This window comes from Actinophytocola sp., assembly GCF_036002505.1.
Classification (GTDB): domain Bacteria; phylum Actinomycetota; class Actinomycetes; order Mycobacteriales; family Pseudonocardiaceae; genus DASYTH01.
Window position 1 is genome coordinate 1 of record NZ_DASYTH010000322.1, and the last position, 57671, is coordinate 57671.

Annotated in this window: 34 protein-coding genes (1 of these 34 running past the window's edge); 15 read left to right on the forward strand and 19 right to left on the reverse strand. The window is 71.5% G+C overall.

What is annotated here, in order from left to right; translation table 11 throughout:
* The 6 genes from VGR06_RS28065 to VGR06_RS28090 all read left to right on the forward strand — a co-directional run.
* Window positions 1-9365 (forward strand): type I polyketide synthase (locus VGR06_RS28065; protein WP_414637347.1); only part of this gene is annotated, 9365 nt, incomplete at its 5' end.
* Window positions 9308-23125 (forward strand): SDR family NAD(P)-dependent oxidoreductase, encoded by a 13818-nt coding sequence (locus tag VGR06_RS28070; protein ID WP_414637348.1) that lies wholly within the window; start codon window positions 9308-9310, stop codon window positions 23123-23125. The genes VGR06_RS28065 and VGR06_RS28070, both read left to right, overlap by 58 nt.
* A 79-nt stretch (window positions 23126-23204) precedes the next feature.
* Window positions 23205-24437 carry a toll/interleukin-1 receptor domain-containing protein gene (locus VGR06_RS28075; protein WP_327562149.1) on the forward strand — a complete coding sequence of 411 codons (1233 nt, stop codon included), beginning with the start codon at window positions 23205-23207 and terminating at the stop codon, window positions 24435-24437.
* Between the two features lie 43 nt (window positions 24438-24480).
* Window positions 24481-25959: an FAD-dependent monooxygenase gene (locus tag VGR06_RS28080; protein WP_327562150.1), complete on the forward strand. Its 1479-nt coding sequence runs from the start codon at window positions 24481-24483 to the stop codon at window positions 25957-25959.
* Window positions 25960-26054: 95 nt separating this feature from the next.
* On the forward strand, window positions 26055-27539 hold the full coding sequence (locus VGR06_RS28085; protein ID WP_327562151.1) for an MFS transporter: 1485 nt from the start codon (window positions 26055-26057) through the stop codon (window positions 27537-27539).
* Window positions 27536-28987 (forward strand): FAD-dependent monooxygenase, encoded by a 1452-nt coding sequence (locus tag VGR06_RS28090; protein ID WP_327562152.1) that lies wholly within the window; start codon window positions 27536-27538, stop codon window positions 28985-28987. Before VGR06_RS28085 ends, VGR06_RS28090 begins: the two co-directional genes overlap by 4 nt.
* A 227-nt stretch (window positions 28988-29214) precedes the next feature.
* Here the strand turns inward: VGR06_RS28090 and VGR06_RS28095 are convergent, their stop codons facing one another.
* The 12 genes from VGR06_RS28095 to VGR06_RS28150 form a co-directional block, all read right to left on the reverse strand.
* Window positions 29215-31314, reverse strand: a complete 2100-nt coding sequence (locus VGR06_RS28095) for a putative bifunctional diguanylate cyclase/phosphodiesterase (protein WP_327562153.1) — start codon at window positions 31312-31314, stop codon at window positions 29215-29217.
* Window positions 31315-31494: 180 nt separating this feature from the next.
* The gene (locus VGR06_RS28100; RefSeq protein WP_327562154.1) at window positions 31495-32310 is read right to left on the reverse strand and encodes an SAM-dependent methyltransferase; all 816 of its coding nucleotides are present in this window, start codon (window positions 32308-32310) and stop codon (window positions 31495-31497) included.
* Between the two features lie 112 nt (window positions 32311-32422).
* The gene (pucD, locus tag VGR06_RS28105) at window positions 32423-34675 is read right to left on the reverse strand and encodes a xanthine dehydrogenase subunit D (RefSeq protein ID WP_327562155.1); all 2253 of its coding nucleotides are present in this window, start codon (window positions 34673-34675) and stop codon (window positions 32423-32425) included.
* A complete protein-coding gene (locus VGR06_RS28110) occupies window positions 34672-36027 on the reverse strand; it encodes an 8-oxoguanine deaminase (RefSeq protein WP_327562156.1) in 1356 nt (451 codons plus the stop codon). The genes pucD and VGR06_RS28110 overlap by 4 nt, the downstream gene beginning before the upstream one ends.
* Window positions 36024-36494, reverse strand: a complete 471-nt coding sequence (locus VGR06_RS28115) for a (2Fe-2S)-binding protein (protein ID WP_327562157.1) — start codon at window positions 36492-36494, stop codon at window positions 36024-36026. Before VGR06_RS28115 ends, VGR06_RS28110 begins: the two co-directional genes overlap by 4 nt.
* Complete coding sequence (locus tag VGR06_RS28120; RefSeq protein ID WP_327562158.1) at window positions 36494-37360, reverse strand: FAD binding domain-containing protein; 867 nt, start codon at window positions 37358-37360, stop codon at window positions 36494-36496. The genes VGR06_RS28115 and VGR06_RS28120 overlap by 1 nt, the downstream gene beginning before the upstream one ends.
* A gap of 94 nt (window positions 37361-37454) precedes the next feature.
* On the reverse strand, window positions 37455-38306 hold the full coding sequence (gene pucL / locus VGR06_RS28125) for a factor-independent urate hydroxylase (RefSeq protein ID WP_327562159.1): 852 nt from the start codon (window positions 38304-38306) through the stop codon (window positions 37455-37457).
* A 2-nt stretch (window positions 38307-38308) separates the two neighbouring features.
* Entirely contained in the window at window positions 38309-38620 is a 312-nt protein-coding gene (gene uraH / locus VGR06_RS28130) for a hydroxyisourate hydrolase (protein ID WP_414637349.1), read from the reverse strand.
* A 2-nt stretch (window positions 38621-38622) separates the two neighbouring features.
* On the reverse strand, window positions 38623-39123 hold the full coding sequence (uraD, locus tag VGR06_RS28135; protein WP_327562160.1) for a 2-oxo-4-hydroxy-4-carboxy-5-ureidoimidazoline decarboxylase: 501 nt from the start codon (window positions 39121-39123) through the stop codon (window positions 38623-38625).
* A 14-nt stretch (window positions 39124-39137) separates the two neighbouring features.
* The gene (locus VGR06_RS28140; protein WP_327562161.1) at window positions 39138-39284 is read right to left on the reverse strand and encodes a hypothetical protein; all 147 of its coding nucleotides are present in this window, start codon (window positions 39282-39284) and stop codon (window positions 39138-39140) included.
* A gap of 367 nt (window positions 39285-39651) precedes the next feature.
* A complete protein-coding gene (locus VGR06_RS28145) occupies window positions 39652-39927 on the reverse strand; it encodes a hypothetical protein (protein WP_327562162.1) in 276 nt (91 codons plus the stop codon).
* 69 nt (window positions 39928-39996) lie between these two features.
* Window positions 39997-40371: a DoxX family protein gene (locus VGR06_RS28150; protein WP_327562163.1), complete on the reverse strand. Its 375-nt coding sequence runs from the start codon at window positions 40369-40371 to the stop codon at window positions 39997-39999.
* A 92-nt stretch (window positions 40372-40463) separates the two neighbouring features.
* On the opposite strand from VGR06_RS28150, the gene sigJ reads away from it, so the two are divergent.
* On the forward strand, window positions 40464-41375 hold the full coding sequence (sigJ, locus tag VGR06_RS28155) for an RNA polymerase sigma factor SigJ (RefSeq protein WP_327562164.1): 912 nt from the start codon (window positions 40464-40466) through the stop codon (window positions 41373-41375).
* Between the two features lie 23 nt (window positions 41376-41398).
* Here the strand turns inward: sigJ and VGR06_RS28160 are convergent, their stop codons facing one another.
* From VGR06_RS28160 to VGR06_RS28170, 3 genes are read right to left on the reverse strand one after another with little or no spacing between them, the layout of a single operon-like run.
* Window positions 41399-41779, reverse strand: a complete 381-nt coding sequence (locus tag VGR06_RS28160) for a Rid family detoxifying hydrolase (protein WP_327562165.1) — start codon at window positions 41777-41779, stop codon at window positions 41399-41401.
* Between the two features lie 3 nt (window positions 41780-41782).
* Complete coding sequence (locus VGR06_RS28165) at window positions 41783-42541, reverse strand: IclR family transcriptional regulator (protein ID WP_327562166.1); 759 nt, start codon at window positions 42539-42541, stop codon at window positions 41783-41785.
* Window positions 42538-43443, reverse strand: a complete 906-nt coding sequence (locus VGR06_RS28170; protein WP_414637350.1) for a sugar kinase — start codon at window positions 43441-43443, stop codon at window positions 42538-42540. The genes VGR06_RS28165 and VGR06_RS28170 overlap by 4 nt, the downstream gene beginning before the upstream one ends.
* A gap of 125 nt (window positions 43444-43568) precedes the next feature.
* Between VGR06_RS28170 and VGR06_RS28175 the strand changes: the two genes are divergently transcribed.
* The 6 genes from VGR06_RS28175 to VGR06_RS28200 all read left to right on the forward strand — a co-directional run bounded on the left by VGR06_RS28175 (window position 43569) and on the right by VGR06_RS28200 (window position 49746).
* Window positions 43569-44879, forward strand: a complete 1311-nt coding sequence (locus VGR06_RS28175) for an amino acid deaminase (protein ID WP_327562167.1) — start codon at window positions 43569-43571, stop codon at window positions 44877-44879.
* 9 nt (window positions 44880-44888) lie between these two features.
* The gene (locus tag VGR06_RS28180; protein WP_327562168.1) at window positions 44889-46469 is read left to right on the forward strand and encodes a D-aminoacylase; all 1581 of its coding nucleotides are present in this window, start codon (window positions 44889-44891) and stop codon (window positions 46467-46469) included.
* The gene (locus VGR06_RS28185) at window positions 46469-47092 is read left to right on the forward strand and encodes an aldolase (protein ID WP_327562169.1); all 624 of its coding nucleotides are present in this window, start codon (window positions 46469-46471) and stop codon (window positions 47090-47092) included. The genes VGR06_RS28180 and VGR06_RS28185 overlap by 1 nt, the downstream gene beginning before the upstream one ends.
* The gene (locus VGR06_RS28190; protein WP_327562170.1) at window positions 47089-48123 is read left to right on the forward strand and encodes a lactonase family protein; all 1035 of its coding nucleotides are present in this window, start codon (window positions 47089-47091) and stop codon (window positions 48121-48123) included. Before VGR06_RS28185 ends, VGR06_RS28190 begins: the two co-directional genes overlap by 4 nt.
* Window positions 48124-48334: 211 nt before the next feature.
* Window positions 48335-49204, forward strand: a complete 870-nt coding sequence (locus VGR06_RS28195; RefSeq protein WP_327562171.1) for a lamin tail domain-containing protein — start codon at window positions 48335-48337, stop codon at window positions 49202-49204.
* Between the two features lie 74 nt (window positions 49205-49278).
* Window positions 49279-49746 carry a nitroreductase family deazaflavin-dependent oxidoreductase gene (locus VGR06_RS28200; RefSeq protein ID WP_327562172.1) on the forward strand — a complete coding sequence of 156 codons (468 nt, stop codon included), beginning with the start codon at window positions 49279-49281 and terminating at the stop codon, window positions 49744-49746.
* Between the two features lie 68 nt (window positions 49747-49814).
* On the opposite strand, the gene VGR06_RS28205 is transcribed toward VGR06_RS28200, so the two are convergent.
* Window positions 49815-52034, reverse strand: coding sequence for a molybdopterin-dependent oxidoreductase (locus tag VGR06_RS28205; protein ID WP_327562173.1), 2220 nt, complete (start codon window positions 52032-52034; stop codon window positions 49815-49817).
* Window positions 52035-52100: 66 nt separating this feature from the next.
* On the opposite strand from VGR06_RS28205, the gene VGR06_RS28210 reads away from it, so the two are divergent.
* Window positions 52101-52670 carry a TetR/AcrR family transcriptional regulator gene (locus VGR06_RS28210; RefSeq protein ID WP_327562174.1) on the forward strand — a complete coding sequence of 190 codons (570 nt, stop codon included), beginning with the start codon at window positions 52101-52103 and terminating at the stop codon, window positions 52668-52670.
* A 12-nt stretch (window positions 52671-52682) separates the two neighbouring features.
* Here the strand turns inward: VGR06_RS28210 and VGR06_RS28215 are convergent, their stop codons facing one another.
* Both VGR06_RS28215 and VGR06_RS28220 read right to left on the reverse strand, forming a co-directional pair.
* Window positions 52683-54848, reverse strand: coding sequence for a 3-hydroxyacyl-CoA dehydrogenase NAD-binding domain-containing protein (locus tag VGR06_RS28215; RefSeq protein WP_327562175.1), 2166 nt, complete (start codon window positions 54846-54848; stop codon window positions 52683-52685).
* Between the two features lie 146 nt (window positions 54849-54994).
* Complete coding sequence (locus tag VGR06_RS28220; RefSeq protein ID WP_327562176.1) at window positions 54995-56218, reverse strand: acetyl-CoA C-acetyltransferase; 1224 nt, start codon at window positions 56216-56218, stop codon at window positions 54995-54997.
* Window positions 56219-56309: 91 nt separating this feature from the next.
* On the opposite strand from VGR06_RS28220, the gene VGR06_RS28225 reads away from it, so the two are divergent.
* Window positions 56310-57500 (forward strand): TetR/AcrR family transcriptional regulator, encoded by a 1191-nt coding sequence (locus VGR06_RS28225; RefSeq protein WP_327562177.1) that lies wholly within the window; start codon window positions 56310-56312, stop codon window positions 57498-57500.
* Between the two features lie 49 nt (window positions 57501-57549).
* On the opposite strand, the gene coaE is transcribed toward VGR06_RS28225, so the two are convergent.
* Window positions 57550-57671 carry the end of a dephospho-CoA kinase gene (gene coaE / locus VGR06_RS28230; RefSeq protein WP_327562178.1) on the reverse strand. The gene runs 1072 nt beyond the window's last position, so only the last 122 of its 1194 coding nucleotides appear in the window; its start codon lies off the right edge, out of view — the gene reads right to left on this strand; it ends in the stop codon at window positions 57550-57552.

Consider the following 57671-nt stretch of genomic DNA (forward strand, 5'->3'; position numbering starts at 1 on the left):
CCGGGCAGGCGTTGCGGTCGGGTGAGTGCGACCTGGCGGTGGCCGGCGGGGTCACGGTGATGGCGACGCCGACCACGTTCGTGGAGTTCAGCCGGCAGCGCGGGTTGTCCCCGGACGGGCGGTGCAGGTCGTTCTCGGCCACCGCGGACGGCACCGGCTGGTCCGAGGGCGCCGGGCTGCTGCTGCTGGAGCGGTTGTCCGACGCGCGCCGGCACGGCCACCGGATCCTCGGGGTGATCCGGGGCTCGGCGGTGAACCAGGACGGCACCAGCGGCCGGTTGACCGCGCCGAACGGTCCGGCGCAGGAGCGGGTGATCCGCGCGGCCCTGGCCAGTGCCGGACTGTCCACTTCGGACATCGAGGTGGTGGAGGCGCACGGCACCGGCACCACGCTGGGCGACCCCATCGAGGCCAATGCCCTGCTGAGCGTGTTCGGGCCGGACCGGGAACGCCCGCTGTGGCTGGGGTCGGTCAAGTCGAACCTGGGGCACACCCAGGCCGCGGCCGGGGTCGCCGGGATCATCAAGGTGATCCTGGCGTTGCGCCACAACCGGTTGCCGGCAACCCTGCACGTGACCGAACCGACCCCGCACGTGGACTGGACGTCCGGGGCGGTCGACCTGCTCACCGAGCCGCAGCCCTGGCCGGACACCGGAACTCCGCGCCGGGCCGGGGTTTCCTCGTTCGGCCTTGCCGGCACCAACGCGCACGTGATCGTCGAACAGAGCCCGGCCACGGGCGAGGTCGCGCCGGTGGTTTCCGGTCCGCAGCCCTGGATCATCACGGCCCGCTCCCCCACGGCCCTGTGCGCGCAGGCAAAGCGACTCGCCGAACACCTCGAGTCCACACCGGACACGCCGACGGCGGCGATTGCGAACACGCTGGCCCACCGGGCCAGGTTCGACCACCGGGCGGTGGTCATCGGGGGCTCGACACGGGACATGCTGCCCGCGTTGCGGGCGCTCGCCGGCGGCACCCCTCACCCATCCGCCTTCGTGGGTGCCGCCGGCGATGCGCCGAAGCTCGCGGTCGTGTTCACCGGCCAAGGCCAGCGGGTGGGCACGGGCCGGGAGCTGGCCGGGCGTTTCCCGGTGTTCGCCGGCGCCCTGGACGACGTGTGCGCCGGGCTGGATCCGCACCTGCCCGAGCCGGCGCTGTTCGCCCTGCACGTGGCCTTGTTCCGGCTGTTCGAGCACTGGGGACTACGTCCGAACGTCCTGATCGGACACTCGGTGGGCAAGGTGTCAGCGGCATATCTCGCCGGCGAGCTAAGCCTGCCGGACGCCTGCGCCCTGGTCGCTGCTCACACCGAGGCGGACACGGAGACCGACGCGGTCGACCTCGACGCGCTGGCGCGCGACGGGATCACCGCCTGCCTGGAGCTGGGCCCGGACCGTACGCTCGGCACGCTGCCCGAGCCGGCCGTCACCGTGGCGGCGCTGCACCGGGACCGGCCCGAGGTGGAAAGCGTGCTCGGCGCCGCAGCCAGCCTGCTCACCCACGGCTGCTCCGCCGCGCCGCCAACGGTTCCGGGCCCGCTCACCGACCTGCCCGGTTACCCGTTCGAGCGCCGGCGGTACTGGCTGGACGTGCCGGCCGTTCCCCGGGACGGGCCCGCCCCACCGGCTGATCTGTACACAGTGGACTGGCCGGCGCTGGATCGGGTGCCGGCCAGCCCGCGGCGCTCGGTGCTGCTCGGTGCGGACAGCCGGCTCGCCGAGCTGGCCGGGGCGACCTCCCATACAGATCTCGCCACGGTGGCGGAAAAGGTTCCGGACGTCGTGTTCGTGCCGGCGCAGCGGGGCGGCCCGGACGCCGGGCCGGTGCGGGCCGCCGTGCACGCGACGCTCGATCTGGTGCGGGAATGGCTGGCGGACAAGCGGTTCGCCGGTTCCCGCCTGGTGCTGCTCACCGCGGGTGCGGTGGGCCCGGGTGCGGCGCCGGACGACCTGGCCGGCGCCGCGCTCTGGGGTCTGTGCCGGGCCATCGAGGCCGAGCACCCGGGCCGGGTCGCCATGGTGGATCTCGATGACGACGCCACCCCCGGGGCGCTGGCCACGGCCGTCGCCTCCGGCCGGCCGCAGGTGGCCGTCCGCGGGGACACCTGCCACGCACCACGGCTCGTGCCCGCCGCCGTGACCCGCACGAACCGGGTGCTCGACCCGGCGGGCACGGTGCTGGTCACCGGCGCCGCGGGTGCGCTCGGGCGGCTCGTCACCCGGCATCTCGTTGCCGCACACGGGGTCCGGCGGCTGCTGCTGGTGAGCCGGAGCGGCGCGGGCGCACCCGGCATGGCCGAGCTGGTCGCCGATCTGTCCACTTCGGACGTCTCGGTCGCGGTGGCCGCGTGCGACGTCGCGGACCGGGCGTCGGTGGCCACCCTGGTCGCCTCCGTGCCGTCGCTCACCGCGGTCGTCCACCTGGCCGGCGTGGTGGATGACCGGCTGGCCGAAACGCTTCGCCCGGAGCGGGTGGACGCCGTGCTGCGGCCCAAAGTGGACGGTGCGTGGCACCTGCACGAGCTGACCCGCGACCGCGAGCTGGCCGCGTTCGTGCTGTTCTCCTCGGTGGCCGGGGTGTTGGGCAACGCAGGCCAGGCGCCCTACGCCGCCGCCAACGCCTACCTCGACGCGCTCGCCCGGCACCGCCACGCCCTCGGGCTGCCCGCGCTGTCGCTGGCCTGGGGGCCCTGGGACGGCGCCGGCATGGCCGCGGGTTTATCCGCCGCCGACCGGGCCCGGCTCACCCGTACCGGCCTCACACCCCTCACCGCCGCCGAAGGTCTTGCCCTGCTCGACACCGCGCTCGACGCTGGCGAACCGTTCCTGATCCCGGCGCGGCTGGATCTCACCCGGCGCCCGGACGCGCCCACCCGGCTCGCCAACCTGCCGGCCGCGGAACGGAACCGGGCGCTGCTGGACGCGGTGCGGACCGAGGCGGCCACGGTGCTCGGCCACCCGGACGCGGACGCGATCGGGGCCGGCCGGCCGTTCACCGAGTTGGGCTTCGACTCCCTGACCGGTATCGAACTGCGGGACCGGCTGGCCGAGGCCACCGGATTGGACCTGCCGGCCACGCTGACCTTCGACCACCCCACGCCCATCGCGGTCGCCGAGCATCTGGCCGGCCTCCACACCGGCACCACGCCGGCTCCGGCCACGATCACCCCGACCCGCAGCGATGAGCCGATCGCGATCGTCGGCATGGCCTGCCGGTTTCCCGGCGGGGTCAAGAGCCCCGAGGACCTGTGGCGGCTGGTGCGGGACGGCGTCGACGGCGTCGGGCCGTTTCCCACCGACCGCGGCTGGAACCTCGACGCGCTCTACCATCCCGATCCGGACCACGCCGGCACCAGCTACACCCGGCACGGCGGTTTCCTGTACGACGCGGGCGAGTTCGACGCCGCCTTCTTCGGGATCAGCCCGCGGGCGGCCACCGCCACCGACCCGCAGCAGCGGCTGCTGCTGGAAACCGCCTGGGAGGCGGTGGAACGCGCCGGGATCGATCCGACCTCGTTGCGCGGCAGCAACACCGGCGTGTTCACCGGCATCATGTACCACGACTACGGCGGCCGGGTGCCGCACGCGCCGGACGGGCTCGAAGGGTTCTTTCTCACCGGGAACACCGGCAGCGTGGCGTCCGGGCGGATCGCCTACACCCTCGGCCTGGAAGGCCCGGCGGTCAGCCTGGACACCGCCTGCTCCTCCTCCCTGGTGGCCCTGCACTGGGCGAGCCAAGCGCTCCGGACCGGCGAATGCGACCTCACCCTGGCCGGCGGCGTCACGGTCATGGCGACGCCCCGGACGTTCGTGGAGTTCAGCCGGCAGCGAGCGCTCTCCGCCGACGGAAGGTGCAAAGCGTTCTCCGCCAACGCCGACGGCACCGGCTGGAGCGAAGGCGCCGGCCTGGTACTACTGGAGCGCCTCTCCGACGCGCAGCGCCACGGCCACCCGATCCTGGCCGTGATCCGCGGCTCCGCGATCAACCAGGACGGCGCCAGCAACGGACTCACCGCCCCCAACGGACCCGCCCAGCAACGCGTCATCCGCCAGGCCCTCACCAACGCCGGACTGTCCACTAGCGACATCGACGCCGTCGAGGCACACGGCACCGGAACCGCACTCGGTGACCCCATCGAAGCCCAGGCACTCCTGGCCACCTACGGCGAGAACCGGCAGCGCCCGCTGTGGCTCGGCTCGGTCAAGTCCAACATCGGCCACACCCAGGCCGCGGCCGGCGTCGCCGGGCTGATCAAGATGATCGTGGCGCTGCGCCACGGAGAGCTGCCGCCGACCCTGCACGCCGCCGAGCCCTCACCCCACGTGTACTGGTCCACCGGCACCGTGTCGCTGCTCACCGAGCGCCGCCCCTGGCCACGCGGCGAAACCCCGCGCCGGGCCGGAATCTCCTCGTTCGGCGTGAGCGGCACCAACGCCCACGTGATCATCGAAGAGCCCCCGGACGACCACCTCCGGTCGATGACCGACTTGTCGCGGGAAGTTCCCACGACAGGTCCGTCTTGTCGCGGGAAGTTCCCACGACAAGTCGGCCCGGTACAGCCGTTCGTGATCTCCGGTAGGACGCCGGAGGCGGTGAGGGCCCAGGCCGGGCGGTTGCGCGAGGCTGCCCTCGACGTGGACCCGGCGGACCTCGCCGCCGCACTGATGTGCCGTACCGGGTTCGAGCACCGCGCCGTGGTGGTCGCCACCGACCGCGGCGAACTGCTGGTCGGACTGGATGCACTGTCGACCGGCAGGCCCGCAGCCAATCTGATCACCGGACAGACCCCCGAAGCTGTCGCACCGGTGTTCGTGTTTCCCGGTCAAGGATCCCAATGGGCCGGCATGGGATTGCGGCTGCGCCAGGAATTCCCGGTCTTCGCCGAGCACCTCGACGCCTGCGCCGAGACCCTGCGCCAGCACTGCGACTGGTCGCTACCTGACGTCCTCGGTGATGCGGAAGCGCTGGAGCGGGTGGACATCGTGCAGCCCGCACTGTTCGCGATCATGGTCTCGCTTGCCCGGCTCTGGGAATCGTTCGGTGTACGACCCGCCGCGGTGGTGGGCCACTCGCAGGGTGAGATCGCCGCCGCCCACATCGCCGGTGGACTCACGCTCGATGACGCCGCCCGGATCGTCTGCCTGCGCTCCCAATCCATCGCCGCGCATCTCACCGGCCGGGGCGGCATGCTGTCCGTGCCACAGCCCGCCGACGAGCTCGACTTACCCGACGGCGTCTGGATCGCCGCCGTCAACGGCCCCACCAGCACGGTCGTCGCCGGCAGTCCTGATGTCCTCGACCGGATGCTCGCCCGGGACGTCGATGCCCGCCGCATCCCGGTGAACTACGCCTCCCACACTCCACACGTCGAACGCGTTCACGAGCACCTGCTCGACGTACTGGCCGACATCCGGCCCCAGTCGGGCGAGATCCCGTTCCACTCCACCGTCACCGGCACCCGACTTGACACCGCCACCCTCGATGCCGGGTACTGGTACCGCAACCTCCGCCAACCGGTTCAGCTCGAACGCACCATCCGGGCGTTGAACGCCGCCCACCACATCGAGATCAGCCCCCATCCCGTCCTCACCCACACCCTCGACGCCGCCACCGGCACCCTCCGCCGCGACGAGGACACGGTCCGGCGGATCCTGCTGTCACTTGCCGAGGCCCACGTCAACGGCGTCACGGTCGACTGGTCACCCCTGCTCCCGCGCCAGCCTGGCCACCTCGAGCTGCCGACCTATCCCTTCCAGCGCCAGCGCTTCTGGCTCGACGCCACGCCCGAGATCACCGACGCTCGTGATCTCGGGCTGACCCCCGCACAGCACCCGTTGCTCAGCGCCGCGATCCGACCCGCTGGCACCGGCACCACCGTCTACACCGGACAGATCTCCCGCACGACCCACCCCTGGCTCGCCGACCACGCCATCCTCGGCACCGTTCTCCTGCCCGGCACCGCCTTCCTCGACCTCGCTCTGCACGCGGCCGGCGGCACCCTCGACGAGCTCACCCTGCACAGCCCGCTCACCCTCACCGGCGACCAGGCCACCCAGCTCCAGGTCGTCCGCGCGGGAGACACACTCACCATCCACTCCCGGCCCGACGACGCCGAGTGGACCACCCACGCCACCGCCACCGTCGGCACGGGCACCCAGAAGTCCAAAGTAGACGGTTCCCGCCCGCCGTCCGCCACACCGCTGGACCTCGACCGGCTGTACGAGGGTCTCGCCGACCGCGGTTACCAGTACGGTCCCGCGTTCCGCGCCCTCCGCGCCGCCTGGACCGGCGGCCGGTACCACTACGCCGACGTCGCCCTGCCCGAAGGCGTTGGCAGCACAGGGTTCGCCGTCCACCCGGCTCTTCTCGACGCCGCGCTGCACGTTCTGGCGCTCGGGGACGACCTGCGCATCCCGTTCTCGTTCAGCGACATCCGGCTGCACAAGCCGGCCGCCACCGCCGCCTCCGTCAGCCTCACCACGCTCGACGGCGGCGGCGTGGCGCTGACCATGACCGGCACCGGCGGCGAGCCCGTTCTCACGATCGGCGCCATGACCACCCGCCCGGTCACCCAGCAGCAGCTCACCGCGCGGCCACCGCTGTACACAGTGGACTGGCCGGTCCTCGAACCGATGGCCCGACCCCGGCCGGCGCGCCCGTGGGCGGTCCTGGCTCCGGACCTCCTCTCGATTGGTGGCGCCCTGCACGAAGCCGGCGTCGGCGTCGAGATCCGCCCCGATCTTGCCGCGATCGCCGCCACCGCACCGGAGATCGTGCTGGCCACGATCATGCCCGATCCCGGGGACGACGAGCCGGCACGGACCCGGGCCGCGCTCGGGCAGGCGCTCGACCTGGTCCGGGCCTGGCTCGCCGAGGACCGGCTCACCGCCGCGCGGCTGGTCGTCCTCACCCGCGGCGCGGTCACGACCCATCCCGGCGACAAGGTCGATCCGGCTGCCGCCGCGGTCTGGGGCCTGCTCCGCTCGGCGCAGACCGAGCACCCCGGCCGGTTCGTGCTGCTCGACCTCGACGGCCACCCGAACACCCCGGCCGCCGTCGCCGCCGCGCTGGCCACCGGTGAACCGCAGCTCGCGGTGCGGGAAGGCGGGATCCACGTGCCACGGCTCGACCGCGCCCACCCAGGTAAGTCTCCTGTGGACGGTGCGCCGAGCTGGCGGCTGACCCTGCGCGGCTCGGGCTCGCTGGACGACCTGGCCTTCGAACCGAACCCGGAAGCGCTGGAACCGTTGGCGCCCGGGCAGGTCCGGGTAGGGGTCCGGGCCGCGGGCCTGAACTTCCGCGACGTGATGCGGGCGCTGAACCTGGTGCCCGACGACGGCCGGCCGGCGGCCGGGGAGGCCGCCGGGGTCGTGCTCGAGGTGGCACCGGACGTCACCGGCCTCGCACCGGGCGACCGGGTGCTGGGCCTGCTGGAGACCGGGGTCGGGCCGGTCGCGGTCACCAACCGGCGGATGCTGGTCCGGATGCCCACGGGCTGGTCGTTCGCGCAGGCCGCCGCCGCGCCGGTCGCCTACCTGACCGCCTACTACGGACTGGTCGACCTGGCCGGCCTCGAACCGGGTCAGCGACTGCTGCTGCACGCGGCCACCGGCGGCGTCGGGCTCGCCACGCTGCACCTGGCGCGGCATTGGGGCGTCGAGGTTTTCGCCACCGCGAGCCCGGGCAAGTGGGCGACGCTGCGCGCGCTCGGACTGGACGACGACCACCTCGCCTCGTCCCGCACGCTCGAGTTCGAGGAGCACTTCCGGGCCACCATGGGCCGGCCGGTGGACGTCGTGCTGAACTCCCTGGCCCGGGAGTTCGTCGACGCATCGCTGCGGCTGCTGGGCCCGGGCGGCCGGTTCCTCGAACTGGGCAAGACCGACCGGCGTGATCCGGACCGGGTCGCCGAGGACCACCCGGGAATCCGGTACCGGGCCTACGACCTGATGGACGCCGGCCCGGACCGCATCCTCGAGATGCTCGGCACACTGCGCGAGCTGTTCGAATCCGGCATGCTGCCACCGCTTCCGGTCACCGCATGGGACATCCGGCGCGCCCCGGAGGCGCTGCGCCACCTGAGCCAGGCCCGGCACACCGGCAAGATCGTCCTCACCATTCCGTCCACAATGGACCCCGCGGGAACCGTGCTGATCACCGGTGGCGCCGGCGGGCTGGGCAGCCGCGTCGCCCGCCACCTCATGGTCGAGCACGGCATCCGGCACCTCGTGCTGACCAGCCGGAGCGGAGTGGGCACCGAGCTCGCAACGGAGCTCGAGGCCTTGGGCGCCAACGTGATCCTCGCGGCCTGCGATGTTGCCGACCGGGCCGCGCTGGCCGGGCTGCTGGCGGCGATCCCGGCTGCGCACCCGCTCACCGCGGTGGTGCACGCCGCGGGGGTGCTCGACGACGGCGTGGTCGGGTCGCTGACCCCGGAGAGGCTCGACGCGGTGCTGCGCCCCAAGGTCGACGGTGCCTGGCACCTGCACGAGCTGACCCGCGACCTCGATCTCGCCGAGTTCGTGCTGTTCTCCTCGGCGGCCGGCACGCTCGGCACCGCCGGGCAGGCCAACTACGCGGCCGCCAATGCATTCCTGGACGCGCTCGCCGCGCACCGGGCCCGCGCCGGGCTGCCGGCCGTCTCGCTCGGCTGGGGACTGTGGGCGGACGCGAGCGCGATGACCCGCGGGATGCCGGCCGCCGACGTGGCCCGGCTGCGGCGGTCCGGGCTCGCGGCCGTCCCCACTCCGCTCGGCCTCACCCTGTTCGACCGCGCCCGCGCCGGCGACCGGCCCACGCTCCTCCCGGTTCTGCTGGACCTGCCGGCGTTGCGATCCGGCGAGATCCCTCCGCTGCTACGCAACCTCGTCCAGTCGCCACGGGTCGCCACCGATTCCACCGTGGACATAGCGGACCTGGACGAGCTGGTGCGCGCCCACGCGGCCACGGTGCTGGGCCACACCGCGGCCACCGCGGTGGATCCGGCGAAAGCGTTCAAGGACCTGGGTTTCGACTCGCTGACCGCGGTGGAGCTGCGCAACCGGCTGGCCGCGGCGACCGGACTGCGGCTGCCGGCCACGCTGGTGTTCGACCACCCCACGCCGGCCGCGGTCGCCGGTCACCTGCGGGAGCGGTTGGCACCCGACCCCGCCGGCGCGCTGCTTGCCGAGCTGGACCGGATCGAGGCGGCGCTGCCCACGGTCCGGCCGGACGATCGGGTCACCGCGCGGCTGCGGTCGCTGCTCTCCCGCTGGCAGGGCCTCACCGGCGAGAACACCGGCGACCTCGCCGCGGCGAGCGACGAGGAATTGTTCGACGCACTGGACAACGAGCTCGGCAGGGCCCGGGGAGGCGCCCCAGGTTGAACACCGAGGACAAGCTCCGCGACTATCTCCGGCGGGCCACCGCGGACCTGCGCCAAGCCAACCAGCGGGTCCGCGAGCTGGAGGAGCGCGACCGTGAGCCGGTCGCGATCATCGGCATGGCCTGCCGCTTCCCCGGCGGAGTGGCCTCACCGGAGCAGTTGTGGGAGCTGGTGTCCACCGGCCGCGACGCGATCGGCGATTTCCCCGCCGACCGCGGCTGGGGCGACATCCTCGATAAGTCCACTGTGGACAAGGGGGGCTTCCTGGCCGGCGCGGACCGGTTCGACGCGGACTTCTTCGGCATCAGCCCGCGCGAAGCCGAGACGATGGACCCGCAGCAGCGCGTGCTGCTGGAGATCACCTGGGAGGCCGTCGAGTCCGCCGGAATCCTGCCGGAGTCCCTGCGCGGCAGCGACACCGGCGTCTACGTCGGGGTGATCGCGCAGGACTACGCGCCGCGCCCGGCGGAGACGCCGCCCGAGGTGGAAGGCTTCCTGCTGACCGGCAACACGACCAGCCTCGCCTCCGGCCGCGTCGCCTACACGTTCGGGCTGGAGGGACCGGCGGTCACCGTGGACACCGCCTGCTCGTCGTCGCTGGTCGCCCTGCACCTCGCGGTGCAGGCGTTGCGGCGCCGGGAGTGCGGGCTCGCCCTGGCCGGCGGGGTGACCGTCCTGGCCACGCCGGCGCTGTTCACCGAGTTCAGCCGGCAGGGCGGGCTCTCCCCCGACGGGCGCTGCCGCTCGTTCGCCGAGAGCGCCGGCGGCACCGGGTTCGCCGAGGGCGCCGGTCTGCTGCTGGTGGAACGGCTCTCCGACGCGGTCCGCCACCGGCACCCGGTGCTCGCGGTGATCCGAGGCACGGCGGTGAACCAGGACGGGGCCAGCAACGGCCTCACCGCGCCGAGCGGCCCGGCGCAGGAGCGGGTCATCCGCGCCGCGCTGACCAACGCCGATCTGTCCACTTCGGACATCGGGGTGGTGGAGGCGCACGGCACCGGTACCACCCTCGGCGACCCCATCGAAGCGCACGCGCTCATCGCCACCTACGGCCGGCGCCGCGACCGCCCGCTCCAGCTGGGCTCGGTCAAGTCCAACCTCGGCCACACCCAGGCCGCCGCGGGCGTCGCCGGCCTGCTCAAGATGATCATGGCGCTGCAGCGCGAGGAGATCCCGCCCACGCTGCACGTGGACGCGCCGAGCCGGCACGTGGACTGGACGGCCGGCTCGGTGGCGCTCGCGACCGAGCCGAAACCGTGGCCACGCAACGACATTCCGCGCCGGGCCGGCGTGTCCTCGTTCGGCGTCAGCGGCACCAACGCACACGTGATCATCGAAGAGGCGCCCGCACCCGACAAAACCACGAACGCGCCGGTCACCGGTCCGGTCCCGTGGATGCTGTCGGCCCGCACCGAACCGGCGCTGCGGGCACAGGCCGGCCGGCTGCGAGACCTCCCCGGCGCACCCGCCGACGTCGCTTTCTCCTTGGCCACCACGAGAACCCGGTTCGAACACCGGGCAGCGATCGTGACGGAAGACCGCGCCGGATTCGAGCGAACCCTCGCCGCGCTGGCGGCGGGCGAGCCGGCGCCGGAGGTGCTCCGTACCACCACGGACCCGGACGGCAAGGTCGCGTACCTGTTCTCCGGACAGGGCGGTCAGCGCGCCGGCATGGGCCGCCGGCTGCACGAGCGGTTCGGCGTGTTCGCCGAGTCGTTCGACGAAACCTGTGCCCTGCTGGGACTTTCGCCTCGGGGCGTGTTCGGCGGCACGGTCGACCTGAACCAGACCGGCCACGCCCAGCCGGCGCTGTTCGCCCTCGAGGTGGCGCTGTTCCGGCTGCTGGAGTCGTGGGGGGTGCGACCGGATCTCCTGCTGGGCCACTCGATCGGTGAGGTGGCCGCCGCGCACGTGGCCGGGGTGCTGAGCCTGCCCGGCGCGTGCACGCTGGTCTCGGCCCGCGCCCAGCTGATGCAGGCGCTTCCGCCGGGTGGCGCCATGATCTCGGTCGCCGCCGGCCCCGGCACGGTGCTGCCGCTGCTGGCGGGCCACGAGGACGCCGCCCTCGCCGCGGTGAACGGCCCGGCCTCGGTGGTGATCTCCGGCGCCGAGCCGACCGTGCTGCGTCTCGCCGGTGAGCTTGCCGCGGCCGGTCACCGGACCCGCCGGCTGCCCGTCAGCCACGCGTTCCACTCGCCGCTGATGGCGCCGATGCTGGCCAGGTTCCGCGCCGCCCTGCGGCGTGTTTCGCTGGGCACACCGGCGATTCCGATCGTGTCGACGCTGACCGGGCGGCTGGTGACCGGGGAGCTGGCCGACCCGGACCACTGGGTGCGGCAGGTCCGCGAGCCGGTGCTGTTCCACGACGGCGTGCGAACGCTGGCGGCACAGGGGGTCCGCACGTTCGTGGAGCTGGGCCCGGACGGCGCGCTCACCGTGCTGGCACAGGATGGCGCCCCCGGGGACACGCTGTTCCTGCCGGCCCTGCGCCGTGACCACGAGGAGGACCGCGCGCTGCTGTCCACGGTCGCCCAGCTGCACAACCGCGGTGCCGGGGTCGACTGGCGCGCCGTGCTGCCCGGCGCCACCCGGGTCGACCTGCCCACGTATCCCTTCCAGGGCCAGCGGTTCTGGCTCACCCGGCGCCCGGCCGTCACCGCCGAGCGGCTCGGCCAGCGCACCGCCGGGCACCCGCTGCTCGGCGCCACCCTGGAGCTGGCCGGCGAGGGCCGCACGGTGTTCACCGGCTGGCTGTCCACGGCCACCCAGCCGTGGCTCGCCCAGCACGCCGTCGCCGGCACCGTGCTGCTGCCCGCCACCGCGCTGATCGACCTCGCGGTCCACGTCGCCGAGCACGCCGGCGGGCTGCGCGTCGCCGAGCTGACCCTCGAGGCGCCGCTCCCGGTCGACAGCACCGGCCGGCAACTCGAGATCGTGCTGGACCAGCACGGCGACCTGAATATCCACAGTAGACAGGACGGCGGCGACTGGGTCCGGCATGCCAGAGCGCGGCTGAGCCAGGACGCCGCGACCACCCCGCCCGACCAGCTGGGCGAGTGGCCGCCGGCCGGGGCGATCCCGCTCGATCTCGCCGGGGCCTACGACCGGCTCGACGCACGCGGTTACCGGTACGGCCCGTCGTTCCGAGGACTGCGCGCGGCCTGGACGGCCGGCGACGACCTTTACGCGGAGGTCGAGCTACCGGACGAGTTGCGGGCCGAGGCCGGCCGGTTCGGCGTCCATCCCGCGCTCCTCGACGGGGCGCTGCACCCGTTGCTGCTGACCAACGAGGGAGCACCGACGGTGCCGTTCTCCTGCACCGGCATCGCGTTGCACGCCACCGGCGCGACCCGCCTGCGGGTTCGCATCAGGCGATCCGGCGACACGGTGTCGTTGCTCGTCGCGGACCCCGGCGGAGCACCGGTCGCCTCGATCGAATCCCTTGCCCTGCGCGAGCTGCCGGCCGCCGAGGCAGCACCACTGTACACAGTGGACTGGATCCCGGTGCCGGCCGCGAACCCCGAACCGCCCGGGGCGCAACGGGCGGTGCTGTCCGTGCCCTTCCTCGACCCCGGGCCGGACGCGGCCGCCGCGCACGAGGTCGCCGGGCGCGCGCTCGGCCTGCTGCGCGACTGGGTCGCCGAGGACCGCGGCCGGCTGGTTCTGCTCACCCGCGGCGCGGTCGCCGCCCGGCCGGGCGATCCGGTGCCCAACCCTGCGGCGGCCACGCTGTGGGGACTGGTCCGCACCGCGGCCGCCGAGCACCCGGGTCGGGTGTCCGTTGTGGACATCGAGGCCGCCACCACCCCGGACGCGCTGGACGCCGCCGTCGGCACCGGCGAGCCCCAGGTCACCATCCGCGACGGCGTCCCGCACGTTCCCCGGCTCGCCCCGGTCGCCGGCGCGTTGCCGGTGCCGGCCGGCGGGCTGTGGCACCTCGACACCACCGCGCCCGGCACGCTGACGAACCTGGCGCTGGTCGAGCATCCCGACGCGGCCCGGCCGCTGCGCCCGGGCGAGGTGCGGATGGCGGTCCGCGCGGCCGGGCTGAACTTCCGCGACGCGCTGATCGCCCTGGACCGGTACCCGGATGCGGCGCTGATCGGTAGCGAGGGTGCCGGCATCGTGCTCGAGACCGGGCCGGGGGTGGCCGATCTCGCCACCGGGGACCGGGTCTTCGGCCTGCTCTCCGGCGGCGTCGGCCCGGTCGCGATCACCGAACGGGCGCTCGTGACGAGGATGCCGGCCGGCTGGTCGTTCGCCCAGGCGGCCGGGGTGCCGGTCGTGTTCCTGACCGCCTACCACGGCCTGGTGGATCTCGCCGGCGTGCGGCCCGGTGAGTCGGTGCTGGTGCACTCGGCGGCCGGCGGCGTCGGGCTGGCCGCGGTGCAGCTGGCGCGACACCTGGGTGCGGAGGTGTTCGGCACCGCGAGCCCGGCGAAATGGCCGGCGCTGCACGGGTTCGGCCTGGACGAGCGGCACCTCGCCGGATCCCGCACGCTGGACTTCGAGGCGAGGTTCCGGACGGCGACCGGGGGTGCCGGGGTCGACGTGGTGCTGAACTCACTGGCGGGGGGGTTCGTGGACGCGTCGCTGCGGCTGCTCCCCCGCGGCGGGCGGTTCCTGGAGCTGGGCAAGACCGACATCCGGGCAGCCGGCGAGGTGGCCGCCGCGCACCCCGGCGTCGCCTACCGGGCGTTCGACCTGCTCGAAGCCGGGCCACAACGAATCCAGGACATGCTGATCACGGTGGTGAAGCTGTTCGACGCCGGCGTGCTGCGGCCGCTGCCGGTCACCGCCTGGGATGTCCGGCGGGCGTCCGAGGCGTTCCGGTTCCTCAGCCAGGCCAGGCACACCGGCAAGCTCGTGCTCACCATCCCGTCCACTGTGGAGGGACAGGTCCTGGTCACCGGCGGCACCGGCGCACTCGGCCGGCACCTCGCCCGGCATCTGGTCACCCGGCACGGAGTGCGCGAGCTGGTGCTCGCCAGCCGGCAGGGCGAGCGAGCCGAGGGCGCCACCGAACTGGCCGGCGAGCTCGCCGAGTTGGGCGCCCGGGTCCGGGTGGTGGCCTGCGACCTGGCCAACCGGGACGCCGTGGCCACGCTGCTGTGGTCGATCCCCGAGCTGGCCGCGGTGATCCATCTGGCCGGCACGGCCGGGGACGGCCCGCTGCACACGCTGACGGACGACGCCCTGCACACCACCCTTCGCTCCAAAGTAGACAGTGCCTGGCTCCTGCACGAACTGACCCGCAACCGCGACCCGGCCGCGTTCGTGCTGTTCTCCTCGGTGGCCGGGGTGTTGGGAAACGCCGGGCAGGGCGCGTACGCCGCGGCCAACGCCTATCTCGACGCCCTGGCGCAGCACCGGCACGCCCAGGGGTTACCCGCGCTGTCGCTGGCCTGGGGTCCGTGGGACGGCACCGGCCTGGCCACGCGCCTGACCGAGGCGGACCGCACCCGGCTGGCCCGCGCCGGCATCACCCCGCTCACCACCGCGGAGGCGCTCCGCCTCCTCGACACCGCGCTGACATCCGCCGACCCGCTACTGGTTCCCGCACGGCTGCCGGGATCCCTGGTGCGGAGCCAGGTCCGGGCACCGGCCCGGCGGATCGCCGGACCGGAGCGGAAGCGGCCCCCGCTGGATCTGGTCCGGGCCGAGGCCGCCGTGGTACTGGGGCATACCGACGCGACGAAAATCGGGGCGACCCGGCTGTTCACCGAGCTGGGGTTCGACTCCCTGACCGCGATCGAGCTGCGCAACCGCCTCGCGACCGCGACCGGGCTGCCCCTGCCCGCCACGCTGATCTTCGACCATCCCACGCCCACCGCCGTCGCCGAATACCTGGCCGGCCCGGCCGGAGCCCCAGCCATGGTCACCGCGAGCCACACCGATGAACCGATCGCGATCATCGGTATGGCCTGCCGCTTTCCCGGCGGGGTCAGGAGTCCCGAGGACCTGTGGCGGCTCGTCCGGGACGGGGTCGATGCCATCGGCCCATTCCCGACCAACCGCGGCTGGAACCTGGACGCGCTCTACGATCCCGACCCGGACCATCCCGGCACGAGCTACGCCCGCCAGGGTGGTTTTCTTTATGACGCAGGCGACTTCGACGCCGCCTTTTTCGGGATCAGCCCGCGCGAGGCGACGGCGACCGACCCGCAGCAGCGGCTGCTGCTGGAAACCGCCTGGGAGGCGGTGGAACGCGCCGGGATCGACCCGACCTCGTTGCGCGGCAGCAACACCGGCGTGTTCACCGGCATCATCACCGGCGACTACGCCGCCGTCACAGACGGATTCGAGGGCCACCTGTCCATCGGCAACACCGCCAGCGTGGCGTCCGGGCGGATCGCCTACACCCTCGGCCTGGAGGGCCCGGCGGTCAGCCTGGACACCGCCTGCTCCTCCTCCCTGGTGGCCCTGCACTGGGCGAGCCAAGCGCTCCGGACCGGCGAATGCGACCTCACCCTGGCCGGCGGTGTGTCGGTCATGGCCGGGCCGACCAACTTCATCGAGTTCAGCCGGCAGCGGGCGCTCTCCGCCGATGGCCGGTGCAAAGCGTTCTCCGCGGAGGCAGACGGCACCGGCTGGGGTGAAGGTGCCGGGTTGGTGTTGCTGGAGCGTCTCTCCGACGCGCAACGTCACGGCCACCCGATCCTGGCCGTGGTCCGCGGTTCGGCGGTCAACCAGGACGGCGCCAGCAACGGACTCATCGCCCCCAACGGACCCGCCCAGCAACGCGTCATCCGCCAGGCCCTCACCAACGCCGGACTGTCCACAACAGACATCGACGCCGTCGAAGCCCACGGCACCGGCACATCTCTCGGCGATCCCATCGAAGCCCACGCACTCCAAGCCACCTACGGCCAGAACCGCGACCGGCCGCTCTGGCTCGGCACGATCAAGTCCAACATCGGCCACACACTGGCGGCCGCCGGTGTGGCCGGTGTGATCAAGATGGTGCAGGCGTTGCGGCACCGCACGTTGCCCAGGACGCTGCACATCTCCGAGCCGTCCCCGCACGTCGACTGGTCGGCGACACCCGTCCAGTTGCTCACCGAGACCCGTCCCTGGCCGGGCACCGCACGCCGCGCGGCCGTCTCCTCGTTCGGCATCTCCGGCACCAACGCCCACGTCATCATCGAGCAGGCGCCGGAGCACGCACCCGCGGAAATCCGAAGTGGACAGACGGCGCCGGTACTGATCTCTGCCCGTACCCCCAGGGCGCTCCGGGCCCGCGCCGACCAGTTGCGCGGCTATACCGTCGCCCGCACCGACCTGGAACCCGCCGAGCTGGCCGCCGGTCTGGCGGCGAACGCGACGTTCGACCACCGGGCCGTGGTGGTGGCCGCCGACCGCGGCGGGTTGCTGGCCGGGCTCGACTCCCTCGCCGGCGGCGACCAGGCCGCCAACCACGTCACCGGGCAGGCCACCGAGAGCATCGCGCCAGTGTTCGTGTTCCCCGGTCAGGGCCCGCAATGGGCCGGCATGGGATTGCAGCTGCGCCAAGAGTTCCCGGTCTTCGCCGAGCATCTTGACGCCTGCGCCGAGGCGTTGGGTCCGTACCGTGACTGGTCGCTGCTCGACGTCCTCGGCGACACCGAAGCACTGGAGCGGGTGGACGTCGTGCAACCCGCGCTGTTCGCGATCATGGTCTCCCTCGCGCGGCTCTGGGAATCGTTCGGGGTGCGGCCCGCTGCGGTGGTCGGCCACTCCCAAGGCGAGATCGCCGCCGCCCACATCGCCGGCGGACTGTCTCTCCATGACGCCGCCCGGATCGTCTGCCTGCGCTCCCAAGCCATCGCCACCCACCTCACCGGCCACGGCGGCATGCTCTCGGTTCCCCTACCGGCGGACGCCATCGACCTACCCGACGGTGTCTGGATCGCCGCCGTCAACGGACCCACCCACACCGTCCTCGCCGGCAACCCCGACGCCCTCAACCGGCTGCTCACCCACTGTCTCACCCACGACGTCCGCGCCCGCCGCATCCCCGTCGACTACGCCTCTCACACACCGCACGTCGAACGCGTGCGCGAGCACCTCCTGCCGGCGCTCGCCGCCATCGAACCCCGGTCGGCCGAAATCCCATTCCACTCCACCGTCACCGGCACCGCACTCGACACCGCCACCCTCGACGCCGACTACTGGTACCGCAACCTCCGCCAGCCTGTCCTCTTCGACCACACCATTCGCCAACTCAACGCCGACCACCACATCGAGATCAGCCCCCATCCCGTCCTCACCCACACCCTCGGCACCGCCACCGGCACCCTCCGCCGCGACGACGACACTCCGCACCGCTTCCTGCTCTCCCTCGCCGACGCCCACGTCAACGGCGTCCCAGTGAACTGGAACCGGATCATGGTGAGTCGGGCGCTGCCCGACCTGCCCACCTACCCGTTCCAGCGCCGGACCTACTGGCTTCCGGCACGGCACACCGCCGGTCTCGGGCTCACGCCCGCACAGCACCCCTTGCTCAACGCCACAATCCAACCCGCCGGCACCGACCTCACCGTCTATACCGGACAGATCTCCCGCAGCACCCACCCCTGGCTCGCCGACCACGCCATCCTCGGCACCGTCCTGGTGCCCGCCACCGCCTTCCTCGACCTCGCCCTGCACGTCACGACCGAGTCGATCGAAGAGCTCACCCTGCACACCCCGCTCACCCTCACCGCAGGCGAAACGCGGCAACTCCAGGTCGTCCACTCGGGACACGACGTCACCATCCACGCCCGGCCGGCCGACGAGACCGGCTGGACCACCCACGCCACCGCGATCCTCGCGGCGCCCACGGCACCCGGCGCCGGCTTCCCGTGGCCGCCCCGCGATGCCACCCCGATCGACCTCGACCAGCACTACGCCCGGCTGGCTGGACACGGCTACCAGTACGGGCCGACGTTCCAAGGGCTCCGCGCCGCGTGGACCGGCGGCCGGCACCACTACGCCGAGGTCGCTCTCCCCGACGGCATTGACAGCCAGGGGTTCGCCATCCACCCCGCGCTGCTCGACGCCGCTCTGCACACCGTGGGCGGCGCGGACCTGCGCATCCCCTTCGCCTGGACCGGAGTGACCCTGCACCGCACCGGGGTCACGGCCCTCCGGGTGCGGTTGACCACCGTCGAAGACAACACCGTGTCGCTCACCGCGGTCGACGAGTCCGGGCGGCCGGTCGTCACCGTCGACCGGTTGACCACCCGCCCGGCCCCCGACCTGCAACTCACCGGGACACGACTGCCGCTGTACACGGTGGACTGGCCGGTGATCCCCGCTGGCCCGCACACCGAGCCAACCGGCTGGGTCACGCTCGGTACACCCCAGCCAGGACTCGACGGTTACCCGGATCTGGCCGGGCTTCGGGCCGCGCTCGACAACGGCGCCCCGGCACCGGAAGTCCTGCTGCACGCCGGGGACACCGGCGGCGGCGTCCCGGAGCGCACCCGCCGCATGTTGGCCCTGCTCCAGGCATGGCTGGCCGACGAGCGGCTCGGCGGTTCCCGCCTGGTCGTGCTCACCCGGAACGCGGTGGCCACCGAACCGGGCGCGGACGTGACCGACCTCGCCGGCGCCGCGACCTGGGGCCTGGTGCGCTCCGCGCAGTCCGAGAACCCCGACCGGTTCGTGTTGCTGGACCTCGACGACCACGCCACCCCCGCCGCCCTGGCCGCGGCGGTCGCCACCGGCGAGCCACAACTCGCGCTACGCTCCGGCCGGCCGCACACACCCCGGCTGGCTCCATCGTCCACATCGGACAACAAGGTCCGGCTCGATCCGGACGGCACGGTGCTGATCACCGGCGGAACCGGCGCGCTGGGCCGGATCGTGGCCCGGCATCTCGTCGCCGCCCACGGGGTCAAGCACCTGCTGCTGGTGAGCCGGCGCGGGGGCGGCGCGGACCTGGTGGCGGAGCTGCACAAGGCCGGCGCCACCGCGCGGATCGTCACCTGCGACGCCGCCGACCGGGAGGCGCTGGCCGCACTGCTGGCCGACGTGCCGGCCGAGCATCCGCTGACCGCCGTGGTGCACATGGCCGGCGTGCTCGACGACGGCATCCTCCAGTCGCTCACCCCGGAGCGGCTGGACACCGTGCTGCGCCCCAAGGTCCTCTCTGCCCTGAACCTGCACGAGCTGACCGCCGGGTCGAACCTGGCGGCGTTCGTGCTGTTCTCCTCCGCGGCCGGCGTGCTCGGCAGCGCGGGCCAGGCCAACTACGCCGCGGCCAACGCCTTCCTCGACGCGCTCGCCCAGCACCGGGCCCACCACGGCCTGCCCGCGGTCTCGCTCGCCTGGGGCCTCTGGGGCGTGACGAGTCGAATGACCAACCACCAGCGAACCGGGCTCACGCCATTGTCTGTCGACAGTGGACTGTCACTTCTGGACTCGGCGCTGACGGCCGGACCGGCCGTGGTTCCGGTCAAGCTCGAGCTGCCCGCCCTGCGTGCCCACGCCGCGGCGGGCACGCTGCCGCACCTGTTCCGTGGCCTGGTCGACGCACCGGTCCGCCCGGAGGCGACCGCCGACCTGGCCGGCCGGCTCGCCGCCACACCACCGGCCGAGCGGGCCATCCTCGTGCTCGACGTGGTGCGCCGCACCGCGGGCGCCGTGCTCGGTCACTCCGCGCCGGCCAGCGTGGCCCCCGAAAAGCCGTTCAAGGACCTGGGTTTCGACTCACTGACCGCGGTCGAGCTGCGGAACCGGCTGCGCGCGGCCACCGGGCTGCACCTGGCCGCCACCGCGGTCTTCGACCACCCGACGCCGGCCGCGCTGGCCGAGCACATCCGAACCCGCCTCGAACCGGCCCCGGTGAGCCGGGTCGTCCCACCATCCACCGCGGAGAACGTCGTCGACCGGGAGCCCATCGCGATCATCGGCATGGCCTGCCGCTTCCCCGGCGGCGTCCAGCACCCCGACGACCTGTGGCGGCTGGTCCGGGACGGCGTCGACGCCATCGGCCCGTTCCCCACCAACCGCGGCTGGAACCTCGACGCGCTCTACCATCCCGACCCGGACCACCCAGGAACCATCTACACCCGCCAGGGCGGGTTCCTGTACGACGCCGACGAGTTCGACGCCGCGTTCTTCGGAATCAGCCCGCGCGAGGCCACCGCCACCGACCCGCAGCAGCGGCTGCTGCTGGAAACCGCCTGGCATGCCGCCGAGCACGCCGGAATCGACCCGACCTCGCTGCGCGGCACCGAGACCGGCGTGTTCACCGGGATCATGTACGGCGACTACGCGACCCGATTGGGCACCGCGCCGCCGGAGTACGAGCCGTTCCTCGGCAGCGGCAGCGCGGCCAGCGTCGCCTCCGGCCGGATCGCCTATACCCTGGGCCTGGAGGGCCCGGCGGTCAGCGTGGACACGGCCTGCTCGTCCTCACTGGTCGCCTGCCATCTCGCGATCACCGCGCTGCGGCAGCACGAATGCTCGCTGGCGCTGGCCGGCGGGGTCACCGTGCTGTCGACGCCGGGCGTGTTCGTGGAGTTCAGCCGGCAGCGCGGGCTGTCCCCCACCGGCCGGTGCCGCTCGTTCGCCGGGGACGCCGACGGCACCGGGTTCGGCGAGGGCGCCGGGCTGCTCCTGCTGGAGCGGCTCTCCGACGCACGCCGCCGAAACCACCCGATCCTCGCGGTGATCCGCGGTTCCGCGGTGAACCAGGACGGCGCCAGCAACGGCCTCACCGCACCGAACGGGCCCGCCCAGCAGCGCGTCATCCGCCGGGCCCTGGCCAACTCCGGCTTGTCCACTTCGGACATCGACGCGGTGGAGGCGCACGGCACCGGCACCGTACTCGGCGACCCCATCGAGGCCCAGGCGCTCCTGGCCACCTACGGGCAGCACCGGGGCCGCCCCCTGTGGCTCGGCTCGGTCAAGTCCAACCTCGGCCACACCCAGGCCGCGGCCGGGGTGGCCGGGATCATCAAGATGGTGCAGGCACTGCGGCACAACATGTTGCCGCCCACGCTGTACGCCGGCGACCCGTCGTCCCATGTGGACTGGTCGAGCGGGCCGGTGGCGCTGCTCACCGAGGCACGGCCGTGGCCGGACGGCGAGACGCCCCGCCGCGCCGCGGTGTCCTCGTTCGGCATCTCCGGCACCAACGCCCATCTCATCCTCGAACAGGCCCGAACGCTCGCCGAAACCCCGGCCGAGCCCCGGGAGCTCCCCGTGCCGCTGGTGCTCTCGGCGAAGTCCGAAGCCGCCCTGCGCGCCCTGGCCGAAACCGTGCACAAGGCCGTGACCGCCGGTTCGGATCTCGCCGCGGTGGCCCGGACCCTGGCCACCCGCACCGTGTTCGACCGGCGCGCCGTGGTGGTGGCCCGGGACCGGGCGGAGGCGGCGGCCGGCCTGCGCGACCCGTACCTGGCCGGCGGCGAGGCCGGCGGCCGCACCGCGTTCCTGTTCACCGGCCAGGGAAGCCAGCGGCCCGGCATGGGACGCACCCTGCACCAACGGTTTCCGGTGTTCGCCGAGGCGCTCGACGAGGTGTGCCGGCACCTCGACCCGCACCTGACCCGACCGCTCCGCGACGTGATCTTCGCGCCGCCGAGGTCCGGGGACGCCGAGCTGCTCGACCGGACCGACTACACCCAGGCGGCGCTGTTCGCTTTCGAGGTCGCGCTCTACCGGCTGCTCACGCACTACGGCCCATGTCCCGGGTATCTGCTCGGCCACTCCATCGGCGAGCTGGCCGCCGCGCACGTGGCCGGCGTGCTCACCCTGCCCGGCGCCGCCACTCTGGTCGCCGCCCGCGGCCGGCTCATGCGGTCCGCGCCCGCGGGCGCGATGGTGTCGATCCAGGCCACCGAGGCGGAGGTCCGCACCTCTCTCCCGGAAACCGTCGCCGTCGCCGCCGTCAACGGTCCACAAGCGACGGTGATCTCCGGGGACGCCGGCGCGGTCGCCGAGGTCACCCGGCACTGGCGAACCCTGGGGCGCAAGACAAAACGCCTGCGCGTCGGCCACGCCTTCCACTCCCCCGCGATGGACGGTGCGCTCGGCGAGCTGGACCGCGTGTCCGCCGGAATCCCGCTGGCACCGCCGGAGATCCCGGTGATCTCCAACCGCACCGGGGAGATCGCCGAGTACACCCCGGGCTACTGGGCTCGCCACGCCCGCGACCCGGTCCGCTTCCTCGACGGCGTGCGCACCCTGGACCGCCTCGGCGTCAGCACGTTCGTCGAGGTGGGCCCGGACGCCGTGCTCACCGCCCTGACCGCCGGCTGTCTCGACCGGACGGCCACCCTGCTCCCCGCCCTGCGCGCCGACCGCCCCGAGGACCAGACCCTGCTCACCGCCCTCGGCGGCCTGCACGTCAACGGCGGCACGGTCGACTGGCCCGCCCTGCTCGGCCCCGGCCCCGGCGCCGACCTCCCCGGCTATCCCTTCCAGCGCAGACGCTACTGGCTCGGCGCGCCCGAGGTTCGCCACGACGACCCCGACCCGGACCCGGACGACGGCATCGATCCCGCCGACCGGCTGAGGTCCGCGCTGTGCGAGCGGGACGCCGGGGAGCGGCACACGATCCTGCTCGACCTGATCCGCACGCACGCCGCCGCGGTGCTCGACCACCCCTCCGCCACCGACGTCAACGCCGAGCGCACCTTCACCGACGCCGGTTTCTCCTCGTTCACCGCCCTGGAGCTGCGCAACGTCCTCGCCGCCGCCACCGGCCTCGACCTGGACCCGGTCGTGATCTTCCAGCATCCCACGCCGGCCGCGCTCGCCGACTACCTGCGGGCGCGTTTGGACTGATCGGGAAGTCCCGCGGGACCCCGTCACCCTTGCCGCCGTTCGAGCGATATAAACCTGGTTGGCAGTTACGGTCGGGTCGGTGAGGGCGGGACAGATGGCGTTACACGTGTTCATCAGCTACGCCAGGAAGGACCAGGCACGCGCGACCCAGCTGCGGGCGGACGTCCATCAGCTCGGTCACGCGGTGTGGTTCGACCAGGACGTCTCCGGCGGCCACCAGTGGTGGAGCACGATTCTGCAGCAGATCCGGGACTGCCACGTGTTCGTGTTCGTACTCAGCCCCTACTCCGTGACCTCCCGGGCCTGCCTCGCCGAGCTGAACTACGCGGAGGTGCTGCGCCGGCCGATCCTGCCGATCATGGTGCGCTCGGTGAACCCGTCCACGGCACCCGCGGTCGTGGCCAACACGCAGATCATCGACTACACCAACCGCACCACGGACACGGTGTTCTCGCTGCTGAACGGGTTCAACAGGATGCCGAGGCCCGGCCCGCTCCCGCAACCGCTGCCGCCGGAGCCGGCGATCCCCACCTCGTACCTCAACGCCTACGCGGAGCGCCTCGGGTCGCCGGAGCTCACCTACAGCGCGCAGATGGAGCTGCTCGCGCAGCTGCGGGCGCAGCTGAACAACGAGGAGGACCAGGCCACGATCCTGCAGCTGCTGGTCGCTCTGCGCGACCGGGCGGACCTCGCCCGGGCATTGCTCCCCGACCTTGACGAGGCGCTGGCACCAGGCTGGCGGTTCGATCCGGAGGGGGACTTCGAGCGGCGCTGGTGGGGCGGGCGGGGCTTCACCAGCCAGGTCTGGAAGGACGGGCGGGCGATCGACGAGCGGGGCCCCGAATTCGCCGCGGTCCCGGCGCCAGCCGCGGGAGGCGCCATGCCCTTGATCCAGCCGCACCAGCTGGCCACCATGCCGGCCTCGCAGCGACCCATCGCGCACCCGGGGAGGTCGAAGCTGCCCCTGGTCATCGGCGTGGGCGTCGCCGTGGCGGCCGTGGTGACCGTGCTCCTCGTGGTGCTGCTGGGCGGCAGCTCCAGTGGCAGCCCGGACAGCGTGGCGCAGCAGTTCGTCAACGCGATGAACGCCCGCGACGGCAACACCCTGGCGAGCCTGGCGTGTGCCCGGGTCAAGGACGAAGTCCGGGACGTCTCCGGTCTGCAGGGCGTGAGCAACATCCAGCTCGTCGGGGTGAACGCCGGCGACAGTTCCGGCACCTTCACCATTTCCGCCACATTCGACGGCGTCAACGAACGGCACGACCTGTCGCTGATCAAGGAGGACGGCGAGTGGCGGGTGTGCTCACTCTGAGGCTTTAGCCCCGGCAAAGACCTACCCGGCAGGATGTTTTTCCATGTCGGGAAAGGTCATCATCGCCGGTGGCGGACCGACCGGGCTCATGCTCGCCTGCGAGCTCGGGCTGCTCGGCGTCGAAACCGTCGTGCTGGAGAAGCGCGCCGAGCCGAGCGGCGAGTCGCGGGGCATGGGTTTCCACGCGCGCTCGGTGGAGCTGCTGAACCAGCGCGGGCTGCGGGACCGGCTCTACCGGGACAACCCGCTGGTGTGGCCGAAGGTGCACTTCGCCCTGTTCTGGCTCGATATGTCCACTGTGGACGAAGACGAGTACACACTGGTCATGCCGCAGTGGCGGGTGGAGCAGATCCTCGAGGAGCGCGCCGGCGAGTTGGGTGTCGACGTCCGCCGTGGGCACGAGGTGGCCGCGCTCTCGCAGGACGACAACCAGGTCACGGTCGGCGTGCGGGCGCCGACCGGAAACTACGAGCTGGCCGCGGACTACGTGGTGGGCGCCGACGGTGGCGGGAGCGCGGTGCGCCGGCTCGCCGGCATCGGGTTCGAGGACTTCGGCGGGCTGAAGTACTACGGGGTGCTGGCCGACGTCAGGATCGACGGCCCGCGGGAGCGGTTCGCGCCGAGCCTGCACCCGACCGGGATGTACGTCGAGGTGCTGGGCCAGGACGACATGCTGCGGATCATGTCGGTGGAGTTCGACGTGGAGGCGCCGGACCGCAGCACACCGGTCACCCTGGCGGAGCTGAAGGGCAGCGCGCGCCGGGTCGCCGGCAAGGACCTCGACCTCCCCGAACCACAGTGGATGTCCCGGTTCAGCAGCGGGTTCCGGATGGCGGAGCGGTTCCGCGCCGGCCGGGTGCTGCTGGCCGGCGACGCCGCGCACATCCATTTCCCCGCGGGCGGGCAGGGCCTGAACACCGGGATCCAGGACGCGGTGAACCTGGGCTGGAAGCTGGCCGCGGAGCTCGGCGGCTGGGCGCCGCCGGGGCTGCTGGACAGCTACCACACCGAGCGCTACCCGGTCGGCGCCAAGGTGCTGGCGAACTCGCAGGCGCAGCTGGCGCTGATGTACCCGGTGCCGAAGGTGAATCCGCTGCGCGAGGTGTTCGCGGAGCTGACGAGGCTCCCCGAGGTGAACCGGTATCTGGTGGAGATGGTCGCGGGCCTGGCGGTGACCTATCCGATGCCGGACGTCCCGGACCACCCGCTGCTCGGCCGGCGCGCACCGAACGTCACGCTGTCCACTGTGGACGGTGAGGTCACGGTCGCCGAACTGCTCCGGGACGGCAACGGGGTGCTGCTGGACCTGTCCGGTGACGCCGCGGAGTTGCCCGACTGCGACGGCTGGGCGGGCCGGCTCCGGGTGGTCCAGGCCGAGCCGCACGACCGGCTCGCCGCGCCGGTGCTGCTGATCAGGCCGGACGGGCATGTCGCGCTGGCGGACCGGGATCCGTCGGCCCTCCGGCGGGCGCTGGACACCTGGTTCGGCGCACCGGCCGCTGCTACGGTAGGTGTCCGCTGAGTCACTTTTCGTGAATGATCCGTTCCTTCGAGAGGTGCGAGGGTGTTACATTCAGTCGCATAGTGAACGGAATCGTTCCGAATCTTGGAGGCGGCATGTCGACCCCGTCGGCATCTCCGGTGCCCAGGCCCGGCATCGCGCTGGCGATCATCGTGACCTGCCAGCTGATGGTCGTACTGGACACCACCATCGTCAACGTGGCGCTCCCCCAGATCAAAGACGCACTCCACTTCACGCCCACCGGCCTGTCCTGGGTGCTCAACGCCTATACCCTCACCTTCGGCGGCTTACTCCTCCTCGGTGGCCGCGCCGGTGACATCCTCGGCCGGCGCCGGGTTTTCCTCTTCGGCGTGCTGCTGTTCAGCGCCGCCTCACTGCTCGGCGGCCTGGCCCAGAACGCGCCGTGGCTGATCGCCGCCCGCGCCGCCCAGGGTGTCGGCGGCGCCATCGCCTCCCCCACCGCCCTCGCGCTGATCGCCACCAACTTCCGCGAAGGCCCGGAACGCACCCGGGCGATGAGCACCTGGGGCGCGGTCGCCGGCGCCGGCGGCGGTCTCGGCCTCATCCTCGGCGGCGTCCTCACCGACTGGGTCTCCTGGCAATGGGTCCTCTACGTCAACGTGCCCATCGGCCTCGCGATCGCCGCCCTGACCCCCCGCTACCTGGCCGAGTCCGACCGCCAACCCGGCCGGTTCGACCTGTTCGGCGCGCTCAGCTCCACCATCGGAATGTCCGCCCTGGTCTACGGATTCATCCGCGCCGCCACCAACGGCTGGGGCGACCGCTACGGTCTGATCGCGTTCGGCCTGGCCCTGGTATTCCTGGTCGCCTTCGTCGTCAACGAAACCGCCGCCAAACAACCGATCGTGCCGCTCCGCCTGTTCGCCGACCGCAACCGCGCCATCGCCTTCGTCACCCGCCTCTTCGTCGTGGCGGGCATGTTCGGCATGTTCTTCTTCCTCACCCAGTTCACCCAGAACGTGCTCGACTGGAGCCCCCTGGAGGCCGGCCTCGCCGTCCTGCCGTCGACCGTGCTGATCCTGGTCTCGGCAAAACTGGTGATGAGGTTGATACCCAGGTACGGCGTGAAATCGCTGACCGTCACCGGAGTCACCGTCACCACCCTCGGCATGGTTTGGCTGAGCTTCATCTCCGAGACCACCAACTACTGGACCGGAATCCTCGGCCCGATGATCCTCTTTGGCATCGGCATGGGCATGCCCTTCGTGACGCTCACCCTGCTGTCCCTGGCCGCCGTGCCACCCAAGGACTCCGGCGCCGCGTCCGGCCTGGTCAACGTCATGCAGCAACTCGGCGGCGCGCTCGGCCTGTCGATCCTCGTCACGGTCTTCGGAACCGCCTCCCGCCATTCCGCCGAGCACAACCCCAACGCGCCCAAGACCATCCTCACCGACGGCATCGCCACGACCTTCACCGTCGCGACGGTCCTCATCGGCGCCATGATCGTGCTGACCCTGCTCGGAATCAAGGCAGGCAAGCCAACCGCGCCCACCGGGAGGCCGAGCGAGAACGGCGTGGCGCCAGGGATTCCGGCTACTCATCGAGAAGGGGCCACATGAGCGATCCCGTCGTGATCGTCGGAGGCGGCGTCACCGGACTGCTGCTCGCCGGTGAGCTGAGACTCGCCGGCGTGCCGGCCGTGGTACTCGAAACACGGACCGGGATCGCCGAGCATTCCAACGGCATGGCCCTGCACGGCCGGTCCCTGGAGTTCCTGCGCCAGCGAGGGTTGGCCGACGAGATCGCCGCCGCCGGGGTCTTCCCCTGGCCCCGCACCCCGTTCGCGTTCCTGTGGCTCGACCTGGCCGGAGCGGACGAACGGGACCACACGTACGCCTTCCCCCAGTGGCGCCTGGAAAAGATCCTCGAACGGCGGGCGGTTGACCTCGGCGCTGAGCTACGCCGCGGCCACACCGTGGTAGCGCTCGACAACGGCCCGGACCGGGTTACCCTGACCGTGCTGGCCGACGGCGCCGAGTATCGCGTCGAAGCAGGCTACGTCGTCGGCTGCGACGGCGAGGACAGCGTGGTCCGCCGGTTGTCAGGAATCCCCTTCGACGACGGCGGAATCGACTCGGGCTACTACGGGGTACTCGGCGACGTGGCATTTCCGGACGGCGTGTATCCCGAGTTCGCCGCCGGCCTGCACCCCAACGGAATGTTCGGCGCCCTCCCGTTGCAAGCCGGAATGCTGCGGCTCATGACCATACAATTCGACACAAAGCGCCCCGGCGACGACGTCCCTGTCACCGCCGACGAACTGCGGGCGGCGATCCGCCGGGTGACCGGTACCGATCCGGATATCGGAGAGGTCCGCTGGCTGTCCCGCTTCGGCGGAGCGACCCGCGTAGCCGAAACTTACCGCCGAGACCGAGTGTTCCTGGCCGGCGACGCCGCGCACGTGCTCTACATTTCCGGAACCCAGAGCTTGAACTTGGGAATTCAGGACGCCGCGAACCTCGGCTGGAAGCTCGCCGCGGCTGTCAAGGGATGGGCGCCGGCGGATTTGCTGGATACATACCACATGGAGCGCCACGTCGCCGGAGAACAGGCCCGGACGCACGCTCTCGCGCAGTTCGCGCTGATGCACCCGCTTGATCGAGTGGGGCCGTTGCGCGATATCATGTCGGATATCCTGGGTTTCGGAGACGTTAACCAGCACCTGCTCAAACTGGCTACGGCGGCTCGATATCCGACAATGGGACAGGAAGGTCATCGACCGGTCGGCGAGCAGATCGGGGAACTGCCGTTGTCGACGCCGGGGGGTGAGACGTCGGTGGCGGCACTGTTGGCGGGTGGGCGCGGGGTGCTCGTGGACTTCTCCGGCGGGACCGTGGGGGACGAGGCGCGGGCGTGGTCGGAGTGGGTGGAAATCGTCGAGGCGCGGCCGGTTGCTGAGTTCGGGGGTGATGGGGTGCTGGTTAGGCCGGATGGATATGTTGCATGGTTGGGTGGCGAGGGGTTGTTGGACGCGTTGAGAATGTGGTTCGGGGACGTATGGGTGTGACTGGGTGCGGGGCTTGAAGGTTGGTCAGGGTGCAGCGCTTGGGGGTTGGTCAGGGTGTGGCGCTTCGGGGTGGGTTCGGGGGCGGCGCGCATTGTGCGGGGTCGCCTCTCCGGCCTCAAGGGCGCTTCGCGTCGGCTTCGCCGATCGCCGCGCCGCGGCCACCCGCCAACACCCCGAACTGCAACACCCCGAGCCGAACCCCAAGCCGCAGCACCCCAAATGGAGCACTACACGAAGAGCGCCTCAATATCCTCCGCCGGCCCCGCACACCCGAACAGCGGACCCGAAGCAACCGTCGCACCCACCTCGCGCCACCACGCCAGCTGGTCCTCCGACTCGATCTGCCCCACGATCACCACGGCACCGGTGTCCCGCACCAGCGGAATCAGACCACGCGTAGCACGAAGGAACAGCGACTCGTTCTCCATACCACTCGTAACCCGGTTGATGACCCGATCCGCCATTTTCACCGCGTGCACCGGCAGATCCTCCAGGCAAGCCAAATCCCCACGCGTCGTCCCGAACTCGTAGAGCACGGTGGAGATACCCAGATCTACCAGGACATCCAGATTGTCCTCAGCCAGACCGTCCATCATGCACAGCGCCTGCACCGGCATGCCCAGGCGGAGCTGGTCGTTGGGCAGGCCGGTGTCGAGGAGGGCGGCTTGGACGGTGCGGACGAGGTCGGGGTCGGCGGCTTGCTGGCGGGTGAGCTCGACATAGAGCTGGGGGAGGTCGGCGGAAAGGCGGTGCTTCCAGGCCATGATCTGCTCGCAGGCGCGGCTGAGCATCCAGCGGCCGATGGGGAGGGAGAGGCCGGTCTCTTCGAGGGCGTCGATGCAGCTGTTGTGGTCGAGGGTGCCGTGCAGGGCGTGGTCCCAGCGGAGGAGTGGCTGGACCGCGGTGATTCTTCGGTCGTCGACCGAGACCAGGGGTTGGTATTCGAGGTCGATCTCGCCGCTCTCCCAGGCGCCGGGGATGGAGGCGGAGAGGTTGAAGCGTTCCCGGTCGCGGGCGCCGAGGTCGGTGTCGACCATGGCCCACTGGCGGCGGCCGGCGGCTTTGAGACGGCGGAGGGTGATGTCGGTGGCCTGGAGCAGGTCCATGGGGTCGGCGTCGGGGCGGGGGTATTCGAGCACCGCGATGCAGGCCGTGGTGGCGACGCCGTTGTCACCGACGTAGAAGGGTTCGCCGAGCTCGTCGTTGATGCGCTGGGCGATGGTTTCGGCGCTGGGGGTGGTCGGCGAGACCTCGATCATGATGCCGAACTCGTCGCCGTCGAGGCGGGCGACGGTGGCGGTCTCACCGGCGACGACTGTGAGCAGCCGGCGGGCGACGACCTGGAGGAGCTTGTCTCCGACGTGCCGGCCGGGGCCGTCGTTGATCGCGGCGAAGCCGTCGAGGTTGATGTGGAAGAGGGTGACGGCGTCGACGGCGTACTTGCCGGCGAGGGCTTCCTCGAGCCGGCCGAGGAAGCGCTGGCGGTTGACCAGGCCGGTGAGCGCGTCGTGGGTGGCCTGGAAGCGCAGCCGGTCTTCGAGCAGGTGCTTGTCGGAGATGTCCTCGACGGTGGTGACGAAGTGCCGGGGCGTGCCGTCGGGGTGGCGCATGACGGAGCCGGACAGGTACACCAACGCCTCGTCGCCGTTCTTGCGGCGGAGCCGGCGGCGTTCGCGGAACGGGAGCGCGTCGGTTTCGAGCAGTTCCTCGTAGCGCGAGGCGATGAGGGCGGCCTCGTCCGGGTGATAGAGGTCGCGCAGGTTCATGCCGCCGAGTTCGCGCGCCGGGTATTCGAGGATGTCGGCGAGGGCGCGGTTGGTGCGGACGAGGGCGCCGTCGAGGTCGGAGAGCGCCATGCCGACCGACGAGGAAGTGAAGATTTCTCGGAATAGCGCTTCGCTGGCTTGGAGATCGCGCTCCACGTTCTCTTTGGCGTGGGTGAGCGCCCGCTTGATGTCCTCCTGCTCGGCGAACAGCCGGCTGCGCATTCCCGTGGAGAACCCGGCGGCGAGCGCCCCGAGCACCGCCATGACCCGGTGCCGGACGCAGTCCACGGTGAGGGCGTCGAACTCGGGCATCTCAGCCAGCCACCGGCCCAGCAGGTCGATCGTGCTCCGCAAGCAGATCGGCTTGGTGAAGCCAATGACGACCATCCGGGCGCCCACCTCGCCACCCGGGTCGGCGTCGAAGTCCTCGGCACGCACCGTGTCGACCAGGGCGTCGAGCAGCTCGAGCAGGGTCTGCTCGATCTCGTCACGCGAGCGCGCGACGTAGATCACCTGGGTCAGTTGTCCCGCCCATTGTCTGGCCAGCTCGGCTCTATCCACTGGCGCCATCCACGGGCCACGTCATCGTGCTGTCCTTCTCAGCTGAGCTGCGGCAACTTACCAGTTGCCAGTCAAGTGTTGCTAGTGGTCAGAGTGGACCAACTCTGCACCCATGTGGGTACCGAGCGCCACCCCGAATGCACACATTTGGTGGCTGCGGCCCTACCCCATAAGAGTGAATTACGCCTTGTAACCAACTCCCGCATACAGGTTCGACTGCCCAACATCGTCCTCGATGTCCTCCGGGCGCTCCGGACGCCACTGCGGTGTGTACACGACGCCCGGCTCGACCAGGTGGTACCCGTCGAACATCCGGGTGATCTCCGCCCGGGTCCGCGGGTAGATCGGGTCCTGGCTCTGCCTGAACATCTCGACCGCACCGGCCATCCCCGCCGGCGCGTTGTCCCAGGTGAACGCGGACAGCGCGAAGTAGCTGCCGGTCGCGACCTCGTCCCGGTACCGGGCGGCCAGCGCCCACGGGTCGTCGCCGTCCGGGACGAACTGCACCACTCCCACCATCAGCAGGCCGACCGGCTCGGTGAAGTCGACGAGGCTCCGCATCTGCGGCGCGTACAGGATCGCCTCCGGCTTGCGCATGTCCGCCTGGATGATCGCGGCGTCGTCGTTGTCCCGCAGCAGCAGCTCGCTGTGCGCGACCGCGATCCGTTCATGGTCGACGTACACGACCCGGCTGCCCGGACGGGCCTGCTGCGCCACCTCGTGCACGGTGCCGACGGTGGGGATACCGGACCCGAGATCGACGTACTGGCCGATGCCCGCGTCCGCCATGAACAGCACCGCCCGCCGCAGGAACGCCCGGTTCATCCGGGCCATGTCCCGGACCGGCAGCACACTGCCCAGGTCCTCGGCGAGCGCCCGGTCCGCGGCGAAGTTGTGCCCGCCGCCGAGGAGGTAGTCGTAGACGCGCGCCGCGCTGGGCAGGTCGATGTCGATGCCGTCCGGCACCCAGCTCGACGTCTCCACCACGACGCGCACACCAATCGGTTATCGGATAGTGACCAACACCTTACTGAGTACCAGTTGACCAGGTAAGGGAACAGGGCTGTCGGACTCTGTTGTTGCCCCGATCGGGTGGACCTAGTGGCTTTTAGCAGTCAACGATGTGCTCCGGCCGCACCGGAACCCGGGTCAGCGCCCGGCCGGTGGCCGCCCGGATGGCCGCCACGATCGCCGGCGTGGAGGAAATCGTCGGCGGCTCCCCCACCCCCCGCAAACCGTACGGCGCATGGGGATCCGCCAGCTCCAGCACGTCCACCGACATTGGCGGCATGTCAAGAACGGTGGGAATCAGGTAGTCCGTGAACGACGGGTTGCGGATCTTCCCGCCGGCCAGCTGGATCTCCTCCATCACCGCCAACCCCAGGCCCTGCGCCGAGCCGCCGTGGATCTGCCCGACCACCGCGTCCGGGTTCATCGCCCGGCCGACGTCCTGGGCGCAGGCCAGCTCGACGACCCGCACCAGACCCAGCTCCACGTCCACGTCGCAGACCGCACGATGCGCCGCGAACGCGTACTGCACGTGCGCGTTCCCCTGTCCCGTCAACGGATCCAGCGCCGACGTCGGCCGGTGTCGCCACTCCACGGTGCGCTCCACCGCCGCGGAACCCAGCACCGCCACCAGATCCACCTCGTCGAGCGACGACACCGGGGCGCCCAGCCGATCCGCCGCCAGCTTCAGCACGTCCGAGCGCACCGCCTCGCAGGCCGCCCGCACCGCGCCACCGGTGACGTAACTCTGCCGGGACGCCGAGCTGGAACCGGCGCTGCCGACCCCGGTGTCCGCCGGCTGGATGATCACCCGAGGCACGCCGAGCTCGGTGCGGGCGATCTGCGCCTGCAGCGTCACCAGGCCCTGACCCACCTCGGCCGCCGCCGTGTGCACCGAGACCACCGGCTCGCCGCCGATCACCTCCAGCCGCACCCGCGCGGTGGAGTAGTCGTCGAAACCCTCGGAGAAACCCACGTTCTTGATGCCGACGCCGTACCCGACGCCGCGCACCACACCCTCGCCGTGCGTGGTGTTGGAGACCCCGCCCGGCATCTCCCGAAGATCCACCGGAGCCGCCAACGGCGGCGGCATCGGCTTGTCCCGCACCAACTTCAGCAGCTCGGCCACCGGCGCCGCCGAATCGATCACCTGCCCGGTCGGCAGCACCGAGCCCTCGGCCACGGCGTTGCGGATGCGCAGCTCCACCGGGTCCACCCCGAGCGCCGCCGCCAGCTTGTCCATCTGGGACTCGTAGGCGAACGCGGCCTGCACCGCGCCGAACCCGCGCATCGCGCCGCACGGCGGGTTGTTCGTGTACATGCCCCAGCAGTCCACCGACACGTGCGGCACCACATACGGCCCGACCCCGAGGGTGGCCGCGTTCCCCGCCACCGCCGCGGTGGTCGACGCGTACGCGCCGCCGTCGAGGATGATCTCCGCGCGCACGTAGACCAGGCTGCCCTCGCGGGTGGCGCCGTGCTCGTAGCGCAGCACCGCCGGATGCCGGTGCACGTGCCCGAAGAACGACTCCGCCCGGCCGTAGACGATCTTGACCGGCTTCCCGGTGTGCCGAGCCAGGAGGCACGCGTGCACCTGCATCGACAGGTCCTCCCGCGCGCCGAACGCACCGCCGACGCCGGCCAGGTGCAGCCGCACCGACTCGACCGGCAGGCCGAGCGCCCGGGCCACCTGCTGCTGGTCGACGTGCAGCCACTGGGTGGCGACGTAGAGGTCGACGCCGCCGTCCTCGGCTGGCACCGCGAGCCCGGACTCCGGACCGAGGAAGGCCTGGTCCTGCATGCCGACCATGTACTCGCCGGTGACCACCACGTCGGCCGCCGGATCCGGGTCCCCGCGGCGGATCCGCACGTGCCGCACCACGTTCCCGCCGGCGTTCGACGGGTGCAGCACCGGAGCGCCCGCATCCCGCGCCGCCTCGGCGTCGGTGACCGGCTCCAGCACCTCGTAGTCAACGACGATCCGGTCGGCGGCGCGCCGGGCGGTCTCCGGGTGCTCGGCGGCGACGATCGCCACCGGTTCTCCCTGGTAGCGCACCACGTCCACGGCGAGCACCGGCTGGTCGGGGTGCTCAAGCCCGTAGATGTTCTCACCCGGCACGTCCTCGTGCGTCAGCACGGCGTAGACCCCGGGCAGCGCAAGGGCTTGGGAGATGTCGACCGACCGGATCCGGGCGTACGGGTGCGGGCTGCGCAGCGTCGCGCCCCAGAGCATCTCGTCGGCCCACAGGTCGGAGGAGTACGCGAACTCGCCGCGCGCCTTCAACGCCCCGTCCGGCCGGGTCGGGCTGGTCCCCACCCCGCCGGCGATCGTCGTGCTGAGCGCCCCGGTCATCCGGCCACCTCCACCAACCTGGCGCTGGCCACCCGAAGCGCATCAGCAGTATCCACAGTGGACACCGTGCGGATCTCGTTGTCCTCCACCACTGTCTGACCCCCGACGAGCAGCAGGGCCAGCGGCGGCAGGGTGCCGAACACCAGCGCGGCCACCGGGTCGGCGATGCCGGCGTGCTCGACCCCGTCGAGCCGCCAGAGCGCCACGTCGGCCTGCTTGCCCGCCTCCAGCGAACCAAGCTCCTCCTGCCGCCCGAGGCACCGGGCGCCGCCGATCGTGGCCAGCCGCAACGCGTCCCGGGCGGTCAGCGCCTCCGGGCCACCGCGCAGCCGGGCCAGGTACGTGGCCCAGCGCAGCTCCGCACCCAGCCCACCGTCCTCATTGGACGCCGCGCCGTCCACCCCGAGCCCGACCGGCGCGCCGGCCCCGGTCAGGTCGCGCACCCGGGCGATCCCCGCCCCCAGCCGGGCGTTGGACGTCGGGCAGTGCGCCACCCCGGTGCCGCTGTCCCCGAACCGGCGAACCGCGCCGTCAGAGAGGTGAATTCCGTGCGCCAGCCAGACATCGTGGCCCAGCCAGCCCAGCTTCTCGGCGTACTCCGCGGGCGTGCAGCCGAACTCCGCGCGGCACTGCTCCTCCTCGTCGACCGTCTCGGCGAGGTGGGTGTGCAGCCGGACTCCCTTGTACCGCGCCAGTTCCATCGCCGCACTCATCAGCTCCGGGCTGACCGAGAACGGCGAGCAGGGTCCGACCGCGACCCGCACCATCGCCTCCGGCGACGCGTCGTGGTAGCTGTCGATGGCCTCCTCGGTGCCGGCCAGCGCGCCGTCCATCGTCTCCACGATCGAGTCCGGCGGCAGGCCGCCCCGGGACTGCCCGCGGTCCATCGACCCGCGCACCGCGTGCAGCCGGATGCCCACCGCCCCGGCGGCCTCGACCACCGCGGCGAGCAGATCTCCCTTGCCGGACGGGAAAACGTAGTGATGGTCGGCCGCGGTGGTGCACCCGGTCAGCGCCAGCCGGGCGAGGCCGGCCGTGGCCGCGGCGTGCGTGATCTCCCCGTCGATCCTGGCCCAGATGGGATACAGCGTGGTGAGCCACTGGAACAGGTCGGCCTGCTGGGCCAGCCCGCGGGTGGCCCACTGGTACAGATGATGATGGGTGTTGATCAGCCCCGGCGTGGCCAGGCAGTCCCGCCCGTCGACCCGCCGGTCCACCGGCCCGAGATCCGGCGCCGGCCCCGGCCCGACCCGCTCGATCACCCCGTCATTGATGATCACGTGTCCGGCGCCGTACTCCGTGCCCACTTCATCCACAGTGGACACCGCAGCGTCCTCGACCACAATCCTCATGACGCACCCACCTGAGCGGCGGCCAACCGCACCGCGTCCAGGATCTTCTCGTATCCGGTGCAGCGGCACAGGTTCCCGGCCAGCGCCTCGCGGATCTCGGCGTCCGACGGGTTCGGGTTGCGGCGCACCAGGTCGTGCGCGGCGACCACCAGGCCGGGCGTGCAGAACCCGCACTGCACCGCGCCGGTCCGCACGAACGCCTCCTGCACCGGGTCCAGCGCGTCACCCTCGGCGAGCCCCTCGACCGTGCGCACCTCACGCCCCTCGGCCTGGCCCGCGGCCACCAGGCACGCGCACACCGGAACACCGTCCAGGTACACCGTGCACGACCCGCACTCCCCCTGCTCGCAGGCGTTCTTCGAACCGGGCAGGCCGAGCCGCTCACGCAGCACGTACAGCAGGCTCTCCCCCGGCCACACGTCGTCCGCGGTCCGCGGCTCCCCGTTGACCTCGAAGCTCACCCGCATCAGGCCCCTCCTTCGCAGTGCTCGCGCCAGGCCCAGGTCAGCGTGCGCCGGGCCAGCACCGACAGCGCGTGCCGCCGGTAGGCCGCCGTGCCACGCACGTCGTCGATCGGCCGGGCGGCCTGTCCGACCAGCTTCCCGAACCGGGCAAGCACGTTGTCCGGCAACGGTTTCCGGCCGTCCCACCGGTCGTGCAGCTCGGCCGCGGCGAACGCCTCGGCGGCCGGCGCGCGCAGCGGCGTCGGCCCGGCCGAACCGATCCCGGTGCCGACCGTCCGGGTGCCGGGGTCGAGGCTCACCGCGAACGAGCACACCGCGATCACCATGGCGTTGCGTGTGCCCACCTTGGCGAACTGCTGCGGCCCGGTGGCCCGGGGCACCAGCACCGCGGTCACCAGCTCGTCCGGCTGCAGCACGGATCGCTTGGGGCCCACGAAGAACTCCTCGGCCGGCAACGTCCTGGTGCCGCGCACCGAACCGATCTCGACCATCGCCCGGACGGCCAGCAGCGGCGGGTGCGCGTCGCCGGCCGGCGAGGCGGAGCCGAGGTTTCCGCCGACCGTGCCCCGGTTGCGGATCTGCGGCGAGCCGACCGTGCGCGAGGCCATCGCCAGCCCCGGCAGCACCGCGCCCAGTTCCGTGATGATCCGGGCGTAGGGAACACCCGCACCCACCCGGACCGCACCGTTCACGTTCTCCCACTCGGCCAGCTCGGCCACCCGGGTGAGATCCAGCAGCGCGGCCGGTCGGCGCAGGTCGAAGTTCAGCTCCACCATGACATCCGTGCCGCCGGCGATCGGCACCGAGTCCGGGTGCTCGGCCTTCGCCGCCAGCGCTTCGTCGAGGGTGGATGGGGTCAGGAAGTCCACGGTGCACCCTCCGGGGGGAGGAGTGCGGTGAAGGGGGCCTTTCTCACGCTGGGCGTGAGAAAGGCCCCCTTCATCGCACTCCGCGCGTCCAACATCACCACCAGGCCAGCCCGGCCGGGGGTGCGTCGTCGCGCAGCACGGTGCCCTCGATCAACCCGTACGGCCGGTCCGCGGCGAAGTACACCTCGCCCGGGTTGTCCAGCCCGAACGGCTCGAGGTCGACCAGGAAATGGTGCTTGTTCGGCAGCGCCAGCCGCACCTCGGCCACACCGTCCTGATGGGACAGCAGGTACTGCCCCATGGCGTACAGCGTCTGCTGCAGCGACAGGCTGTACGTGCCGGCGAACGCCTCCAGCAGGCTCCGCGTCGCGGTGTCGTACGAGGCGGCCCAGTCGCCCTCCGCCGCGGCGTGCCGCCAGCGCGCCGACACCGCGGTCGCCAGGATGCGGTCCTTCGTCTCGGGCAGCGTGGTGTAGCGATCCTTGTGGAAGCCGTGGAACTCGGACCCGGTCGTGTTGAGCACGACCAGATCCTCCACTCCGGACACCACCCACGCCTGTCCACTCTCGTAGCTGACGGTCGCGGTCCGGGTGCCGGCACCCCGGCGGAACGAGCAGTCGCCCATCCGCTCCCAGGTGTACCGCTCGATGTGCACCCGCGCACGGGTGATCGTGGGCGTCTTGTCCGCGAAGTGCCGGGCCAGCCGCAGCGCGAAGTCCTCGATCTCGCCGACCCCGTCGCGGGCGAACGCGTACACCGTGTTCTTCTGCGTGTCGGTGGGCAGCACCCCGCTGTTGTCCCCGGTGAGATGCGTGGCGTCCAGGTCGCCGGCCAGCGTCGTGGTCACGTTGAGGTCGGTGACCGTGTGCCCGCCCGCGCCACGGTCCACCCGCACCAGCCGCGTCTCCGCCTTGCCGTACTGATTGTCCCCAAGCCGGATCGCCATGATCAACTCCCCCGGTACGTCGAGTAGCCGAACGGGCTCAACAGCAGCGGCACGTGGTAGTGCTCGTCCGGGTCGGCGATCCGGAACGCCACCGCGACCTCCGGGTAGAACGCCTCCGGCCCGAGGTACTCGCCGGTGCCGAACACCAGCCGGTACACCCCGGCCCGCTCGACTCCCCAGCCGGACACCCGCCCGTCGCCGTCGGTGCGCCCCTCGTCCAGCGGCTGCCACGCCGGCCCCTCCTGCCAGTCCAGCCGCACCGGCACCCCGGCCGCCGGCCGCCCGCGGCTGGTATCCAGCACATGCGTCGACAGGCTCACGATGCCCCCACCAACTTCCCCAGCCGCAGGTTGACGATCCTGCGCAGCTCCTCGCGCACCACCGCCCGCTCGGTCTCCTCGTCGTTGCCGAGCCGGTTCCGCAGCTCACCGAGGATCTCCTCGCGCGACCGCCCGGCCGCGGCGATCAGGAACACCCGCCCGAACCGCCGCTCGTACTCCTCGTTCGCGGTCCGCAACTCGGCCTCGCCGCCCCCGGCCGCCGCGGACTGCTCCTCCCGCGACCACGCCGCCTCGCGCCCGTCCCCGCTCGCCCGCTCCCCGATCCGCGGGTGCGCGGCCAGCGCCTCCTCGATGTCCTCCCAGGCCAACTCGTGGAACACCGCGTCGGACACCCGCCGCAACGTTCCAAGATCGTGATACGGCCGCCGCACGATCAACTCGTCGGCCCACCGGCGCGCGGCGCAGCAGGCCAGCAACTCCCGCTCGGCGCGCTCGGGTTCCGCCGTGTTCAACTCCTCCAGGGACTCGCTAGGCATCCTGGCACTGTAGTTCACCTGCGTTGTTCAGTTGCCTCGTGACTCAGGTCCACCATCGTGCAGTTGTGCAGCTCCCGGACCAGGTGACCGGCGCACATCCAGCGGATCCTCGGGTCGTCGAACGCCATGAGATCCGTGCCGGCGAACGTGGGAGAGCCCACCCGGCCGGTACCACGCGCCGGGCAGGCGTCGTCGCGTTGGCCGAGTGTGTGCCGGGTTGTCGTGAGTTGTGTCCGGTGGCGGCGTCACCGGCCAACACACCCGCACCAGAGGCCAACACAGCGACGTGGCGCGCCAACACGGCGACGTGAGACGCCAACATGGGTACGTGAGACGCCAACATGGGTACGAAGTGCAGCGTCCAGCGAGATCCAGCGCCGCGATTCCTATCGGGTGCTGAGGCTGCTGCTTGCGGTTCTATTCGGTGGATCTGGGCTCATCTGGACAATTATCGGCTCAATGAGTCCGGTCTTGCACTGATGCCTTGACGGCCAACGGCTTCCGGGGCCGGCCGGCGGCGTTGGATTCCTACTGGACGTGATGCTGTTGATTACTGGTCGCGGTCGGAATCGTGCCGAGCCTGGCAGCGGCGTGGTGTCGACGTACCTGACCTCGTAGGTGTGCTCGGCGAACTTCCAGCCCGTCGGGAGTGCGCTGGTAGCGGTCGTGGTAGAGGGCGCAGTTCAGGTGTGAGCTGCCGTCGCGGATCTCCTCCCGGCTGGCGAACTCGATGTCGGCATTGGGCATCCGCAGCACGCCGACCGGGGTGAACAGCGAGGCGAGACGGTCGTGGTCGCTCATCATCCCCGCGTCGGTGAACTCGGGTGCGCAGCGCCTCGATCTCGACGCGGTCGGCGATGGCCTGAAGGTCAGTCATGCGACACCCCCGAAGCGGCCCCACGCCACGAAGCCGGCCAGGGCGAGATAGGCCAGGTTCGCCACGATCACCTTCGCCTCGTGCCGGCGGAGGTGGGTGACGATCGCGCCGATCATCAGCAGCACCAGACCGACGGCCGCCAGCGGCACCAGGACCGGCGCGATGCCGAGCGCGGCGGGCAGGATCAGGCCCACCGCCGCCAGGACCTCGAGGGCGCCGATGGCCTTGATGGCGTCGGCACTGAAGTCCTCGGCCCATCCTCCGCCGGGAGCAGCGGCCAGCTTCTCCTTGGACAGGATCAGCTTCAGGGCACCGCCGGCCAGGAAGGCCACGGCCAGCAGCCCCGCAATGATCCACAGAGCGATGTTCATACCGGTACGACGACGCAGCCCCGCGGGATGTGAGGCTCACACTTCGGCACGCTGTCCCGTCGAACTGGTGACACCAAGGGAGGGGCGACGCGATGACCGATCCGGGCCTGGACGCGATCATGAGCGAGCGGCGCCGGCTGATCAATCTCGGGTACCGGCTCCTCGGCTCCCTGGCCGACGCCGAGGACGTCGTGCAGGAGACCTACGCCCGCTGGTACGCCATGTCTCCGGAGCAGCAGGACGCCATCGAAACCCCCGGCGCCTGGCTGACCACGGTCGCCAGCCGCATCTGCCTCGACCTGCTCGGCTCCGCCCGGGCCCGCCGGGAACGCTACGTCGGCGAATGGATCCCCGAGCCGCTGCCCGACCGCACAGAATGGATCAGCGCACGGTCCAGCGGCACCCCCGCCGACCCGGCTGACCGGATCACCCTCGACGAGTCCATCAACATGGCCTTCCTCGTCGTGCTCGAATCGATGACCCCGGCCCAACGCGTCGCGTTCATCCTGCACGACGTGTTCCGCTACCCCTTCACCGACATCGCCGAGATCACCGGCCGCACGCCCGCCGCCTGCCGCCAACTCGCCACCTCGGCCCGCCGCCGCATCCAGGCCGCCCAGGCCCCCACAACCCCCGCCGTCCAGCGCGCCGACGTCGTCCGCGCCTTCAAACAAGCCTGGGAAGCCAAGGACATCGACGCCCTCATCAACCTCCTCGACCCCGACGCCACCGCGACCGGCGACGGCGGCGGCCTCGCCGGCGCCTCCCTGCACCCCGTCGAAGGCGGCGAGCAGATCGCGCGCTACCTGGTCGGCCTCGCCAACCGGGGACCCGACAACGTGACGATCCTGGAACGCACGGTCAACGGCCAACCCGGCCTGGTAGCCCAGCAAGAAGGCGTCACCATCGGCGTGCTGGCGTTCGATGTCGCGGCCGACCGGATCAAGCACATCTGGGCGGTACTGAACCCCGAGAAGCTCCGGCCCTGGACCGGGATGCCCTGATGGCCGCCTTCAGGGCAGTTGCGCTACCCGAGGACGGCGAGCGCGTCGATCTCGACCAGGAGGCCGGTGGGGAGTCCGACGTAGATGGTGGTGCGGGCCGGGTAGGGCTCGGTGAGGAACTTCTCGTACGCCGCGTTCATCTCGGCGAAGTGGGCGGTGTCGGTGAGGTAGATCCGGAACATGACCACGTCGTCGACGCTCGCACCGCCGGCCTCGAGGACGGCCAGCACGTTGCGCATGGACTGGGCGGTCTGCTCGGCGACGGTGCCGCCGACGATCTCGCCGGTCGCCGGGTCGGCCGGGATCTGGCCGGCCACCTGCAGGATGTTGCCCTTGCGGATGCCGGGTGACAGGGGCACCGGCACCGGCTTGGCACCCGGCACGTGGATCGCGGTCTTCGCCATGCGCTATCTCTCCTTCTCACCAGGGGACCAGCCGCACTCCGCCGAGGCCTTCGCGGCGGCGGCCAGCAGGTCCGGAACCAGGCCGAGCAAACCGTCCAGGTCGAGCAGCATCGTGGGCACCGACAATGACACCGCGGCCAGCACCTCGCCGCGGATACCCCGGATCGGCGCCGCGATGCAGTTGATGAAATTTTCGTGCTCGGCGTTGTCGACGGCGAACCCGCGCTCCGCCACCCGGGCGAGCTCGGCGCGGTACGCCTCGGGGCCGGTGATCGAGTTCGCGGTGCACGGCGGGTAGTCGATCGACACGGCCACCGCGCGGCGCTCGGCCGGGGGCAGCGCGGCGAGCAGCACCTTGGCCACCGCGGTGCAGGACAGCGGCGCGCGCCGGCCGATCCGGGAGTACATGCGCACGTGGTGGCGGCTTTCGAACTTGTCGATGTAGACCACCTCGCCGCCCTCGTAGCTGGCCAGGTGCACGGTGTGCCCGGTGGCGGCGTTGAGATCGCGCAGCGCGGGCTCGACCAGGCGGCGCACGTCCCGCTCCTCCAGCGCGCGGTAGGCCAGGTCGAACAACGCGGTGCCGAGCCGGTAGTACCGCACCCCGTCGCGCTGCACGAACCGGTGCACCTCGAGCGTCCGCAGCAGGCGCAGCACGGTCGACTTGTGCACCCCGGCGAGCTCGGCGAGCTGGTCGAGCGTGCGCGGGCCCTCGGCCAGCCCGGCCAGCACGGTCAGCGCCCGGTCCAGGCTCTGGCTCACCGGGACATCCTCCACGCCGCCCAGGTCCGCTCGTCCGCGTCGAGCAGCGCGGCCACCACCTCCGGCGGCAGCGGCGGGCCGACGTCCTCCCGGGTGCGCAACGCCGACGCCGCCCGCAGGTGCCCCGCCCGCAACCGGTGCCGCGGCGGCGCACCGTCCAGCAACGCCGCCAGAAACCCGGCGGCGAACGCGTCCCCGGCGCCGATCGGCTCCACCACGTCCATTCGCAAGGCCGGCTCGAACACCGGAGCCCGATCGCGCTCGATCAGCGTGGCCCCGTGCTCGCCCTGCTTCACCACCAGCATCTCCGGTCCCGTGAGGACGGTCCGAATCCGTTGTGGCTCAGCCGTTCCCCATACTTCTGACGCCTCGTCCGCACCCACGAACACGATGTCCGCCGCGTTCGCCAGCTCGGCCAGCACCGCGCGGTCCCGGCCGGCCCACAGCGCCGGCCGCCAGTTCACGTCGAACGAGATCCGGTGGCTGCGCCGGGGCATCGCGAACAGCGCCCGCATCAACGCCAGGCAGCTCTCCGACAGCGCGGGCGTGATCCCGCTGGTGTGTACCAAGTGGACACCGTCGAAGTCGATCCGGTCGAGCACCTCCGGCCCCAGGCACGAGGCCGCGGAGCCGGTCCGGTAGTACCGCACCGTGCCGGATTCCTTGAGGTACAAGCCGGTCTGCCGCCCGGGGTCGACCACGACGCCGGACACCTCGACGCCGGCCGCCGCCACCTCGGCCACCACGGCCCGGCCGAGCGCGTCATCACCGACCGCGCTGACCCACGCGACGGGCACCCCGAGCCCGGCCAGGTGGCAGGCCACATTGGACTCCGCGCCGCCGACCGCCCGGCTCCAGGTCCGCGCCCGGTCCGGCGGTCCCTCGGGGAGGAACATCGCCATGGACTCACCCAGGCACAACACCCGTACCACGCCCGCTCCCTGATTGACTGGCCTCGGGAAGGGATGCTAGACACGATGAGTCACATAGTGCAATGAGCGTTGCAGATTACGCAATGGAGATACCGGTGGTCGAACCCGGTCGTATCGACAAGGACGCCGTCGCGGCGCTTCAGTCCGAGCGGATCGACTGGCGTTTCAAGGGTTTGCCGGCCGCCGCCCAGGGCCTGACGGTGGCGGAGGCGGTCGAGCGGCGGCTCAACCTGTTCCGCGACGGCTTCCTCGGGCCACTCGTCGTGCTCGACGCGCCGGCCCTCGAGCACAACCTCACCACCATGGCGAACTGGTGTGCCGCCACAGGAGCCGCGCTCGCCCCGCACGGCAAGACCACGATGGCGCCGCAGCTCTTCGCCCGCCAGTTCGAGCTCGGCGCCTGGGCGATGACCACCGCCAACGCCAGCCAGCTCCGGGTCTACCGGGCGTTCGGGATCAACCGGATCGTGCTGGCCAACCAGTTCCTCGACCCGGCCGGCCTGCGCTGGCTCGCCGCGGAACTCGACCGCGACCCGGATTTCGAGTTCTGCTGCTGGGTCGATTCCGAGCGCGGCGTCATGCAGATGGACGAGACACTGCGCCGGGTCAAGGCGCGGCGCCCGGTGAACGTGCTCGTGGAACTGGGCGCCCCGGGCGGGCGCACCGGCGTACGGGACGTCCGCACCGGTTTGTCGCTGGCCTTTGCCGTGTCGGCCAGTCCTGCGCTGCGGCTGGTCGGTGTGGCCGGTTATGAAGGCGCGATCGCCAAAACCGCCTCCCACGACGGACTGTCCACAGTGGAGGCGTACCTGGCCCGGCTCCGCGAGCTGGTGGTCGCCACGGCCGGCCACGGCTTGTTCGACGGGCTCGACCGGGTGATCGTCACGGCCGGCGGCAGCTCGTTCTTCGACCTGGTGGCGGACGCGTTCACGGCACCGTGGCCGGACGGGCTGCCGGTGCTCCCGGTGCTGCGCAGCGGCGCGTACGTCACGCACGACGACGGCTTCTACCGCCGCACCTCCCCGCTGGGCGAGACCACGCGGATCGCCGGCGCGCCGCCGCTGCGGTCCGCCCTGCGGGCCTGGGCACAGGTCACCTCGCGGCCCACCGCCGACCTGGCGCTGCTCACCATGGGCAAGCGGGACGTCCCGTACGACCTGGACTTCCCGATGCCGCAACGGATCCGGCGACCGGACGGGGTGGCACCGCTGACCGGCTGCGAGGTCACCGCGCTGAACGACCAGCACACGTTCCTCAGGCTCGGCCGGGACGCCGGCGTCGAGGTGGGCGACTGGATCGGGTTCGGCCTGTCCCACCCGTGCACGACGTTCGACAAGTGGCAGCTGATCCCGGTGGTCGACGCGGACGGCGAGACCGTGGTGGACCTCATCCGCACCTACTTCTAGGAGTCCATTGTGGACATCACGATCCGCGGCGGCACCGTGGTCGACGGCACCGGCGCACCCGGTTTTCAAGCGGACGTGGGAATCCGGGACGGGCTGATCGAGGAGATCGGCACCGTGCCGACCGCCACCCGGGTGATCGACGCCGCCGGTCTGGTGCTGGCGCCCGGGTTCATCGACATGCACGCCCATTCCGACATCCAGATCCTGGCGAACCCCGACCACCTGGCCAAGGTCGCGCAGGGTGTCACGCTGGAGGTGCTCGGCCAGGACGGGCTGTCCTACGCGCCGGTCGACGACACCACGCTGGAGACGCTGCGCACCCAGCTCGCCGGCTGGAACGACGACCCGCCGGGGTTCGACTGGAGCTGGCGCACCGTCGGCGGATACCTCGACCGGCTGGACGGCGGGATCGCGGTGAACGCCGCGTACCTCCTGCCGCAGGGCACGATCCGGATGCTCGCGGTCGGCTGGGCGGACCGGCCGGCCACCGAGTCCGAAATGGACACCATGCGCGCGCTGGTGGCCACCGGCATGGCCGAGGGCGCGCTGGGCCTGTCCTCCGGGCTGACCTACACGCCGGGCATGTACGCCGGCACCGAGGAGCTGGTCGAGCTGTGCACGGTCGCCGGAAACCTGGGCGGGTACTACAGCCCGCACCATCGCAGCTACGGCGCCGGCGCGATCGACGCCTACGCCGAGATGATCGAGGTGTCCCGGCGCTCCGGCTGCCCGGTGCACCTGACCCACGCCACGCTCAACTTCCCGGTCAACACCGGCCGCGCCGGCGAACTGCTCTCGTTGGTGGACAAGGGGATCGCGGACGGCGTCGACATCTCCCTGGACACCTACCCGTACCTGCCCGCCTCCACCTACCTCTCGGCGCTGCTGCCGAGCTGGGCCTCCGAAGGCGGCCCGGCGGCCACGCTCGCCCGGTTGTCCGATGTGGACCTCCGGGAGCGGATCCGGGTCGACCTCGAACTGCACGGCTCCGACGGGCTCAACGGCGTGCCGGTGGACTGGAGCTGGGTCGAGATCAACGGTGTGCGCCTGCCGGAGAGCGCCGGTCTGGTCGGGCAGACCATCGCCGAGTCCGCGCGCCGGGCCGGCCGCCCACCGATCGAGTTCTTCTTCGACACGCTGATCGCCGAGCGGCTCGGCACCACCTGCCTGATGCACGTCGGCAACGAGGAGAACGTCCAGGCGATCATGCGGCATCGGGTGCACACCGGCGGCAGCGACGGGTTGCTGGCCGGCGCGCGGCCCCATCCCCGGGCCTGGGGCACGTTCCCGCGCTACCTCGCCCGCTACGTCCGGGAGCTGGGCGTGCTCGGGTTGGAGGAGTGCGTCGCGCACCTCACCGGCCGGCCGGCGAAGCGCCTCAAGCTTCCCGACCGCGGGTTCCTCCGCGAGGGGTACCGCGCCGACCTCGTGCTGTTCGACCCGGCCACGGTCGCCGACCGGGCCACGTTCGACAACCCGAAGCAGCCCGCGGCCGGCATCCCGTACGTGCTGGTGAACGGCACCCCGGTGATCGACGACGGGCGGCACACCGGCGCGCTGCCCGGCCGCGCGATCCGCCGGGCCTCCTGATGGATCTGCTCGCGGAGCTGCGGGCCCGGCGCGCGCTGTGCATCGTGCGCGCCCCGGCCATCCCGGATCCGGTGGGCCTCGCCGGCACCCTCGTCGACGCCGGGCTGCCGCTCGTGGAGTTCTCCCTGACCACACCGGACGCCCTCAACCTGATCGAGCTGGCGTCCACAGTGGACGGAGTGCTGCTCGGCGCGGGCACCGTGCTCACCGCGGCGGCGGCCCGGGACGCGATCTCGGCCGGCGCCCGGTTCCTGCTCACCCCCGGCGTCCGGCCGGACGTCGCCGTCGAAGCGCTTCGACTGGGCGTCCCGGTGGTGCTCGGCGCGATGACCCCGACCGAGGTCGCCGCCGCGCTCGACGCCGGCAGCACCGCGGTCAAGGTGTTCCCGGCCGCCCGGCTCGGCCCGGCCTACGTCAAGGATCTCCTCGGCCCGTTCCCGGGTACCCCGCTGGTGATGACCGGTGGCCTGCACACCGGAAACGCGGCCGAATACCTGGCCGCGGGCGCCCTCGCCGTGACCGCGGGCAGCGGCGTCGTCGCCCCGGCGCTCGCCGCGGAATCCCGGTTCGCCGAGATCCGCACTCGGGCCACCGAATTCGTCGAAGCGCTTCGACAACCATGACCAGCGTGTACATCGGCGCCTTCGGCCGCGACCTCGACGTCGCCACCGCCGACCCGGACACCGGCGCGCTGACCGTCACCGGCACCGTGCCCGACGTCCCCGACGCCTCGTTCCTCGCCGTCTCCCCGGATCGCCACACCCTCTACGCCACCAACGAGCTGGCACGCGACGGCACCGTCACCGCCCTCGACATCCACGATCCGCAGCACCCGGTGGTCCTGAACCATGCCCCGGCCGGCGCCGCCCCCACCCACCTGAGCGTGCACCCCAGCGGCCGCTACCTGCTCACCGCCAACTACGGCGACGGCACCGTGGCCGTGCACCCGCTCCTCCCCGGCGGTGCGCTCGGCGAACCCACAGACCTGGTGCAGCACAACGGGACCGAGCCACACGCCCACCACGTGGTCACTGATCCCAGCGGACAGTGGGTCCTCGCCACCGACCTCGGCGCCGACTCGGTCCTCGTCTACCGCCTCACTCTCGACAACGGCAGACTCGCCCTGCACCAACGGTTCCACCTGCCACCCGGCGCCGGCCCCCGCCACCTCGCCTTCCACCCGCACGGCCGGCACACCTACCTCCTCGGCGAGCACCGCTCCGAGATCACCGTCGCCACCTGGGACCCCACCACCGGCACGCTCACGGCCACGTCCGTCGTCCCCACCACCTCCGCCACCAACGCCCCCGCCGAGATCGCCATCACCCGCGACGGCAAGCACCTCTACGCCTCCAACCGCGGCGAGAACACCATCGCGCACTTCACCATCCACGACGGCGGTGCACGCATTGCCCACGTCGCCTCCACCCCCACCGACGACTGGCCGCGCCACTTCAACCTCAGCCCCGGCGAACGCTTCGTCTACGTCGCCAACCAGCGCGCCGGCACCATCACCCAGCACCCCCGCGACCCCGACACCGGCCACCTCTCCCCCGCGGTCGCCGCCACCCGCGTCGACAACGTGGCCGTCATCGCATTCCTTGAGCCACCACCCCCACACGGCCGTATGCCGGCGGCCGAGCAGGTGATGTGACCGCGCACGATCGTGACCGTCCGCTCGACCCATTGCTTGGCGATTCAACCGTCACCTGAACTGATCCCACCGCTCATACGGAACGTGTGCCCGCACAAATCCTTCGTATGTGCCGGGTCGCTCAAAAGGCGGTTTCGCACCGGCCGACCCACCTGCATGCTGGACCAGGTCGACCACGTCGCGCGTATTGATCCAATAGTGAGGGGAATCGATGAGTACTGCCAACACGTCCGGCTCGTGGCCGTCCATGAGCACAACGCCACCGAATCTTTCAGGCTTGGGAACCGACCACGTCACCTGGGGAATTCCCGCGGGCGGCGGCGGCAAGAGCGGATACATTTTCCGGGGCGGCACCGTCGAGGTTCAGCTCGACGGCACGGAATTCACCCTCGGCACGTTCACTCACGAGAACTTCCCGATCCAGGGGATGCCGCAGAGCCAGTTCGACGTGGACCTCACCGTGCAGGTGGTGTTCGAGGACGGAACCCGGACCAACTTCAGCTTCCGTTTCCACCACAACGAAACCCCCAACGTCGGTCCCTCACCCGAGGACGAGGTCGACCTGCCCACCTTCATCTCGCCGGAGACGGTGGTCGTCGACGGCACCGAATACGCCGTTCTCATCAGCGGGTTCAAACAGAACGGGGTGGTTGTCCGGAAGTTCATCAGCCCGGAGAACGGCGCCAACAGTGCGGACGTCGTCGCCATGTTCGCCCGCGCCGGCGTGCCGGACGTCCACATCTCCACCGTCCGCTACAAGGGCGGCGTGAAGTACACCCAGGCCGACGAGTACGTCGAGATCGTCAACCGCGGCACGGCACCCGCGGACATCTCCGGATGGGTGCTCGGTGCCGACGACGCGGGACAGGACTATCGATTCCCGCCCGGGACGATCCTCCAACCCGGCCAGCGGATCAAGGTGTACACCAACGAGGTCCACCCCGAGTCCGGCGGGTTCAACTACGGCATCAAACGACCCATCTGGAACGACAAGGGGGACACCGCCAAACTCCGCGACACCGGCGGAACCGTCGTCTCCGAATACGCCTACGGCGACCGGGTACCCGCCGCACAACCGTAAGTCCGCGCACCCGGATGTGCCGGGCCGCGCGACCGTGGCACGCCCGGCCCGGCTCATCCGGTACGGTGCCAGCCGTGAAAGCTGTCACGAGACTGGCGCAGCTCATCGGGCGGCAGCCGTGGCTGACCGCGGTCGGACCGCGCATCGTCAATGCGGACATCAGGTTGCAACGCTGGACCGGGGGGCGGATCTCGTTCGGGCGGCTGGCCGGGCTCCGGTCGGTCACCATGACCACGACCGGCCGCCGCACCGGCCAGCCCCGGCTCGCACCCCTGATCGCGATACCGGACGGCGACTGCCTGCTGCTCGTCGCGTCCAACTTCGGCCGGCCCCACCATCCCCACTGGTCGGCCAACCTGATCGCCAACCCGAACGCGACCGCCCAGATCAACGGGCACGACTTCGCGGTCACCGCGACCCTGCTCACGGGCGAGGACCGGGAGCAGGCCTGGAAGACCGTGACCACGTCCTGGCCGGCTTACCACGACTATCAGGCCCGCGCCGCCCGCGAGATCCGAGTCTTCCGCGTCACCCGCCGCTAACCCCGCGAGTTCGACGCTCAAACAACCGAGTTCGACGTTCGGGCAACTGAGTTCGACACTCGAGACCGTCAACCAGCTTCGATGCGCGCCGGGACGTGCTTGTGCCAGGGCGTCGCGGCGAACTCGTCGCGGCGGGCGAGGTCCGTCAGCTCGTTCACCGCGACACCCGTGCGGACCGGGTTGCCGGCGTCGTCCAGGGTGTCCAGCCCGAGGCCGTTCGGCAGCGCGGCATGGCCGGGTTGCATCCGGTCGCTGACCTCCACCAGGGCCTCGGTCCGGCCGCGGCGGGTGATCACGCAGGCCCGGGCGCCGTCGGCGAGACCGAGCCTTTCCGCGTCCTGCGGGGAGATCCGCAGCGCGCCGCCGGTGTCGCGCCGGCGCCACAGTGGATCCCGGATGATCGTGTTCGCGGTGAACGCCCGGCGCTCCCCGGCGGCCAGCACGAACGGGAACTCCTCGGTGGTGTGCCCGGCCGGCGTGGTGTCGAGGTTGGCGAGCACGTCGAGCAGCTCCGGGATCTCCAGCGGGATGCGCTTGTCCGGATGGCTGACGTAGTGCCAGGAGCCGTCCGGGTCGTCCAGCGTGAACGTCACACCGGAGCGCCCGGCCAGGATCGCGTCGAACAGCGCCTCGCCGTCGGCGTGCCCGGCCCGGCGCACCGCGTCCGGGTTCCGCTGCGCCACCTGGTGTGCGGACGCCCAGAGCACCGCGGCCGACGCCGCACCGTCCGGAAGGGACGGACCGAGCACCTCGTAGAGCACGTACGCGGCGAGTCCGGCGATCCGCCGGTCGGCCATCGCACCGAACATCGCGGCCATGAACTCCTTGCGCCCCAACGCGAGCGCGGCGCGGAGCGGCTCGAGGTCGGCCTCGGTCACGACGCCCAGCGCGCGGATGATCCGCGCGTAGATCTCCGGCTCGGCGAGCGTGCCGGGCAGCGGGTCGAGCACCGGGGCGCGCAGGTGGAAGGTGTTGCGCGGGAACTCCAGCGTGAAGAACGTGGCCTCCCACTTCTCGTACTGGCTGGCCGCGGGGAGGACGTAGTCGGCGTGCCGGGCGGTTTCGGTGAGCGCCACGTCGATCACGACGACGAGGTCCAGCGCGCCGAGCGCGGTGCGGAACGTGCCGGAGTCGGCCAGCGAGTGCACCGGGTTCGACGACTCGATGATCATCGCGCGCTGCCGGTCCGGGTGCTCGGTGAGGATCTCCTCAGCGATCACGTTGCACGGCACCAGGCCGCCGAAGATCGGGGTCTTGGTCACCGGCGTGGTCCGCACATTGGTCTCGTACCGGGCGATCGGCGCCATCCAGGAGTGCAGCTGCATCGCGCCGGGCTTGGCGAAGTTCCCGGTGAGCAGCCACACCAGCTTCTCCAGGTACGAGCACAGCGTGCTGTTGGGCGCCTGCTGGATGCCGAGGTCCTCGAAGAACGACACGCTGCCGGCCGTCCCGATTCTCCGTGCGGTGTCCCGGATCCGCTCCTCCGGCACCCCGCACGCGGCCGCATACCCGGCGATCGGGACCTCCGCGCACGCGGCCAGCACCGCCCCGGCGCCGGTGGTGCGCTCGGCCAGGAACGCGTGGTCGACGAGATCCTCGGTGACCAGCACGCCCAGAATCGCCGCCAGGCACCAGGCGTCCGTGCCCGGCTTCACCTGCAGGTGGATGTCGGCAAGGTCCGCGGTCTCGGTCCGCACCGGGTCGATGACGATCAGTGTCCGATGTGGATCGCGGGCGATCTCCTTCAGCACCACCCGGGCACGCGGGAAACTGTGCGACTGCCACGGGTTCTTGCCGAGGAACACGGCCACCTCGGCGTGCTCGAACCCGCCGCGCACGTGCCCGCCGTAGAGGTGCGCGTCGACCCACCCCTCACCCATCTTCTCCTGCGCCAGCGCGCTCGACCGGTACCGCGCCCCGAGCGCCCGCAGCAGCGCGCCGCTGTACGCCCCGCCGAGGTGGTTCCCCTGACCGCCCCCGCCGTAGAAGAAGATCTTGTCCCCACCGTAGGTGTCCCGAACCCGCGCGAGCTTCGCCGCGATCTCGGCGATCGCGGTGTCCCACCCGATCTCCTCGAACGTCCCGTCCGCCCGCCGCCGCAGCGGCGACGTCAGCCGATCCCGCCCGTTCTGGTAGTGATCAAGCCGGTGCGCCTTGTTGCAGGTGTATCCCGCCGACGCCGGATGCTCCTTGTCCCCCCGGATCCGCTCGAACCGCCGCCCCTCGACCCCGATCTCGATGCCGCAGTTGCACTCACACAGGATGCACGCCGACTTCCGCCACTCCATGCCACCACCGGCCTATGTCGGGTTCGTGATCTGACTATGACGGCCAACATAATCTATGCTCAGTGCGTGGCACAACCGCAGAACCCGCGCGACCGGATGGTGTCCAGCGCCATGCACCTGTTCCGCCAGCACGGCGTCGCCGCGACCGCCCTGTCCGACGTCGTCGAGCACAGCGGCGCCCCGCGCGGCTCCCTCTACCACTACTTCCCCGACGGCAAGGCCCAGCTCGCCGAGGAGGCCACCGCCCTCGGCGGCCGCCTGATGGGCAAGACGATCAGCAAATGGATGGCCGCGAAGGGCCCCGCCGGGACGGTCGAGGCCCTCATCGACCTCTACCGGGACCAGTTGCGCGCCAGCGACTTCACCATCGGCTGCCCGGTAGTGGCCGGCGCCCTCGAAGGCGGCGAATCCCCCGGCGCCCGCGCGATCGCCGGCGAGGCCTTCACCTCCTGGGAGTCCACCCTCGCGGGCGCCCTCTGGCAGCACGGCATCCCCGCCCAGCGCGCGGACACCCTGGCCGCCATGATCGTCTGCTCCATCGAGGGCGCCATCATCGTGGCCAAAGCGCAGCGAAGCACCCGTCCCCTCGACCGCGTGGGCGAGGAGTTGGATGCTCTGCTGCGCTCGGCGCTATGACGTTCGGTATACCTATTCGTAGATCTCGCCCTGCTCGGCCTTCTTCACCAGCGACTCGGGCGGCTGGAAGTGGTCGCCGTAGCGCTCGGCCAGCTCACGGGCGCGAGCCACGAAGCCGGCGAGCCCGCCGGGGTAGCCGTTGATGTACTGGATCACGCCGCCGGTCCACGGCGGGAAGCCGATACCCATGATGGAGCCGATGTTGGCGTCCGGCACCGAGCGGAGGACGCCCTCGTCGAAGCACTTCACCGTCTCGAGGGCCTCGGCGAAGAGCATGCGCTCCTTCATGTCCTCGAACGGGATCTCGTGGCCCGGCTTGTGGAAGTGCTCGTACAAGCCGTCCCAGAGGCCGGTGCGGTTACCGTCCACATAGGAGTAGAAACCGGCACCGGTGGAGCGGCCCTTGCGGTCGAACTCCTCGACGAGGCGGTCCACGACGGAGTACGAGCCGTGCTCGGGGAACGTGCCGCCGGCGGCCTCGACCGCGGCCTTGGTCTCCTTGCGGATCTTCTGGGGGAGGGTGAGGGTGAGCTCGTCCATCAGCTGCAGCGGCGGCGCGGGATAGCCGGCCTGGGAGCCGGCCTGCTCGATGGACGCCGGGTTGAGGCCCTCGCCGACCATGGCGATGGCCTCGTTGAGGAACGTGCCGATCACCCGGCTGGTGAAGAACCCGCGGCTGTCGTTGACCACGATCGGGGTCTTGTTGATCTGCTGCGCCACGTCGAACGCCCGGGCCAGTGCCACGTCGCTGGTCCGCTCGCCGACGATGATCTCCAGCAGCGGCATCTTGTCGACCGGGGAGAAGAAGTGCAGGCCGATGAAGTCCTCCTGCCGCTGCACGCCCTCGGCGAGGCCGGTGATCGGCAGCGTGGACGTGTTCGAGGCGAGCAGTGCGTCCGGCGCCACGACGCCCTCGATCTCGGCGAACACCTTGTGCTTGAGCTCCTGGCTCTCGAACACCGCCTCGATCACCAGGTCGCAGCCCGCCAGGTCCTCGGCCTGCTCGGTCGGCGTGATCAGGGCGAGCAGCGCGTCGCCCTTCTCCCGGGTGGTCTTCCCGCGGGAAACGGCTTTCTCGGTGAGCTTGACCGAGTAGTCCTTGCCTTTCTCTGCCGCGGCAAGGGAGACGTCCTTGAGCACGACCTCCATGCCCGCCCGGGCGCAGACGTAGGCGATGCCGGCGCCCATCATCCCGGCGCCGAGCACGCCGACCTTGCGCGCGTTCCACTTCTCGAACCCCTCCGGCCGCGAGCCGCCGGAGTTGATGTGCTGCAGGTCGAAGAAGAACGCCTTGATCATGTTCTTGGCCACCTGCCCGGTGACCAGCTCGACCAGGTAGCGCGACTCGATGGTCAGTGCGGTGTCCACGTCCACCTGGGCGCCCTCGATGGCCGCGGCCAGGATCGCCTTGGGCGCCGGCATGTTCGTGCCCTTGAGCTGCTTGCGCAGGTTCGCCGGGAACGCCGGCAGGTTCGCCGCGAACGACGGGCTGGACGGCGAGCCACCGGGGATCTTGAAGCCCTTGACGTCCCAGGGCTGAACCGGCGCCGGGTTGGCCTTGATCCACTCCTTGGCCCTCGGCACCAACTCGTCCACAGTGGACACGACGTCGTCGATCAGGCCGAGCTCCTTGGCGGCCTTCGGCTTGTGCTGCTGTCCCTGCAGCAGCACGGACAGCAGCGCGGTCTGGATACCGAGCATGCGCACCGTGCGGGTGACCCCGCCGGCGCCGGGCAGCAGGCCGAGGGTGACCTCGGGCGTGCCCAGCACGCAGCCCTTGACGTCGGCGGCGATCCGGTGGTGGCAGGCCAGCGTGATCTCCAGGCCGCCGCCGAGCGCCGCGCCGTTGATGGCCGCGACCACCGGCTTGCCCAGCTTCTCCAGCCGGCGGAACTGCGCCTTGATCTCGGTGATCCGCTCGAAGACCTGCGGCGCGTGCTCCCGCTGCGCCTGGATCAGGTCGTTGAGGTCGCCGCCGGCGAAGAACGTCTTCTTGGCCGAGGTGATCACCACGCCGGTGATGCCGTCCCGCTCCGCCTCCAACCGGTCCACAGTGGACCCCATGGACGCGAGGTAGGCGGCGTTCATGGTGTTCGCCGACTGCTCCGGGTCGTCCAGGGTCAGCACGACGATCCCGTCGTCACCCTGTTCCCAGCGGATGGTGTTGCGCTCGCTCATGAGAGTTGAGGCTCCTTCAGTTTCGATTGGTCGCTCCCGCTCGGCCGCAGCTGATGTCGGCTTCCTCCGTGCGCTGCTCGGCGCTCGTTCCTCGCACCTGCGCTGCTCCTTCGGAAAGCCGACATCGCGGTCTCACGTCCGCTCCTTCAGACTCGCTCGATCAGGGTGGCAACGCCCATGCCGCCGCCGATGCACGCCGTCACGACGGCCGTGCGCGCCTCGCGCCGCTCCAGCTCGTCGACCATGGTGCCCAGCAGCATCGCTCCGGTGGCACCGAGCGGGTGGCCCATGGCGATCGCGCCACCGTTGACGTTGAGCTTGTCGTCGGGAATCTGCAGCGCCTGCTGATAGTTGAGCACGGCGGAGGCGAACGCCTCGTTCATCTCGAACAGATCCACGTCGTCGACGCTCAAACCCGTGCGCGCCAGCAGCTTCTCGGTGGCCGGGACCGGACCGGTGAGCATGATCGTGGTGTCGGCACCGGAGGTCGCGGTGGCCACGACCCGCGCTCGCGGGGTCAGCCCGAGGTCCTTGCCCACCTGCTCGCTGCCGACCAGCACGAGTGCGGCGCCGTCCACGATCCCCGACGAGTTGCCGGCGTGGTGCACGTGGTTGATCTTCTCCACCCAGTGGTACTTCTGCAGCGCTACCGCGTCGAACCCGCCCATCTCGGCGATCGCGGCGAAGGACGACGGGAGCTTGCCCAGCGAGTCCACAGTGGACTCAGGGCGCATGTGCTCGTCGTGGTCGAGCACGGTGATCCCGTTCTGGTCCACCACCGGGATCACCGATTTGGCGAAGTAGCCGCCGGCCCACGCCTTGGCCGCGCGCTCCTGGGACTGGACGGCGTAGGCGTCCACGTCCTCCCGCGAGTAGCCCCGGATCGTGGCGATCAGGTCCGCGGAGATGCCCTGCGGCACGAAGTAGGTGTCGTAGTTCGTGACCGGGTCCATCGCCCACGCGCCGCCGTCCGAGCCCATCTTCACCCGGGACATCGACTCCACACCGCCGCCGATCACTAGCTCGTCCCAGCCGGCGCGGACCTTCTGGGCGGCCATGTTGACCGCCTCCAGCCCGGACGCGCAGAACCGGTTGAGCTGCACGCCGCCGACCGTGGCCGGCATGCCGGCCAGGATCGCCGCGGTCTTGGCGATGTCCATGCCCTGATCGCCGATCGGGGACACCACCCCGAGCAGGATGTCGGAGATCCGGTCCTCGTCCAGGGTCGGGTTGCGCTTGCGCAGTTCGTCGATCAGGCCGACGACCAGCGAGATCGGCTTCGTGCCGTGCAGCGAGCCGGTGTTCTTGCCGCGGCCGCGGGGCGTGCGGATCGCGTCGTAGATGAAGGCTTCCGAAGGCGATACAGCCACGTTGATGTCCTCTCGCGCGCTAATCCTCATTAACATCGTGGCACGTATTCGCTGGTTGTCAACGGATGCGCGGTCACCTAGCGTGTTAGACGTGCCTCACAGGACGTCGCCGCGGAAAGCCGCGCTCGCCGAGGCGGCGGCCGAGCTGTTCGGCCGGCGCGGCTACCACGCGGTGAGCGTGAACGACATCGCGTGCGCCGCCGGCGTCACCGGCCCGGCCGTGTACCGGCATTTCGGCAGCAAGCAGGACGTGCTGGCGCATGTCCTGCTCACCGGCCTGGAGGTTTTCGGCCAGGCTACCGACGAGGCCCTTGCCGGCGCTCAAGCGGCGGACGAGGCGCTGCGCAGGATGCTCGAGGCGGTCGCCGCGCTCGCCGTGGAGCGCCGGGAGATCACCGCGCTCTGGCGGTGGCAGGGCGGGCATCTACCGAAACCCGACCGCACCACGATCCGGCGGGCCGGTGCGCGGATCATGGACCGCTGGGCGGTGGCGCTGCGCGCGACCCGGCCCGCGCTCGCTCCGGAGCACGCGGAGCTGCTCTGCTGGGCGGCGCTCAGCGTGTTCGGCAGCGTGGCGGTGCATCACCTCAGCCTGCCGCGGAAGCGCTTCGAATCGCTGCTCGCCGCGCTCGCCGCCGCGGTGCTCTCCCACACGGTCGAGGCCGCGGCCGCGCCGGTGGTGAACGGGGCCGGTGGGCTGGCCTGGCTGGCGCCGGCGTCGCGCCGGGAGAAGCTGCTGAGCGCGGCCACCCGGCTGTTCCGCGAGCGCGGATACCACGCCGTGAGCATGGAGGACATCGGTGGGGCCGCGGGCATCGCGGGCCCGAGCATCTACCGGTACTTCGCCGGCAAGGCGGACATCCTGGTGGCCGCCGGGTACCGGATGGCGGACCGGCTGCGGCTGGACGCGGAGCGGGCGCTGGGCGAGGCCGACGGCCCCGGCAACGCGCTGGACCGGCTCGTTCGGTCCTATGTGGACACCGTGCTGCGGTCGGACAACCTGCTGGCGGTGTTCACCACCGAGTCGGTCGCCATGGCCGAGCGGGACGCCAAGGAGCTGCTCCGGATGCAGCGCGCCTACGTGGCGGAGTGGGTGCGGCTGCTGGGTGCCACTGCCCCGGCGCTGGCCGAGCGGGAGGCCCGGATCACCGTGCACGCGGCGCTGACCATCGTCAACGACCTCACCCGCACGCCGCGCCTGGCCGCCCGGCCGGGGATCGCGGCGGAGCTGGTGGAGCTGGCGCGGGCGGTGTTGCGGGCCGGTGCGGAGTGGCCGGGGTGACATGCCCTGAAGGCCGCCTTCGGGACGTTGGACGTCCCGAAGGCGGCCTTCAGGGCACTTCCCACCCGGTGCGGCGGGCCCATTCCTCCATCCGCGGGTACACCTCGGCGAACCAGGGCTCCTTGGCCTCGGCGTACCGGATCGTGCGCTCGTCCGCCGCGAACTTCCTGG

Bases quoted from the DNA above. Each gene is read 5' to 3' on its own strand.
- VGR06_RS28080 (WP_327562150.1), top strand. From the start codon at position 24,481: ATGTCGGGAAAGGTCATCATCGCCGGTGGCGGACCGACCGGGCTCATG.
- VGR06_RS28085 (WP_327562151.1), top strand. From the start codon at position 26,055: ATGTCGACCCCGTCGGCATCTCCGGTGCCCAGGCCCGGCATCGCGCTG.
- VGR06_RS28090 (WP_327562152.1), top strand. From the start codon at position 27,536: ATGAGCGATCCCGTCGTGATCGTCGGAGGCGGCGTCACCGGACTGCTG.
- pucD (WP_327562155.1), bottom strand. From the start codon at position 34,675: ATGACCGGGGCGCTCAGCACGACGATCGCCGGCGGGGTGGGGACCAGC.
- VGR06_RS28110 (WP_327562156.1), bottom strand. From the start codon at position 36,027: ATGAGGATTGTGGTCGAGGACGCTGCGGTGTCCACTGTGGATGAAGTG.
- VGR06_RS28115 (WP_327562157.1), bottom strand. From the start codon at position 36,494: ATGCGGGTGAGCTTCGAGGTCAACGGGGAGCCGCGGACCGCGGACGAC.
- pucL (WP_327562159.1), bottom strand. From the start codon at position 38,306: ATGGCGATCCGGCTTGGGGACAATCAGTACGGCAAGGCGGAGACGCGG.
- uraD (WP_327562160.1), bottom strand. From the start codon at position 39,123: ATGCCTAGCGAGTCCCTGGAGGAGTTGAACACGGCGGAACCCGAGCGC.
- VGR06_RS28145 (WP_327562162.1), bottom strand. From the start codon at position 39,927: ATGATGAGCGACCACGACCGTCTCGCCTCGCTGTTCACCCCGGTCGGC.
- VGR06_RS28150 (WP_327562163.1), bottom strand. From the start codon at position 40,371: ATGAACATCGCTCTGTGGATCATTGCGGGGCTGCTGGCCGTGGCCTTC.
- sigJ (WP_327562164.1), top strand. From the start codon at position 40,464: ATGACCGATCCGGGCCTGGACGCGATCATGAGCGAGCGGCGCCGGCTG.
- VGR06_RS28160 (WP_327562165.1), bottom strand. From the start codon at position 41,779: ATGGCGAAGACCGCGATCCACGTGCCGGGTGCCAAGCCGGTGCCGGTG.
- VGR06_RS28170 (WP_414637350.1), bottom strand. From the start codon at position 43,443: ATGGCGATGTTCCTCCCCGAGGGACCGCCGGACCGGGCGCGGACCTGG.
- VGR06_RS28185 (WP_327562169.1), top strand. From the start codon at position 46,469: ATGGATCTGCTCGCGGAGCTGCGGGCCCGGCGCGCGCTGTGCATCGTG.
- VGR06_RS28190 (WP_327562170.1), top strand. From the start codon at position 47,089: ATGACCAGCGTGTACATCGGCGCCTTCGGCCGCGACCTCGACGTCGCC.
- VGR06_RS28195 (WP_327562171.1), top strand. From the start codon at position 48,335: ATGAGTACTGCCAACACGTCCGGCTCGTGGCCGTCCATGAGCACAACG.
- VGR06_RS28205 (WP_327562173.1), bottom strand. From the start codon at position 52,034: ATGGAGTGGCGGAAGTCGGCGTGCATCCTGTGTGAGTGCAACTGCGGC.
- VGR06_RS28215 (WP_327562175.1), bottom strand. From the start codon at position 54,848: ATGAGCGAGCGCAACACCATCCGCTGGGAACAGGGTGACGACGGGATC.